This window comes from Streptomyces sp. HUAS MS02 (genome assembly GCF_055702265.1).
Map to the genome: position 1 here is coordinate 3,361,109 of NZ_CM146747.1, position 55,676 is coordinate 3,416,784.

Here is a 55,676-nt window from a genome sequence, read left to right on the forward strand (position 1 = left end):
GGGTGGCGCCCACCTCCAGGGCGAGGGCGAGGTCGCTGGGGAGTTTCGCGTCCGCGCGGATCATGCGGATGCCCAGGAGGACGCCCGCCACGGAGATCGCCATCAGGAGGGCCAGGAGGAACGGGAGGAAGGAGGGCGTCGAGGTCGTCATGTCGGTCACCGGGGCCTTCTCATACTTCGATCTTGCCGAGGCGGCGGATGACGAAGAAGCCGATCGTGTAGAGGCCGATCGAGATCAGGACCAGGAGCTGGCCGAGGGGCGAGCCGGTCACCCGGGCCAGGGCGCCGTCGTTCGAGGAGTTGATCAGGAGGAGGGAGCCGAGGCCCAGGAGGGGGACGGTGAAGGCCGTCGCGTTGACCTCGGAGAGCATCGTGCGGACCTCCCGGCGGGTCTCCTTGCGGTCCTCCAGGGTCTGGGTGAGGTTGCGCAGCGAGCTGACCACGGTTCCGCCCGCCTTGTTGGACAGGACGAGGGTGGTGACGAGGACGATCAGTTCGCGGGAGGGGAGGCGTTCGGCGAGTTCACCGAGGGCGTCGTCGACCGAGCGGCCGAGCGCCAGCTGGTCCGCGACCCGCGCCAGTTCTTCGCCGGCCGGGGCTTCCAGTTCCTCCGCCGCCATCGCGAGGGCCGTGCGCAGGGCCAGGCCGGCGGCGGTGGCGTTGGCGAGGAGGCGGGCCACGTCCGGGAGTTGGTTGATGAAGGCCTCGATGCGTTTCTGGCGCTGCCAGTTGAGGAAGATGGCGGCCGCCCACACGCCCACGGCGCCCGCGATGGGGCCGAAGAAGGGGGCCAGGGTGGCGGCGGCGACCAGCCAGAGCGCCACGACGAGGAAGGCGACGTAGGTGGCGAACTCCCCCGCCGTGAGGTCCAGCCCGGTCGTGGTCAGCCGGAGGTGGATGGCGCGGCCCAGGCGGGTGCGGCGCAGGCGGCGGTCGACGGCCGTGAAGCGCCGCACCCGGCCCGTCGCCGTGCGGAGCGGGCCGCCCTGGTGGCCCGCGAGACGGTCGACGAGGGCCTGGCGCTGCGCCCGGCCGGAGGCGTACACATGCGCGCCCGCGACGGCGAGGGTGCCGCAGAGGACGGTGGCGCCGAGCGCCAGCAGGGTGGTGTTGTCGGTGGTCGCCATGGTCGGTCCTACCTCCTCGGGGGCTCTCGGCTATCCGATGGCCTGGCGGGTGTTGAGCGGGTCGATGGCCTCGGCCACGCCGTAGGCGGGCGGCAGCGGCTCGTTGGCCACGTACAGCTTCTCCGCGACGGGGCGGGGTATCGGCAGGTGCTCGAAGCGGCCGTGGACGACACGGTCGCCGCCGAGGGGGTCGGGGGCGAAGCGGGACACGGTCGCGATCCGGAACTGTTCGCGGCCGTGCGAGACCAGCAGGGCGATCTCGGTGACCTTGCGGGAACCGTCGGCGAAGCGGGTGAGCTGGACGACCACGTCCACCGCCGAGTTGATCTGGTCCTTGAGGGCCTCGAAGGGGATGAGGACCTCGGACATCGAGCCGAGGGTCTGCAACCGCATCAGCGCGTCCTCGGCGGAGTTGGCGTGGACCGTGGCGAGGGAGCCGTCGTGGCCGGTGGACATGGCCTGGAGCATGTCGAGGGTCTCGCCGCCCCGGACCTCACCGACGATGATGCGGTCGGGGCGCATCCGGAGGGAGTTGCGGACCAGGTCACGGATGGTGATCTGGCCCTTTCCCTCGATGTTGGGGGGCCTCGACTCCAGGCGGATGACGTGGTCCTGCTGGAGTTGGAGTTCGGCGGAGTCCTCGATGGTGATGATGCGTTCGCGGGGTGGGATGAGGCCGGAGAGGGCGTTGAGGAGCGTTGTCTTTCCGGTGCCGGTTCCGCCGCTGACGATCACGTTGAAGCGGGCGCGGACGAACGCCGCCAGGAGCATCAGCATCTGCTCGTCGAGGGAGCCGAGGTCGATGAGCTCGGGGAGGGTGTACGCGCGGGGGAAGCGGCGGATCGTGAGGGTGGGGCCGGTGAGGGCGAGCGGGGGGATGATCACGTTGACGCGCTCGCCGGTGGGGAGGCGGGCGTCGACCATGGGGTTCGATTCGTCGACCCGGCGGTTGACGGTCGAGACGATGCGTTCGATCGTCTGCATCAGCTGGTCGGTGGAGGCGAAGCGCAGGGGCAGTTGCTCCACGCGGCCGCCTCGTTCGACGAAGATCGAGTCGGGGCCGTTGACCATGATCTCCGTGACCGAGGCGTCGGCGAGGAGGGGTTCGAGGACGCCCAGGCCCAGGGCCTCGTCGACGACCCGGCGGATCAGCTGGGAGCGTTCGCCCGAGGAGAGGACCGGGCCCTCCCGGCTGATGATGTGGCCGAGCACGCGTTCCAGGCGGGCCCTGCGGTCGGCGGCGGTCAGGGCCGACATCTCGGCGAGGTCGATCTCTTCGAGGAGCTTGGCGCGGTAGACGGCCACGAGGTGTCCGTCCTCGCGTCCGGCTCCCCCCTCGTCGGGGGCGGCGATACGGGATCGCAGGCTCATCTTCTCGTCAACTCCTCTCGGGGGTCGGGGGGTTCGGTGGTCAGGGGTCGAGGTCGTTCGGCATGGTGGCCGAGCGTTCCACGGCCACCGGGTCGAAGAGGGGGATCACGGAGGGGACGGTGACGACCACCGTGGCGGTGGTGGTGTCCGTGCCGCCGCCTCCCGGGTCGACGGAGGGGTCCGGGTCCAGCCACGCGCTCGCCGCGGCGGCGCCCGCGGCCGCGCCGGTGCCGGGCTGGAGCGACTCGGCGCGGGCGGCCGCGCGGGCGGCCGAGCCGGCCTGGCTGATGCCGTAGCCGATCAGGCCCAGTTGGATCGCCGCCATGCCTACGAGGAGCAGGATCGGGAGGAAGCCGGCGAACTCCAGGATGGAGGAACCTCGGTCGTTCCAGCGGCGTCCTGTGCGTGTCGGGTTCGCCCGGGGGCGGGGGGTGGGTCGGGGGCGCGCCGGGGGGTGTCCGTCCTCGGAACGGCGCGGAATCGGTCGGCTGGGAAGCGGGGCGAGTTGACGCGCCAACCGCTGCGGGCGGACACCCCCCGACACGCCCCCTTCTCGCCGTACGCGGCTCTCCCTACGGCGCCTCCGTCGGGGGTGCCGCTGGGTGGTCGCGGTGTTCGCGGGTGCGTCGGCTTTCCGCCGGTGGGAGTGGGGCGCCGTTTGGTCGGGGGTTCGGGCGGTCATGGTGTGTCCCCTTCCAGTGCCGCGCCCGCCTCGCCGTTGACCGTCCAGCCCGTGTCGAAGCCGGGGAAGAAGAGGGGAACGTTGGCCTGGACCTCGGCTCGCATGACGGGGCCGGCGGGGGCGCAGTCGATGGAGGTGTCGCTCCAGGCGCCCGGGAGGTTCGCGCTGCCGGCGGTCTCGCAGGCGCCGGCGATGTCGCCGTCGACCGCGTACGCGGCGGTGGCGGCGCGGGCGGCCTCGTCGGCGGCGTTTCCGGCGAGGGAGTAGGTGTAGCCGTAGAGCGCCGCCTGCCAGAGGATCGTCATGGTGATCAGGATCAGCGGGAGCATGCCGGCGAATTCGAGGGTCGCCGAGCCCCGGTCGCCTCCTTTGCGGCGCAGGACGAGGGCGCCCCGGTCGGAGGAGCGGCGGCGTCGGCCGCCGTGGCCGTGTTCCGGCGGGGCGACCAGTTCCAGTTCACCGGCCAGGGCCCAGATTGCCTGTTTGACGACGGAGCGGGCGTCGAGGTCCTGGAGGCGGCCCGCGTCGACCACGGACTGGAGTTCCTTGAAGGCGGCGGGGACGGCGGCGCGGGCCACCTTGGTGCCGGTGACCTTCTCGACCAGGGGCGGCTGGATCTCCGTGGCGCGCGAGAGGCGGTTGACGACCGTCAGGGTCTCCTCGGCCTTGCGGATCTGGAGGCGGTCCCAGAGGCGGACCATGCGTTTGGCGGCGCGGACCGCGACGACGTCCGGGGTGACCAGCAGGAGGGCCTGGTCGGCCATCTCGACGGCCGCCGCGGTGGCCGCGTTCATCTGGGAGCCGCAGTCGACGACCACCACGTCGTGCCGGGAACGGAGGGTGGCGACCACCTGGCGGGCCACCCGGTCGGTCACCTCCTCGCCGCGTTCGCCCTCGGCGGGGGCGAGGAGCAGGGAGACGCCCGTGTCGTGGGCGTAGACGGCCTCCTGGAGCACCCGGGGGTTGAGGTCCGTGATGCCGGCCAGGTCGGCGACCGAGCGGCGGAACTGCACGTCGAGGTACGAGGCCACGTCCCCCGACTGGAGGTCGAGGTCGAGGAGGGCGACCGTACGGCCGGACGCGCGGGCCGCGAGGGCGAGTTGGACGGCGGTCACGGTGGCGCCGACGCCGCCCTTGGCCCCACTGACCGTGACGACGGTGCCGCCGGGGCCCGCGTACAGCTCGGGCGCTCCGCTGCCCAGGTGGCGTCGCATGCCCGCCGACCAGGCGGCGGCGGCCTGGACGCGCTCGGCGAGTGCCTCGTAGGAGAGGGGGAGCTGGACGATGCCCCGGGCGCCGGAGTCCATGGCGGCGGTGAGGACGCCGGTGCTGGTGTCGGAGGTGATGAGCACGACGCCGACCGCCGGGAAGCGCAGGACGAGATCGCGGACCAGGTCCAACGCCGGTACCGGGCCGATCCGTTCGTGGACGAGCACCACCTCCGGCAGCTCGTCCAGCGAGTCGGCGGCCAGCCGCGCCAGGGTGTCCAGCAGCGCGGTGGAGTCGGAGACGGGCGGTGCCGGTTCCGCGTCGGTGAGCTGGCCGAGGAGGGTGGTGAGGGCGCGGGCCGAGTCGACGTCGCCGGCGGCGGGGAGGATGCGGATGGTCATCGGCGGATCCCCGTTCGTGTGGCGAAGGACGCGGAGGGCGAGGAGATCACGGCGGTCGGGCGGGCTGCGGAGGTCTCGGTCGGGCGGGGTGCGCAGGTCTCGGACGGGCGGGGTGCGCAGGTCTCGGACGGGCGGGGTGCGCAGGTCTCGGTCGGACGGGGTGCGCCGGGCGACGCGCACCCGCAGGGTTCGCCGGGCGCCCTCGACCCGCTCGTCGCCAACGGCGCTCCGGTGCGCCGTACCCCCCTGAGCATGCCCAGCCTCGGCACGCCCATCCGCAGGCGCATTCGACGCACCCCCGTTCGAGGTGCCCTCGTGCGGACGTTCCGGACCGACCTCATCGCGGGGCCTCCTACTTGTCCTCGTCGAGGGTGTACGAACGGTCGTCCGGTACGACGACGGTGGCCTCGCCGCCCCCGACGAGGGCGAGACGGACGTGCTCGGCGAACGACTCGGCGAAGGCGACTCGCTGGGCGTCGGCGGTGTCGAGCGCGAAGGTGATCGGGACGGCCTCGGTCGTCGTGCGCCGGCGGTCGTTGCTGGACTGGCCCGGTTCGAGCGGGGTCAGCTTGCCGACGTCGATGACCCGGGCGTCGGCGACCATGAGCTTGGAGGTGTCCTTGCCCGAGTCGCTGTCCTTCTCCTCGAACGTGGCGTAGATGTTGACCCGCGACCCCGGGTTGATCTTTCCGGCGACTCCGGTGGAGGCGTCGATCAGGATGGCGATCTCCTGTTGCCCCGCTTCGAGTTCGGGCCGGTCGACGATCATGTCCGACTGGAGCAGGGAGCCCTTGCTCAGCTGGGTGACGGCGATCTTGCCGCGGATCTCCGCCAGATCGGTGACGGCCGTGCCGGACAGCCACCGCTCCGGCATCGAGATCTTCTCGAACTGCCCCACCGTCAGCTCCTTGTAGGGCGCGATGTCGCTCTTCAGCCGGTACGCGGTCACCTCGGGCCCGACCTTGGCGTTCACGTCACGGATCACCGAGAGCACCCCGGCGAAGGCGGCCAGGGCGCACAGGGCCGAGAGGACCAGCAGGATGACGCCGCGGCGCTGGCGCGAGTTCACTACATCTCACCTCGTGGGGACGTGCCGGGCACGTGAGCGGGCCTGCCGCTCGGTCGGGGCGGTGACGGACGGTGCGGTGACGGACAGGTCGGTGACGGATGTGTCGTACGGTCCTGCGGGCCGAGGGGTCGGCGTACGGCTGTCATGTGACCCCTCGGGGCAGCGCGCGCACCGGCGGCGGCGGTTCGGGCTCTCGGAGCGGGGCCGCGCAGAACCCGCAGCGGTCGCCGATGAGTTCGAGGCCGCACCAGTGGCAGGTCTCGCGGCGCACGGACGACACGAGCTGGTAGAGCACGGAGACGTCGCTGAGGCCGGCGGCGAACTCGACGAGCTTGCCGGTCCCCCACCAGCGCACGGAGCCCTCGGGCAGCGGCACCGGCAGGGAGCCCTGTACCTGCCAGGCCGGGGCGAGCGTCCCGGTGACCCAGTCGGAGGGCGGCTGCGGTCCCTGCGCGACGAGCAGCCGGGTGCCGAACTCGGGTCCCGCGAGGGGCTCCTCGTCGGCGGTGTGGAGGCGGACCAGCTGGGGCCGCGGGTTGGCCAGGACGGCGAACTGGGCGCCCGGCAGCCAGGACTTGGCGTGCGACTTCAGCGTGACCGGCACCCGGTCGAGCTTGGCGACGGACCCGAGGAGCGCGCCGGCGTAGATGTAGTGCGCGAGGAGGCGCACGGAGGAGGCGAGCACTCCGGGGCTGAAGTCGCACACGGACAGCTGCCGCAGCTGCTGGGCGAGCAGGGCGACGCCGAGCGGGGGCAGGTCCACGCCGAGCAGGGCGATGCGGTCGCTCTCCAGCACGGAACGGACGGTGTGCAGTCGCCGGGTGACGGCCGACGCGTCGGAGGAGGCGTGGAGGGCGATGACATAGCCGTGCTGCTCGATGAGCGCGTGCATGCCGTACAGCGAGGCTTCGAGGGTCTCCTGCGGCTGTACGACCGCGGGCGGGGTCTGCCGGTCGTGCGGTGGGAGCACCAGGTCGGAACTGGTGACGGCTATCGCGGTCGGCACGCTGCACACCACCCCGTTCACTTCGGCGGAGTGGTCGACCACCGCCTCAGACGGCCCCTGTGGGGAGCGACGTCCGCGTCGACGTCCCTCCCGCATCGTCTTGCATCAGCACCATATCCACGGCATGGCCCGATCAACACTGAATCTCCTTGATCAACTCACGCGGGGTGGGGGCCGTATCCACACAGAGTGAGACGCATATGCCTCAACTCGGCAGGCGAGCGGGGGTGTTGGGCTCCACGAACGGGTGCCCGGGGCTCGTGCGGGAGTATTGACAACTCGATTGGTCTGGACCAACTTACGCATATGTTCAGACACAGAAGACACCTACGCACGCGGATGAACGCGCCGGGGTGCGAGGGCACGCGGGCGCCGGGGCGGACCCGGCTCCGGCTCCGGTCGGGAGTCCTCGCCGTCTCCCTCGCCCTCGGCCTCTCGCTCGCCGGCGCCGGACAGGCGTCCGCCGCGGACATCAACAACGCCAGGAACGCCGGATTCGAGTCGGGGCTCAGCGACTGGAACTGCTCGGCGGGCAGCGGCACCACGGTCTCCTCCCCGGTGCACGGCGGCGCGGCCGCGCTGCGGGCCACCCCGGCCGGGCAGGACCACGCCCGCTGCACCCAGGCCGTGGCGGTGAAGCCCCACTCGACGTACACGCTCAGCGCCTGGGTGCGCGGCAGGTACGCCTATCTGGGGGCGACGGGGACCGGGACGACCGACGTCTCGACGTGGACGCCCGACTCGACGGCCTGGAAGCAGCTGTCGACCACCTTCACCACCGGCGCCTCGACCACCTCGGTGACGGTCTACACGCACGGCTGGTACGGGCAGACCGCGTACTTCGTCGACGACGTCTCCGTCTTCGGTCCCGACGGCGGGGGCGGCGGCGACCAGCCGCCCACGATCCCGTCCGCCCCCTCCGGGGTGACGGTGTCGGGCTCGACGTCCTCCTCGGTCTCCCTGGCCTGGAACCCGGTGTCGGGCGCCACCGGCTACCAGGTCTACCGGGGCGGCACGAGGGTCCAGTCGGTGACCGGGACCTCGGCCACGGTGACGGGACTGGCGGCCTCCACCTCGTACTCGTTCCAGGTCACGGCGGTGAACGCGGCCGGTGAGTCGGCGCGTTCGGCGACGGTGACGGGGACGACGACGGCGACTCCGGGCGGCGGCACGGGTGTCCCGAAGCACGCCGTGACGGGCTACTGGCAGAACTTCAACAACGGGGCGGCCGTCCAGAAGCTGTCGGACGTGCAGGCGCAGTACGACATCATCGCCGTGGCCTTCGCGGACGCCACCGCCACCCCGGGCGCGGTCGACTTCACCCTCGACTCGGCGGGGCTCGGCGGCTACACCGTCGACCAGTTCAAGGCGGACGTGAGGGCCAAGCAGGCGGCCGGCAAGAAGGTCATCGTGTCGGTCGGCGGCGAGCGCGGCACCGTGGCCGTGAACGACGCGGCCTCCGCGACGAACTTCGCGGACTCGGTGCACGCCCTGATGCGGACGTACGGCTTCGACGGCGTCGACATCGACCTGGAGAACGGGCTGAACGCGACCTATATGACCCAGGCCCTGCGGTCGCTGTCGGCGAAGGCCGGCCCCTCGCTGGTCATCACGATGGCGCCGCAGACCATCGACATGCAGTCGACGTCGAACGCGTACTTCCGGACCGCGCTGAACATCAAGGACATCCTGACCGTCGTCAACATGCAGTACTACAACAGCGGTTCCATGCTGGGCTGCGACGGCAAGGTCTACAGCCAGGGGTCGGTGGACTTCCTCACCGCCCTCGCCTGCATCCAGCTGGAGAACGGGCTCGCCCCCTCCCAGGTGGGGCTGGGGCTGCCGGCCTCGACACGGGGCGCGGGCAGCGGGTACGTGTCGCCGACGGTGGTGAACAACGCCCTCGACTGCCTGGCCCGGGGCACCAACTGCGGCTCCTTCCGGCCGCCGAGGACATACCCCGACCTGCGGGGCGCGATGACCTGGTCGACCAACTGGGACGCCACGGCCGGCAACGCGTGGTCCAACGCGGTGGGTCCGCACGTGCACGGACTGCCGTAGGCGACCCTAGGTGATCCGCGCCCGGCTGTGGCGCGGATCACCGGAACCTCTCCCGCCTCACGGAGAGACAGGGGTGTGAGGTGGGAGAGGTGCATACGAGATGAGTGACCCCAAGCGGGCAGGGACGCAGGACGAGTCCTCGCTCCGGGCGCGGATCCGGGCAGGCGACCGGGAGACCTTCGCGGAGGTCTACGACGCCTACGCGCGGACCGTCTACAACCACGCCTACCGGCTGACCGGCGACTGGTCGACGGCCGAGGAGGTGATGGCGGACACCTTCCTCGACGCCTGGCGCACCCGGCGGCGACTGGAGCCGGACGGCGGCTCGTTGAAGCCGTGGCTGCTGGGCATGGCGACCAACAAGGCCCGCAACGCCAACCGCGGTCTCGGCCGCCGGCTGGCGTTCCTGGCCCGCCGGCCCGCCCCGGCCCCGGTCGCCGACTTCGCCGACGAGACCGCCGGACGGCTGGACGACGCCCGCCGGCTCGCCGCCGTACGCCAGGTGTACGGGCGGCTGCGGCGCGGGGAGCGGGAGGTGCTGGCGCTGTGCGTGTGGGCCGGCCTCGACTACGGGCAGGCGGCCGAGGCGCTGGGGGTGCCCGTGGGGACCGTACGATCCCGGCTCTCGCGGGCGCGGGCGCGGCTGGCCCGGCTCACCGACGAGCGGCTGCGGGCGGAGCGCGCGGAGAACGCCGTAGACGCAGTGGACGCCGAAGACATGGAACCGGGGCGCGGTCGCGGAGAGGTACGGGGCGAGGCCGTGTTCACGGCCCGTCCGCTCAAGGAGATCCAGGAGGGAACCCGATGAACGAGGTGCCGGCCCGACTGCTGCCGACCCCGCCCGAACGGGACGTCCCGCCTGATCGCCTCGCTCACCACAAGGACCGTTTGATGCGACTCATCGACGACGACCCCGTTCTCGCCACGGCGGCTCCCCGCCCCCGCCCGCGACCGGTCCGCCCTGTGCTGTGGCTGCCCGCCGCCGCGCTGGCCCTGGCCGGGGCCCTGACCGTCGGTCTGGTCACAACCACGGACTCCGGCGACGGTCCGCGGCGCTCCGACGGCACCAGCGCCGTCGTCCTGCTCGACCGCATCGCCGACGTCGCCGCGCGGACGGAGGTCGAGCCGGTCCGCGACGACCAGCTGGTCTACGTCAAGACCCTGACGGGCGGGGCGGAGGCCGTGGAGGACGGCCCGTACAAGCCCGGAGAGCTGCTCCCGCGGGAGGCCTGGGTGTCGCAGGAGCCGGGCCCGGTGAAACAGTTGGCCCTGTACTACGAGGACGGCGGCTACTTCCCGGTCAGGGAACTGCTGCCGCCGGGTTCACCGGGCGTCCCCGCCGGCATCGACCGTCCGACGTACAAGTGGCTGGCCTCACTTCCCACCGACCCCGACGAACTGCTCTCCGAGCTCTCCCGCCTGACCAGGACGTGGGAGGGCCAGGAGAAGGACCAGGCCGTCTTCGACCAGATCGGCTCACTGCTGGGCGGGACGGTCATGCCCCCGAGGACCGCCGCCGCGCTGTACGGGGCCGCCGCGAGGATCCCCGGGGTGACCCGGGTCGAGGAGGCGACCGACCCGGCCGGGCGGCACGGTGTCGGCATCCGCCGCGTCGACGGACGGTCGGGGTGGGCCACCGAGTGGATCTTCGACCGGGAGACCCTGGTCTACCTCGGCGAACGCACCTGGCTGACGAAGGACGACCCGACCGGGGCCAAGGGGACGGTACTGGCGGAGAACGCTGTGCTGGAGCGGGCCGTCGTGGACCGCTACCGGGAGCGGCCGGGGTCGTAGCGCGCCCGGGCGGGGTCGTAGCGCGTGCCCGACCGGGGCGTGGCGCCTGCCGGGGCCTTGGTGTGCCCGGCCGGGGGCGTGGCGCGTGCCGCGTGGTCCCCCGGCCGGGCGCGTCCGTGCGGGGCCCGTCGGTCAACACCTTTCGAGCTGATTCGAAAGGCTTGTCCGGCGCGAGAGGGTACGTGAGCATCGGTGCCCCGGTCGGCGGCCGGTCGTGCTCCCGCCGACCGGGGCACGGCACATGCGAGAGCAATCCGCCCGCCCTTGCGGACACATGCTGTCCGCAAGCCTTCCCACACTGGACTCATGACAGACAACAGCGTGCGCAGCCACCGGATCGACATCCCTCAGGCCCAGCTGGACGATCTGCACACCCGCCTGGACCTCACCCGCTGGCCCGACGAACTCCCGGACGCGGGCTGGGCCTACGGCACCTCGCTGCCGTACCTCCGCGACCTCGCCGCCTACTGGCGCGGCACCTACGACTGGCGCGAGCACGAGGGCGCCCTCAACGAGATCCCGCAGTACGTCACGGAGATCGACGGCGCGCGGGTGCACTTCCTGCACGTCCGCTCCGCCCGGCCGGACGCGCTGCCGCTGATCCTCACGCACGGCTGGCCGGGCTCGATCGTGGAGTTCCTCGGTGTGATCGACCTGCTGAGCGACTTCCACCTGGTGATCCCCTCCATCCCCGGCTTCGGGTTCTCCGGGCCCACCCGGGACAAGGGCTGGAACGTCTCCCGGGTCGCCCGCGCCTGGGCGGAGCTGATGCGCCGGCTCGGCTACGAGCGCTACGGCGCCCAGGGCGGCGACCTCGGCGCGCTGGTCTCCCCCGCGCTGGCCCGCGTCGCCCCGGAGGCGGTGGTCGGGGTCCATGTGAACGCCGCGTCGGTCGGGTTCATCCCGCTCGGCCCGGTGGACGAGGACGAGCGGAAGGGGCTCGACGAGCGGGAGCTGCGGAGCCTGGCGAGCATCGCCGAGTTCACCACGGACGGCTTCGGCTACAACGCCCTGCAGTCGACCCGTCCGCAGACACTGTCGTACGGCCTCACGGACTCCCCCGTCGGCCAACTCGCCTGGATCATGGAGAAGTTCCAGGCGTGGACACACTCCTCGGCCGCGCTGCCGGAGGACGCGGTCGGCCGGGACACCCTGCTCACCAACGTGATGCTGTACTGGCTGACCGGCACGGCCGGTTCGGCGGCCCGGATGTACTACGAGAACAGCCATGCCCCGGACTGGTTCCCGACGGCGACCTCCGGGGTGCCGACCGCGGTGGCGAACTTCGGGGAGGACGTGGCGATCCGTCACTGGGCCGAGCAGGTCAACACCGTCGTGCGCTGGACGGAGTTCGACCGCGGCGGCCATTTCGCGGCCCTGGAGGAGCCGGACCTGCTGGCCTCGGACGTACGGGAGTTCTTCGCCTCCCTGCGCTGAAAGGGCCGTCAGCCCATCGGGCGGTAGTGGCCGAGCACCTGGGCGAGGTGGGGGAACCACTGGTGCAGGCGTTCCCGGGGCTTGGCCTCCACCGAGCACTCGAAGAAGCCGCCGTCGAGGTGGATGACGGCGACCATGAGGGCCTTGCCGTTGCCGCTCGCCTTGTAGTGGACGCTGCGGATCTCGGACCACGAGAAGTCGACGGAGACGCCGTGGTCCTCGAAGGCGACCCCGTTGACGTCGATGACGACGGAGTTGTGCCGGTCGACGGCCAGGAACTCCGGGCCCTGGGGCGACGGGGCGTACGGCTGGGGTGCCTGGCCGTACGGCTGCGGGGGCTGGCCCTGCGGGGGCTGGGCGTACGGCTGCGGGGGCTGGGCGTACGGCTGCGGGGGCTGGGCGTACGGCTGGGGTACTTGGGCGTACGGCTGGGGTGGGGGCGCGTACGGCGGGCCGGGGGGCGTGGGCGGGGGCGCGTACGGCGGGGGCGGGGGGCCGAAGCCCTGCCCGCCGTCCGGCGGCGTCCCCGGCTGCTGCGGCGGCGGTGGCGGCTGGTGCCCCTGTTCCGGCTGGTCCATGGTGTGTGTCCTCTGCCCCGTTGGTGTGACTCGTAGCGCACCGTATCTCTCACCCTCGGGTGAAACATTCCCCGGGGGCCACCGCATCAAGGGAGTGAGAGGCGACAACGCGAGTCCGTTCAGGGGGAGCCACGCATGAGACCAGTCCGCGCGGACGGATACCAGGAGTTCGCGGCGGCGCGCGCGGGGCATCTGTACCGGTCCGCGTGTCTGCTCACCGGCGGGGACACCCATCTCGCCGAGGACCTGGTGCAGGAGACGCTCGGCCGGTTGTACGTGAAGTGGGGGCGGGTGCGGCGGGCGGACAACCCGGCCGGCTATGCCCAGACCGTGCTGACCAGGACGTTCCTCGCCCACCAGCGGCGGCGCAGCAGCCGCGAGCGGGCCACCGACGTGCTCCCGGACGGGCCCGCCGCGCCGGGCTCCGACGCGTCCCTGCGGCTCACCCTCGTCGAGGCGCTGGCCCAACTGCCGCCCAAGGACCGGGCCGTGGTCGTCCTGCGCTACTGGGAGGACCGGTCCGTCGAGGAGACCGCCGCGGCGATGAACGCCAGCTCGGCCGCGGTACGGCGAGGGGGGAGCCTGGTGCAGATCAACGTGCAGCCCGGCATGACGGACCGCGCCGGCTCGTTGCTCGGCGCGGACGCCGAGGCCCTGCCCGACGGCACGAAGGTCGTCGAGAGGAAGCAGCCCGGGGAGAAGGGCGGCGAGGGGGTCGTCATTTGACATCCTCCCCCTCTTGAAAGAGGGGGATTCCAGCCCATAGGGGTTGGGGTTCACGGGCGCTCGAACGGCTGGTGGCCGTTGTCACCCCTCCGGCACCGGCTGTGCGCCGGGGGCGGGGGATTCCGCCCTGTCCTGCCGCGATGTTGATGCTGGCGTTGGTGTCGGCGTTGCAGGTGAAGCCGCAGGAGGAACAGACGAACACGGCTTGGCTCTTGCGCGAGTTCTTGTCGATCCATCCACAGGCACTGCACCGCAGGCTGGTGTAGGGGGCGGGAACGTCCTCGACCCGGCCGGGGGCCTTGTGCCCGGTGCGCTGCCGCAGCAGCCCCCAGCCCTGGGCAAGGATCGCCCGGTTCAGACCGGACTTCTGCGCCACCCTCTGGCCGGGCCGCTCCACGGTCCCCTTCGCGGAGCGGGTCATGTTTGTGATGTTCAGCTTCTCGAACCGGATCAGCTCATAGCCGCGAGCGAGCATGGTGCTGGTCTTCTCGCACCAGTCCTTGCGCCGGTTCGCCTCCCGCGCCCTGAGCCCGGCCACGATCGCATGCTCGGCTGCCTTGGCAGGGCTGCCTTTGGGGGCTCTGGCCGCGCGCCGCTGGTGCTTGCGGATCCGGGCGCGTTCCTTGACGGTGAGTTGGGGGCAGTTCAGTGTCCGGCCGTCGGAGAGGGCGGCGGTGACCGTGACGCCCCGGTCGATGCCGATCACCGTGTCCGTGCCGGGCGCCGGGACCGGGTCGGGGACGACGGCGAAGGCGATGTGCCACTGCCCGTTGCGGAAGGTGACCCGGAACGTCTTCGCGGCGGGCAGCTGCGCACCCTTGCCCTTGGCGCTGAGGCGGAAGCGCACCCAGCCGCAGCCGGGCACCTTCACCTGCGCCCACCGCCGGTTCAGCCTCTGCACCACGACTGACCGGCCCATGACCTGCCGTCCGGTCCTCGCGTTCAGCCTCGGCGATCCGTCCGCCTCGTATTCCGGCACGCGGTCGGTACCGATGACCCGAAAGCCCTCGTGCACGTGCTTCCTGCGCCAGGTCGGCTCACCGAACCCCGACGTGAAGCGGGCGCTCCTTGCCTGGGCGAAGTCCTTCAACGCCTGCTGCTGCACGTCCGCGTTCCCCGCACCCAGCCATGCGTTCTCCCGCCGGGCCTCGGTCAGCTGACGGCACTGCTCCGCGAAACCCGGCGCGGACCTGCGACCCGAGCTCCAGTACGCGTGCTGCTCGACGGCAAGATTCCACACGTATCTCGCGTGCGCGCAGTGCGTGAGCATCTGCTCGGCCTGCGCGCGCGACGGATACATCCGGAAACGAGACATGCCACGAACCTAGACACCCCGTTCCCCTCCCGCGCACGACTTCGACCCACATCACCCATGAGAGTGACCGGCACGCTCATCCCTCCCAGGGCGACCTCCAACCACAGGGCCCCGACCCGCCGACACCGCGAACGGTTGAGGCCGTCCCCCGCCCGCCTTGTTCCTCCCCAGACGCCGAATCGCCCTGACGGCGATCCGGCTTCCCCTGCCCGCTACACGGGAACGGGGATTCACCCCGGCCCTGAAGGACCGGGCACCCTGCCCGACAAGCAAGGTGGACCGTGGACACGCTCCGCACGGACGGGCTTCGGGTGGTGGTCAGCGCCTTCAACTCCGGCGCCCAGCACACCGCCGCGACCCGCGCGACCCCCGCGCTCACCATGGCTCAGCTGAGGGAGATCGCCACCGGCGAGCGATGGAAGTCGCTCGGCTGACGGCCCGGCGTCAGAAGAAGTCGGCCCACGGCTGGTCCCAGATCTGCTTCACGGCCAGGACGAGGAACAGCAGGCCCGCGACGGCCAGCATGCCGTTGCTGACGATGCCGTTGCGCCATTCCCGGGGGGTGCGGGAGGAGTTGAGGAGCCAGAGGAGAGTGGCGGCGAGGAAGGGCAGGAAGGCCGCGCCGAGGACGCCGTAGAGGATGATCAGGCGGAACGGCTGTCCCTGGAAGAGCAGGACGATGGGCGGGAAGGTGAGCCAGAGCAGGTAGGCGCGGAACGGCCAGGACTTCTCGCGCCGGCCGGAGGCGACCTCCTCGCCCGTCACCGCCTCCTTCGCGCGGAAACGCGCCACGAAGTCCGCGAACATCAGGCTCACGCCGTGCCAGACGCCGATGAGGGAGGTGTACGAGGTGGCGAAGAAGCCGATCAGGAAGAACTTCGCGGTGGCCGTGCCGTACTCCTCGGCCAGGATGTCGCCGAGTTGGATGAGCCCCTTGTCACCGGAGGCGATGGCGATGTTCGCGGAGTGCAGCAGTTCGGCGCCGACGAAGAGCATCGAGATCACGAAGATGCCGGTCGTGATGTAGGCGACCCGGTTGTCCAGGCGCATGACCTTCATCCAGCCGGTGTTCGTCCAGCCCTTGGCGTTGACCCAGTAGCCGTACGCGGCCAGCGTGATCGTGCCGCCGACGCCGCCGATCAGACCGAGGGTGTTGAGGATCGAGTCCTTCTCGTCGGGCAGGACGGGCAGCAGCCCGGCGAAGGCGTCGGCGAGGTTGGGGGTGACGCGGATCGCCAGATAGACCGTGACCAGGAACATGACGCCCACCAGGACCGTCATGACCTTCTCGAAGACCTCGTACTTGTTGAACCAGACGAAGACCAGGCCGCTCAGGCCGCACAGCACGGCCCACCACTTGAGGTCCATCACGTCCGGGAACAGCGCCTGGAGGGGCAGGGCGCTGGAGGACATCGCGGCGGCGCCGTAGACGAAGCCCCAGATCACGACGTAGACGACGAAGAACCACGTCGTCCAGCGGCCGAGGCTGGCCCAGCCGTCGAAGAGGGTGCGGCCGGTGGACAGGTGCCAGCGGCCGGCCGCCTCGGCCAGGGAGATCTTGACGAGGCAGCCGATGACGGCGGCCCACAGCAGGGTGTAGCCGAAGTTGCTGCCGGCGATCAGGGTCGCGACCAGGTCGCCGGCTCCGACACCGGTCGCCGCGACGACGATGCCGGGGCCGATGTACTTCCAACTGGATTTACGGGGTGGGGGGTTGGTGTCGGATGATGCGGGTGTGTCAGTGGGGTTTCCCGTGGTGTCCGCCATGAGGGTCAAGAAACCCCAAGGGACGGCATCGGGCAAGAGGGCCCGCACCGGCGCCCCCGAAGGGGCGCGGGGAACCGCGCGACCAGCCACGACGACGCCGCTGACAGCCGACGGCCTCAGCGGCCGGTGGCTTCGGCACCGGCTGCCACCGAAGCCACCGGTCCCGCCGAACCCGCTCATCCCAGCGGAGCTACACGCAGCCGTCCGCCCCGCACGTGCCGAGCTCGAACCACACGGTCTTGCCCGAGCCGTCCTGCTGGCAGCCCCAGCGCCCGGCCAGCGCGTCCACCAGGAACATCCCCCGGCCGCTCTCCGATATCTGCGTCACCCGGCGCACCCGGGGCGGGCGGCCGTCCGTGTCCGACACCTCGCAGCGCAGTACCCCGTGGGCGGCCGACAGGGTCAGCTTCAGTCGGCTCTCCGCGTGCACCAGCGCGTTGGTGACCAGTTCGCTCACCAGCAGCTCCGCCGTGTCGGTCTGGTCGAGCAGACCCCATCCCTCCAGCTGCCTGCGCACCTGCGCGCGGGCCTGTGCGGCGGCGGTGGGACGGGGGTCGTACTCGACACTCAAGTGGCCCGCGCCCATGGGGGGTTGGGGGTACGAGGCGAAATGGGGGCCGGAATCCGGAAGGAGACCCCCGGAGAGTTGCAGCATGCTTCCAGGGTTGCCGCCACTCGTACGCGGCACACGGGGAGGACTACCCGTTTCCGGCCCTGCATATACCTGTTTCCCGCCCGGGTACGTCCGTAATTGGGGGACTACGCGACCGATGGGCGTGTACGCGGTTGTGTAGGGCTTACGCGCGCCGTGAACTCCCGGCCCGTTCGCCCCTGTTCCGGCCATCTCGACCCCTGGCCGCACCGTCCCACTCTTGACCTGGTCATGCCAGACCCGCACCATGGCGCCACACCCGCACCAGGGCACGGCCGGCACCCCCACGGTCACCGGCCGGGCCCGAGGCACGTCGCAAGGATCCACCCCCCGCTCCACTCCCCACTTCCGGAGACCCCGGAATTCCTGGAGAAACTAGGAGACTCGATGCGACTCCGCACACGCGGCAGGGCGACCACGCCCGACGGCACCGGCAGGAGATCCGGTCGCCGCACCGCCGCCCTCGCCACCCTGCTGGCGCTGGCCCTCGCGGCCCCGGTCGCCGCGACCACCACGGACGCGACGGCGACCAGCGCCGAGCGGCCGAAGGCCTCGGCCGACGACATCCGTCAGTACGAGGTCCACATGCACTCGGACAGCAAGTCCCGCACGGCGCTGCAGCAGGCCGGGGTGACCGTGGACGACGCCGACGACCACTCGGTCTTCGTCTCCGGACGCGCGGACCAGATCAAGAAGCTGAAGCAGCAGGGCTACGAGATCACCCCGCTCGGCGCGGCCCCGGACCGGTCGAACGGCGAGGACGACGTACGGCTCTTCGACTTCCCGTCCGCCGACTCCCGCTACCACAACTACGCGGAGATGACGAACGAGATCAACTCCGTGGTCGCGGCGAACAGTTCGATCGCGAGCCAGCGGGTCATCGGCACCTCGTACCAGGGCCGGAACATCGTCGCGATCAAGATCAGCGACAACGTCGGCACCGACGAGGCCGAGCCCGAGGTGCTGTTCACCCACCACCAGCACGCCCGTGAGCACCTCACCGTCGAGATGGCGCTCTATCTGCTCAACGAGCTGACCTCCGACTACGGGACCGACTCCCGCGTCACCAACATGGTGAACAACCGCGAGATCTGGATCATCCCGGACATCAACCCGGACGGCGGCGAGTACGACGTCGCCACCGGCTCGTACCGCTCGTGGCGCAAGAACCGGCAGCCCAACAGCGGTTCGTCGGCCGTCGGCACCGACCTCAACCGCAACTGGAACTACCGCTGGGGCTGCTGTGGCGGCTCGTCCGGGTCCACGTCCTCGGACACCTACCGGGGTACGGCCGCCGAGTCGGCGCCCGAGGTGAAGGTCGTCGCCAACTTCGTGCGCAGCCGGGTCGTCGGCGGGGTCCAGCAGATCAAGACCGGCATCGACTTCCACACCTACAGCGAGCTGGTGCTGTGGCCCTTCGGGTACACGACCGCGGACACGGCGACCGGGATGACGGCGGACGACCGCAACGCGTTCGCGACGGTCGGCGGGAAGATGGCCGCGAGCAACGGGTACACGCCCGAGCAGTCCAGCGACCTCTACATCACGGACGGGTCGATCGACGACTGGCTGTGGGGCAACCAGAAGATCTTCGGGTACACCTTCGAGATGTATCCGGGGTCGGCCTCGGGTGGCGGCTTCTATCCGCCCGACGAGGTGATCGCCCGGGAGACCGCGCGGAACCGGGACGCGGTGCTGCAGTTGCTGGAGAACTCAGACTGCATGTATCGGTCGATCGGCAAGGAAGCGCAGTACTGCGCCTGAGCCACGCCTGAGCCGAGCTGAGCTGCGCCGCTTGAGCCGGTGAGGGCTCGGGGGGTTCTGTGCGTGGGGGACTGCGCGTCCGTTGTGGCCGGGCGCGCAGTTCCCCGCGCCCCCTACGGGGCGCTGTCCTCGGGCTCTTCCTTGTCTGTGCCGTCGTCGAAGTACGCGTCGAGTACCTCGTCGATCTGCTTCTCCCAGGCCGCGTGCTCCGACTTGGCCTTGGCCTCGATCTCCAGGAAGTACCAGCGGCGGTCGGGGGTGTGGACCGTGATCGTGAAACGCTTGCCGAAGCGGGGGGACTCCGTCTCGATCGCGCCGATCTCGTCCCAGGTGAACTCGCACTCCTGGTCGTCCAGACGCAGCCGTACGCCGCCGGCGTCCGCGATGATCTTCGCGCGGCGGTCGGAGGCCTCGAAGACGGGGCCGTCCGGTGCGGCCTCGCCGGCGGCGTCCTCGGCCCCGTCGGCCTCGTCGTCTTCTTCGGCTTCGGTCTCGGCTGCGGCCTCGGACTCGGCTTCGGCTTCGGCCGAGGGCTTCCCGGACGTGGACGGCTTGTCCCGGGTCGGGGCAGCCTCGTCCGCCTCGTCGGTCTCCGCCGGTTCGGCGGACTCCGTCGGCCTGATGTCCTCCGGCTCCTCCTGCTTCTCCTTCTTCACGGACAGCGGGGCCGTGAGTCCGGGGATGTGCGACGGGTCGACCGCTGCGGCGGCCAGGGGCTGGTTGTTCGAACCGATACGCTGCTCCACAGCGGGCAGTATGGTCGACGACCCTGTGTCGGGGACAGTCGGGCCAGGCATATGTCCGTATCTGGGTTTCACGGCGTTCAGCGCAACAGCTCCCGCAACATCCGCGCCCGCGCGGAAGAGTTGTGGCGACGCGGGGCGCAGTCAACCGCCCCAGCCCCACCCCCGACATCCGAGGGCGGGGACAGGATGCAAGCGCAGCACCACAACCAGTGGCGCCCGCAGTGCAAGCCCGGGACTCTAGCCCCGGGTCGTTGACACGAACACGCTCAATACCGCCGCTACCGCGAAGCCCGCCAGCGACAGCACCGTCTCCAGGACCGTCCAGGTCTTGAGAGTGTCGCGTTCGCTGATGCCGAAGTACTTGGCGACGATCCAGAAGCCGCCGTCGTTGACGTGCGAGGCGAAGATCGAGCCCGCCGAGATGGCCATGATGACGAGGGCGACGAAGGCCTGGGAGTGGTCGCCCCCGGCGAGGAGGGGCGCGACGATGCCCGCCGTGGTCACGATCGCCACCGTCGCCGAGCCCTGGGCGACCCTGAGCACCACCGAGAGCAGGTAGGACAGGACGATCACGGGCAGGCCCACGTCGTTGAACGTGTCCGACAGGGCCTGCGCCACGCCGCTCGCCTTCAGCACGGCGCCGAAGACGCCGCCCGCGCCGACCACCAGCAGGATGTTGCCGACCGGCTTGAGGGAGGACGTCGACACCGTCTCCAGCGACTTGCGGGACCAGCCGCGGCGGATGCCGAGCAGGTAGTACGCGAGGAGCAGGGCGATCGTCAGCGCGACGAAGGGGTTGCCGAAGAACTCGATCACCGAACGGAGCGTTGAGGGGCCCAGGGCGATCGAGGAGAACGTCGCGGCGAGGATGAGGAGGAGGGGTGTGCCGATGATGAGGAAGACGGTGGTGAGCGGGACCGGTGTCTCCTGCGGAGTGACCCCGGCCGCGCGCTGTTCGTCGATCACCGCCTGACGGGACTCCTCGGCGGCCTCGACCATGTCCTGCGGGACGGGGACGAAGATACGGCGGCCGACCCACGCGGAGAACGCCCAGGCGGCCAGTACGGCGGGAATGCCGCAGACGACGCCCATCAGGATGACCCAGCCGAGATCCACGTGGAGAAGGCCCGCGGCGGCCACCGGGCCCGGGTGCGGGGGCAGGAAGGCGTGGGTCATCGAGAGGCCGGCGAGCAGCGGGAGGCAGTAGAGGAGGATCGACTTGCCCGAACGCTTGGCGGCGGCGTAGACGATCGGGGCGAGGACGAAGATGCCGACGTCGAAGAAGACCGGGATGCCGAAGATCAGGCCGGTCAGGCCCATCGCCAGCGGGGCGCGCTTCTCGCCGAAGAGGTTCAGGAGGCGGGAGGCCAACACCTCGGCTCCGCCGCTGACTTCGAGGATCGCACCGAGCATCGTGCCCAGGCCGATGATGATCGCGACGTGGCCGAGGATGCCGCCCATGCCGGACTCGATGGTCGAGACGGCGTCGCTTCGCTGGACGGTGCCGAAGAGTTCGGTGACGGAGAGTCCCGCGGCGAGGCCGACGGCTATGGAGACGGCGAGGAGGGCGACGAAGGGCTGGAGCCTGGTCCTGATGATCAGGAAGAGGAGGAGGGCTATGCCGAGGGCGGCGACGGTGAGGAGGCCGGCGGTGCCGTCTATGAGGAGGAGCAGGCCGCCGGTGTGTGGGGGTGTTTCGGACATGGGGGGTCCTCTGGGTGGGGGCATGGCTGGGGTTTTTGGGCAGGGGGTAGCGCCGTGCGGGGTGCGGGGGTTGCGGGTGGGGTGCGGTGGGGTGGTGCTGAGCGCGGCCGGGTGCGGGTTGTGAGGGGTTGCTCGCGCAGTTCCCCGCGCCCCTGTAGGGCCTGCGGCCCTCTGGGCGCGGGGCGCGGCTCAGGCGTCCAGGACTGCCAGTGCGTCGATCTCGATCAGGAGGCCCGCCGGGAGGCCGACGTAGACCGTCGTGCGGGCGGCCGGGGCCGTGGTGAGGTGCTGGGCGAAGTACTCGTTGTAGAGCGCGTTCATCTCGGCGAAGTGGTCCACGTCCGTGAGGTAGACGCGGATCATCATCACGTCGTCCCAGGTGGCGCCGCCCTCTTCCAGGATCGCCCGGACGTTGGCGAGGGTCTGGAGGGTCTGTTCGCGCAGGGTGGGGCCGGCGGGGGTGGGGGGCTCGCCCTCGACGGCGGGGAGGAAGCCGACCTGGCCCGCGACCTGGAGGATGTTGCCCTTCCGGACGCCGTGGGAGAACTTCGCGGGGGGTGCGGTGTGGGTCTTCGGGGTGAGGGCGATCTTGTCGGTCATCGGGGGTCCTTGTCCGTCATACGGGGTCTGACGTGGGGGTTCTTCCGGAGTACTCGCCGCTGATCGCGTCCGCGGTGCAGCGGACCAGCGGGAGCAGGGTGAGGAGTTCGTCGGCGGTGACGACGACGTTGGGGGCCGAGACCGACATCGCGGCGACGACCCGGCCGTCGGTGCCCCGGATGGGCGCGGCGACGCAGTTGATGGACTCCTCGTGGCCGCCGAGGTCGGTGGCCCAGCCCTGTTCGCGGACCCGCGCCAACTCCTTGAGGAAGGCGGAGGCGTTGGGGGTCGAACGGGACGTGTACAGGGGATAGTCGAGCTTCTCCGCGAGGGCGCGGCGCTCGGCTTCGGGGAGATCGGCGAGGCAGAGCTTGGCGACGGCGGCGACCGTGATGGCGACCGGCTTGCCGATCCGCGAGTACATCCGGACCGGGTAGCGGCTCTCCACCTTGTCGATGTAGAGGACCTCGTTCTCCTCGTGGACGGCGAGGTGGACGGTGTGGCCGCACTGCTCGTTGAGGCGTACCAGGTGGGGGTGGGCGATCTCGCGGATGTCGAGGTTCTCCACAGCCTCCTGGGCGAGGGCGAAGAGACGGGCACCGAGGCGGTAGCGCTGGTCGGACTGGCGGTAGACCAGGCCGTGTTCGTGGAGGGTGCGCAGGAGGCGCAGGGCCGTGGACTTGTGGACGCCCAGGCGGTCGGCGACCTGGCCGAGGTCGGCGGGGCCCTCGGCGAGCAGCGGCAGGATGCTGAGGGCGCGGTCGACGGTCTGGCTCATGGGGTGTGTACCTCCTCCTCGGCCCGGTCCGGTACGTCAGTCCAGCCGGGGGCGAGTCGAAGTCTCCCCCACGCGTCGTCGTCCAGGGCGGCGAGGCGGTCGGCGTGGCCCCGCCGGGGTGGGGTGGCGAGGTCGCCGGGGGCGGTGAGGGCGGCGGCTGCCATGAGGTGCCCGTGCCGGAGGCGGTCGCGGGCGGGGAGACCGCGGAGCGTGGCGGAGAGGAACCCGGCGGCGAAGGCGTCACCGGCCCCGACCGCCGCGGTGACGTGGACCGTGGGGGCGGGGACGAAGGTGGTCGTGTCCGTGGGCTGCCGGGGGTGTGCCGGCGTGGGCCCGCCTGCCGATTCGCGCACCGGTTTGCCTGTCGGCTCGCGCACCGGTTCGTCCGCCAGCTCGTCCACCGGTTCGTCCGCCGGCCCGCTCACCGGTTCGTCCGCCGGTTCGCCCACCGAGGGGGTGGGGTCGGGGGCGTGCCGGGGGGTATCCGTCCTCGGTCCGGCGGGCGCCGTCGGGTGGGGTTGTGCTCGGTGGTGGACGCCGGCCGCTGCGGGCGGACACCCCCCGGCACGCCCCCTTCCGTCCGTGCGCGGCCGCTCCTCCGGTGGGGGCGTGCGTGTGAACAGGGTGGCTCCGTGGGATCCCTGTTTCACCACCAGGGTGTGGGGCTCGGGGAGGAGGGCGCGGATGGAGCCGGGGCCGCCCGTGACACCCCACGCCTCCTCCGCCTCGTCCTCTCCGACGAACACCAGGTCGGCGCCGCGTGCCAGTTCGAGCAGGACGTGGGGGCCGTCGGGGTCGCGCCACAGGCTTCGGCGGTGGTTGACGTCGAAGGAGACCAGCGGGTGGTGGGAGGGGCGCGGGGCGGTCAGGTCGCGGAGCAGGCGCAGGCAGTCGTCGGAGAGGGCCGCCGTGATGCCGGAGAGGTGCAGGACGCGACCGGCGCGTACGGCGGTGAGGTCCACCGTCCGCGTCGACATCGCCGAGGCGGCCGAACCGGCGCGGTAGTAGGCGACTTCGTGGGCCCCCGTGGCGCGGTCGCCGGCCGTGCGGAAGTACACGCCCGTGGGCCGTACCGGGTCGCGCCGCACGGACGACACGTCGACGCCGTAGGAGCCGATCTCCTCCACCAGGTGGTCGCCGAAGCCGTCCGCTCCGACCCGGCTGACCCAGCGCGCCGTGTGGCCCGCGGCGGCCAGCACGCAGACCACGTTGGACTCCGCGCCGCCGATGGCCCGGTCGAAGGAGGGGACGTCGGCGAGGCGCCCGGGGCGGGTGGGCAGGAAGGTGACCATGGACTCGCCGAGCGCGACGACATCGACGACGTCAGGCGCGGCGGCGGGAGCGATGTCGGGAGCGGCGGAGTCGAGGGAACGGAGTCCGTCGGCGGTCACGATGGTGAGGGCTCCTCGTCGCGTCGACAGGCCCCGGGGCGGGGCGGCACCGTTGACCCGGCGCTGGCTGGGATATTAGATAGCCGTGAGCGATATACGCAATGAGCGTTGCACTCACTGCAACGCACCTCGTCAGGGAGGTCCCGTGGGTGTCGAGAGCGTCGCGAGTGGCGAAGTGACGGGCCGGCTGGCGCGGGAGCGCGTCGACCACCGCTTCAAGGGCCTTCCGCCGGACGCCGACGGACTGACGGTGGCCGAGCTGACGGCGCAGCGCCGGAACCTGTTCACGGGCGGCTTCACCACCCCGGTGCTCGCCCTCTCCGCCGAGCGCCTGGAGCACAACCTGGCGCTGATGGAGGCGTACTCCGCGCGCCACGGCCTCGCCTTCGCCCCGCACGGCAAGACGTCCATGGCGCCTCGGCTCTTCTGGCGGCAGATCGAGCACGGCGCCTGGGGCATCACCCTCGCCGTGCCCCACCAGGTGCGTGTGGCACGGGAGTTCGGCATCGAGCGGGTCTTCCTGGCCAACGAACTCGTCGATCCGGCCGCCCTGCACTGGATCGCCGACGAGCTGACGGCCGACCCGGACTTCCGGTTCGTCTGCTACGTCGACTCGGTGCGCGGCGTGGAGCTGATGGACGCGGCGCTGAGGGGCGCGCCCCCGGCGCGTCCCGTGGACGTGGTCGTGGAGCTGGGCGCCGGCGAGGGCGCGCGGACCGGCGTGCGCACGGAGGCCGAGTGCGCGGTGGTCGCGGACGCGGTGGCCGCGGCGGACACGCTGCGCCTGGTCGGGGTCGCCGGGTACGAGGGCGAGGTACCGGACGCGAACCCGGAGCGGGTGGCGGCATGGCTGCGCCGGCTCACCGCGCTGGCCGTCGACTTCGACAAGGCGGGCCGGTTCGCGGGCCTGGACGAGGTGATCGTCAGCGCGGGCGGCAGCGCCTGGTTCGACACGGTTGCCGAGGTCTTCGCCGAGTTGCCCGAACTGTCCGTGCCCGTACTGAAGTTGCTGCGGTCCGGCGCGTACGTCTCGCACGACGCCGGGCACTACCGCCGGATCACCCCCTTCAACCGGATCCCCGAGGAGGGCGCCCTGGAGCCGGCCTTTCGGCTCTGGGCACAGGTCGTCTCCCGCCCCACCCCCGAGCAGGCCTTCGTCAACGCGGGCAAGCGCGACGCCGCGTACGACCTCGATCTGCCGTCGGCGGAGGTGGTGCGGGACGCGGGCACGGGTGCGGCCCGCGAGGCCGCCGGGATCACGGTGACGGGGCTGTCGGACCAGCACGCGTGGCTGCGCACGGAGTCCGGCGCGGAGCTGGAGGTCGGTGACTGGGTGGGGCTGGGGCTGTCGCATCCGTGCACGTCGTTCGACAAGTGGAAGCTGATTCCGGTGGTGGAGGCGGACGGAACCGTGACGGACTACGTCCGCACGTATTTCTGACCCCGGTCGCTTCCGGCTCCGGTCGCTCCGGGCGCCGGCTGCTTCCCCCTCCGGTGGCTTCCGCCCCTGGCCGCTTCTGACTTCGGCCGCCGAGCCCTGAAAGGTGCCCCGCATGGACGACGAACGGGTAGCGCGCATGGACGAACTGGTCTTCCGTGACGCCGAGGTCGTGGACGGCTCCGGCGACCCCTCCTACCGCGCCGACGTGGTCGTGGCGGGCGGCCGGATCACGTCGATCGTCAAGGAGGCGGCCGCGGCGGGATGCCAACGGCCGCGGGCACGGCGGGAGATCGACGCCGAGGGCCTCGTCCTGGCCCCCGGCTTCATCGACATGCACGCCCACAGCGACCTCGCGCTCCTGCGGGACCCCGAGCACACCGAGAAGGCGGCCCAGGGGGTGACCCTGGAGGTCATCGGCCAGGACGGGCTGTCGTACGCGCCCGTCGACGACCGCACCCTGGAGGACGTCCGCCGCGCGATCACCGGCTGGAACGGCTACGGCGAGGACATCGACTTCACCTGGCGCTCGGTCGGCGAGTACCTGGACCGGCTCGACCACGGCTTCGGGGGCGAGGGGATCGCCGTGAACGCCGCGTACCTCGTGCCGCAGGGGACGGTCCGGATGCTCGCCATGGGCTGGGAGGACCGGGCGGCGACGCCCGAAGAGCTGGACCGTATGCGGGAGTCGGTGGCGGCGGGGCTCAGGGAGGGCGCCGTCGGAATGTCGTCGGGGCTCACGTACACCCCCGGCATGTACGCGAAGGACACCGAACTGACCGAGCTGTGCCGGGTGGTGGCGTCGTACGACGGCTACTACTGCCCGCACCACCGCTCGTACGGGGCGGGCGCGCTCCAGGCGTACGAGGAGATGGTCGCCCTGACCCGTGAGGCCGGCTGCGCCCTGCACCTGGCCCACGCCACCATGAACTTCGGTGTGAACGAGGGGCGCGCACCGGAGCTCCTCGCGCTCCTGGACAAGGCGCTCGCGACCGGCGCGGACATCTCCCTCGACACCTACCCCTACACCCCCGGCTGTACGACCCTCGTCGCGATGCTGCCGAGCTGGGCGAGCGAGGGCGGTCCCGAGGCGATCCTGGCGCGGCTGGCGGACGACGACACGGCCGGGCGCATCCGGCACCACATGGAGGTCGTCGGCGCGGACGGCTGCCACGGCGTGCCCATCGAGTGGGACACCATCGAGATCTCGGGCGTCACCGACCCCGCGCTGTCGTCGTACGTCGGCCGGACGATCGCGCGGTCGGCCGGGGAGCGCGGCGAGGAGCCCTGGGTGACCGCCCGGCGGCTGCTCGTCGAGGACCGGCTCGGTTCCACGATCCTGCAGCACGTCGGGCACGAGGAGAACGTGCGGGCCATCATGCGCCACCGGGTGCACACCGGCGGCTCCGACGGCATCCTGCGCGGGGACAAGCCGCATCCGCGCGCGTACGGGACGTTCCCCCACTATCTCGGCCAGTACGTGAGGGAGTTGGGCGTGCTCTCCCTGGAGGAGTGCGTCGCCCATCTCACCTCACGCCCCGCCGCGCGGCTGCGCCTCGCGGACCGGGGACTCGTCCGCGAGGGGTACCGCGCCGACCTGGTGCTGTTCGACCCGGCGACCGTGGCCGCCGGGTCGACCTACGAGGCCCCCCGCACGCTGCCCACCGGCATCCCGCACGTCCTGATCGACGGCCGCTTCGTCATCGAGGACGGCCGCAGGACGGACACGCTGGCGGGCCGGTCCGTCCGGCGGGGCGTCTGACGGGGCGTCTGACGGGACGTGACGGGGTGCCCGTCCGGCCGCCGCCCGTCCCACGCCCCGTCAGGGGCGCGGGGAACTGCGCGAGAAGCCCCACCGACCCGCGGCCGAGGAACGACCGATGGGGCAACGGCGGTCTCCAAGGCCCCCGAGCGGAGCGCTACGGCTTGGGGAGCACGCAGCCCGCGGCCGAGAGGTCGAGCTTGTTGTCCACGCCGAAGCAGGCGGGGACGTGCCAGGTCTGCTGGGCGTAGTTGATGCCCTGGCGGACGGTCACGGTGCCGTTCGCGTCGACCTCGCAGGGGTTGTTGAGGGTGCAGCGCTCGCCGCTCTCGTTGCCCGTGTTGTTGACGCCGACGACCTTGTTGGTGGCGACGTCGAGAACCGGGGAGCCGGAGGTGCCGCCGATGGTGTTGCAGGCGGAGGTGTAACGGATGGAGTCCTTCCAGGTCCAGTCACCCTCCTTCAGGCGGTACGCGAACCCGCCGACGTCGCAGCTGTAGATCCGCTTCCAGTACCCGGAGACGACGCTGATGGCGGTGCCGGCCGCCGGGCGGGCGGTGTCGTAGACGAGCGCGTCGATGCCGTACGTGCTCTTGATCTGCGCGTACGTGGTGGTGAGCTGGTACACCGCCATGTCCGTGTCGGTCATCGTGCCGTACGCGATCTTGCTGGCGCGCAGGGTGCCGACGCGGGTGCCGGCGGAGTTGAGCAGGCCGAAGGTGCGGGTGGAGGCCCGGTCGACGATGACCTGTCCGGGGGTGGGGAAGCCGGTCTCCAGGCAGTGGCCGTTGGTCATCACCAGCGCCGGGTCGTTGTCCTCGGAGTCGGGCATCCGGACGACGGAGCCGGAACAGTTGCTGAGCGAGACGGTGCCGGCGAAGTTGACGGCCTGGACCGCCGGGCCGGGGGCCGCGAGGCCGGCGACGGTCTTGTTCGCCGTGTCGACGACATCGCCGACCACGGACTTCACGGCCGCGTCCGCCGACTTCCCGGGTGCCGCCGGTTCGGGCGCCGCGACCGCCGGTGCCGCGCCCGCCCCGGTGATCACCAGGGCGAACAGCGAGGCAACGAGAGGCTTTCTCATGTGGGGGTCCCCTCACTACAGCTATATGGCTGCGTGGTGGCAGAAGATCTTCCGGCCACCGCAGTTTGTCATGCGCATTGTGAGGGCGATGTGGAGGACGAGCAAGGAGTTGGTTCCGGCCGCGTGATCTTCGGCCAGGGGGCGACCCGACCGGCCGAAGCAAGCGGGTTGCCGACCAGCGACAGACCCGCGGAGGCCCAACCAGCAGACGCGGGCGTGCTGGTGGGGGCGTGCGGACGGGGGCCCCGGGGTGAGCCGAGGCCGGGAGTGGGTGCGCGTTCCTTGGTCGTCACCGCCGCCGACGTCGACGTCGGCGGCGGCGGCGGTGGCGGTGGCGGCGGCGGCGGTGGCGGTGGCCCCTTGGTCATCCGGGGTCCTTCGTCACGCCCTGGCCTCGGCCCTGGTTACTTGGGGTCCTTCGTCGCGCCCTGGCCTCGGCCCTGGTTGCCGTTGCCGTTGCCTCGGGACGACGTGGTCTCCGTGGGGGTGGGGGCCGCCGACGACGGCGCGGAGGTCGCCGAGGGCGTTGCGGAGTCGGCGGGCTCGGTGGCCGTGGCGGTCGAAGAGGGGGATGAGGGGGATGAGGAGGTGTCCGGCGAGGAGTCACCGGGAGCCTTCTCCGCACCCGTGTCGGCGGAGGCCGACGGCGTGGCCGCCTCCGCGTCGCCGGAGCGGTCGTCCACCGGGGCCGACCGGACGGGTTCCGGGGCGCTGGGTCCCTCCTTGCCCCCGCCGCCGAGCCCGGCCAGCCCCGCCGCCGCGACCCCGACGAGCACCGCGGCGCCGATCCCGCCCGCGACCAACGCGCCCCGCCTGCGGGCCCGGCGCCGACCGAGCGTGCTCCGGCGCCCGTCGACCGGCCGCGCCCGCCGCCCGGCCCCGGCCCCCAGCGCCTCCGGCCCGCCCGTCCCGTCGTACGCCCCGTCGTACGCCCCTGGGTACCCCGGCGCGGGGTCTTCGTAGGGCGCGCCCTCCCCGTGCGGCACACCACCGCCGTACCCCAGGCCCTCCTCGTACGAGGCACCCGGTTCGTACGAGGCACCCTCCCCGTACGGCGCACCGCCGGCCGCACCCGGCGCCGTGCCGCCCCCGGCTCCCCCGCGTATGTCCCCCGGGAGGGCGTCGGCGGGCAGCACGATCTCGTCCAGTTGGATTGTGTCGTCGTAGGCGTTCTGCCAGCCGTGGGCCGTCGCCGGGTCCGCGAAGACCTCGTACGGGGGCGTGGAGTGGGGATCGCCGACGGGGAGGTACACGTTCGGCGGTGTCCCGGTGTCGGCCTCGTTCCGGTCCGGCCCGTGCGCGCTGTCCACGCCGCCCACCCCATTCATCGCGTTCCACTGCCTTCGTCGTCGTGCTTCGTCGCGGGTCGTGCACCCAGTCGGCATGGGCCGAACGCCCAGGTCCACGGGCGTACGGCCGGGTGCCGTGCGGTCGGCGGCCGTGCGGTGGGGGATCGGCCGGACCTGCTCGCGGATTGTAGAGAGGAGGGCACCGCGGGAACAGCGGCGGGGCATTTCGGGGTATTGCGCCCGTCCCACGTGGTGGAAAACACGGCCCGGATCGCGTTACCGCGCCGTAAGCTCACGGACATGCAGGTGATCCAGTCGACCAAGCTCGCCAACGTCTGTTACGAGATCCGGGGCCCGGTGCTCGAGGAGGCGATGCGGCTTGAGGCGGCGGGGCATCGGATCCTCAAGCTGAACACGGGCAATCCGGCGGCGTTCGGCTTCGAGTGCCCGCCCGAGATCCTGGAGGACATCCTCCGCAACGTGTCGTCGTCCCACGGGTACGGCGACGCGAAGGGCCTGCTCGCCGCGCGCCGGGCGGTCGTCATGCACAACCAGACGATCGGCATCGAGACGGACGTCGAGCACGTCTTCATCGGCAACGGCGCCTCCGAGCTGATCGTGATGGCGATGCAGGGCCTGCTCGACGACGGCGACGAGGTCCTCGTACCGTCCCCGGACTACCCGCTGTGGACGGCCGCGGTCTCCCTGTCCGGCGGCACGGCCGTGCACTACCGCTGCGACGAGCAGTCCGACTGGATGCCGGATCTCGCGGACGTCGAGCGGAAGGTCACCGACCGCACCAAGGCGATCGTCATCATCAACCCGAACAACCCGACGGGCGCGGTGTACGACGAGGCGATGCTGCGCGGGCTGACGGACATCGCGCGCCGCCACAACCTGCTGGTCTGCTCGGACGAGATCTACGACAAGATCCTCTACGACGGCGCCACGCACACCCCGACCGCCGCGATCGCCCCCGACCTGCTGACCCTCACCTTCAACGGCATGTCGAAGGCGTACCGGGTGGCCGGCTACCGGGTGGGCTGGATGGCGATCTCCGGGCCGCGCGCGCACGCCGACTCCTACATCGAGGGTCTGACGATCCTCGCGAACATGCGACTGTGCGCGAACATGCCGGGGCAGCACGGCGTGGTCGCCGCGCTCAGCGGGCGGCAGACGATCAACGACCTGGTACTGCCGGGCGGGCGGCTGAAGGAGCAGCGGGACGTCGCGTACGAGTTGCTCACGCAGATCCCGGGCGTCTCGTGCGTGAAGCCGAAGGGTGCGCTGTATCTGTTCCCGCGCCTCGATCCGAACGTCTTCAAGATCAAGGACGACCGGCGGATGGTCCTCGACCTGCTCCGCCAGGAGAAGATCATGGTGGTGCAGGGCACCGGCTTCAACTGGGCCGAGCCCGACCACTTCCGGGTCGTGACGCTGCCGACGGTGGGTGACCTGCGGTCCGCGATCACCCGGATCGGGAACTTCCTGGACGGGTACGGGCAGGCCTGACACCGCACGCCGAGTACGGCGGGCCAGCGAGCCAGGACTTTCGGACGTCGCTCAACTTTAGACCGAATCTAAGGTAGGCTGGTCGTCCGAGAGCTTGGAGGCCATCCCATGTACGAGCCGATCCGCACCAAGTCGGTCCACACGATGGCCGGCACGACCTCCTCCGACTTCCCTCACCGTTCGCGTGAGGAAGAGCTGGACATCCAGCTCGCGGGTCACCTGGCGGCGCTGCTGGCGGCCACGGACGCGCTCCGCGCGCTCGCCCCCACCGCCGATCTCGACACCGCCGCGGATCGACTCGCCGCGCAGGTGGCTCGCCTGCGCGGCGGCCGGCCGCCCGTACGGTCCACCACGCCCCCCGCCGGCGACGGGCTGGACGTCGGCGAGCTCCACCGCCGCGCCCACGCCCTCGCGGGCCGCGCCCTCGTCGTCGCCGCCTCCCGGGCGGACACGGCTGCGGCGATCCTGGCGGCGGAGCGGATGGACGCCCACGCGGCGGCCGAGGGGACGACCTCCGCCCCGGAGCCGGCCTCGCGGGAGCTGGCGGCTCGCTGAGAGGTGCCGCGTCCCGCGTGTCCGCGCAGGGCGCGCTGTCGTTCGCGCTGGGCGGCACGCTGATCACCCGGGTGCTCCACGAGGCCGCCGCGGCCCCCGCGGCCCCCGTCATGGCGGGCTCCCACGCGACCGCCGCCCTCGACATCGGTGCCGCCGTCGGGCCGCTCGTGGTCGGCGCCGCCCTCGGCACGCCGGCCGGGATCCGCGGCCCCCTGTGGACGAGCGGCCTGCTCGTGGCGCTCACCCTGCTCGTCGCGCTCACCCTGCTCGTCGCGCTTCCGCTCCGCCGGTCCCGGGTCGCGCCCGTCCGCCGACGTGCCGAGGCCCACCGGTGAGGCAGGGACGGCCGCCGTTGCGTTCCGGGACCGCGGCTTCACCGGCCGTTCACCGGCGCCCGTAAGGAACGTTGGATTCCGGGAGCACTCTCCCCTTGTGAGACGAATCGCAGGAATCGTCCTCGCGGTCCTGCTGATCGGCGGCGTGGTGGCAGCCGTCGTGGCGGGCCGGCAGACCGAGGACACGGGCACGGCAACGAAGACCGTGCGAGGAGTGATCGGGTCGGAGAAGGCGGAGTTCTTCGCCGACCCGGAGGTGGTGAAGGCCCTGGCCGCCCAGGGCTACACCGTGCGGACGGAGACGTCGGGATCCTGGGCCATGGAGGGCCTCGACCCGAAGGGGTACGACTTCGCGTTCCCGTCCAGCAAGGCGCCCGCCGACGAGCTGGCCGAGAAGTACGGCGTACGCGAGCCGCTGCCCCGCCCCTTCTACTCGCCCCTCGTGGTCGTCGCCCACCGGGGCGCCGCCGACGTGCTGCGGCAGAACGGGCTGGCCACCGTCGAGAAGGGCCGGGGCGTCCTCGACATGGACGCGTATCTGAAGGCCGCCGAGGACGGGCGGACGTGGCAGGACCTCAAGGGGGCGCAGAAGTACGGGGAGTTGAGGGGGCTCCTCTACATCGCCACCACCGACCCGACCACCTCCAACTCGGGCGCGCTCTACCTCGCCGCCGCCTCCAACGTCGCCAACGGCGGCCGGGTGGTCACGGGCAAGGCGGACCTGGACCGGACGGCGCCGCTGATGCGCGAACTGATCAGCGTCCAGGGCGCCCAGCAGCCGAGCACCGACGCGGCGTTCCGCGACTTCGTCAGCGGGGTCGGCAATCCGCTCGTCCTGGTCTACGAGTCGCAGGTCGCCGCGATGCTGACAGAGGGTCAGACCGTCGACGACCTGGTCGTCCTCTACCCGGACACCAGCGTGTTCAGCGACCACACCGTCGTACCGGTCACGGACGAGGGACGCGCGCTCGGCGAACTCCTCGGCACCGACCCACGGTTGCGCGAGCTGGCCGCTCGGCACGGCTTCCGGCCGCAGGGCGCGGCCACCGAGTTCACGGCGGCGACCGCAGACCACACCACCTACCTGATGCAGAAGCTGACCGTCCGACAGGCGCCCGTGCCCACCTCCGAGGTGCTGCACGAGATGGCGCGCCGGGCCAGGGGCCAGTAGGACGACGGGGGAACACGACACATGAACAGCGAGAACAGCGAGAACAGCGCGAAGAGCGAGAAGAGCGAGAACATCGAAAACAGGGGCAACGGCATTGGCGGCGGCCTGGGCGGTGTCGGTGGCGGCAGCGGCCTGGGCGATGTCGGTGGCGGCGGCGCCTTCACCCTCACCCCTCCCGAGCCGGTCGCGGCCGTCCCCCGGGAGAAGGCCGGCGGACTGGTGCCGGTCGAGGAGTCCGTACGGACGGACATGGCCCGCAAGGCCGAGGAGTACGTACGGGGGCTCGCCGCCCTCGACGCCCGCTCCCCGGAGTTCGCCGGCCGGGTCGGGGAGATCACCGCGCTCGGCGCGGGCGAGATGCGGACCGCCGCCGCGCAGTCCAACCGGATGCTGGAGCGGACCGTGCGCAGCCTGCCGGGCAAGGGCGGGGACGCGCAGTCGCAGGTCGCCGGCTCGCTCGTGGAACTCCGGCGGGTGGTGGAGGACCTCGACCCGCGTGATCTGCCGGCGAGCAAGGGACGCAAGCTGCTGTCCCGGCTGCCGGGCGGCAACAGGCTGCGCGACCACGTCGCCAAGTACGCCTCGGCGCAAGGGACGTTGAACCGGATCGTCGGTTCCCTGCGGGGCGGGCAGGACGAACTGCGGCGCGACAACGCCGCGTTGCAGACCGAGCGGGTCCGGCTCTGGGAGACCATGGGCAAGCTCCAGGAGTACGTCGTCCTGACGGAGGCCCTGGACACGGCCGTCGAGGCGCACATCGCCACCCACGTCGACGCGGCCGATCCGCAGCAGGGCGACACCCTGCGCGCCGACGTGCTCTTCCCGGTCCGGCAGAAGCACCAGGACCTGCTCACCCAGCTGGCCGTCTGCGCCCAGGGCTATCTGGCCATGGATGTCGTACGGCGCAACAACGAGGAGCTGATCAAGGGCGTCGACCGGGCCGCGACGACCACGGTCTCGGCGCTGCGCATCTCCGTGATGCTCGCCTCCGCCCTCGACAACCAGAAGAAGGTCGTCGACCAGGTCAACGCGTTGCGCGGCACTACGGAGGACCTGATCCGGGGGAACGCGGAGATGCTCGCCACCCAGAGCGGCGAGATCCAGCGCATCGCCGCCGACCCGGCCGTCGGCGCGGAGACCCTCCGCTCGGCCTTCCAGCAGATCTACCGCACCCTCGACGCGATCGACACGTACAAGGTCCAGGCGACGGAGACCATGGCCGCGACCGTCGAGTCCCTGACCTCCGAACTCCAGCACGCGACCCGGTACCTGGAGCGGAGCCGGAGCCAGGGGGCGCTCGAAGGGGGTGGGCTCGCATGAGCGGACACCTGAGCGGACGCCTGAGCGGACACCTGAGCGGACACCTGAGAGGGCGCAGGGGAGTGCGCAGGGGAGTGCGCACGACGGCGGGCATCGCCCTGACGGCCGTGGCCGTCCTGCTGGCGACCGCCTGCACCGCCCAGGACCAGGGCTCGCCCCGTCCCGCCGAGCCGACCGCGTACGTCCCCGGCACCCTCCGCGTCCTCGCCTCCAGTGAACTCGCCGACATGAAGCCGGTGTTGGCGCGGGTGGAGCAGGACACCGGGCTCAAGGTCCGGCCCACCTACATGGGCACCCTCGACGCCGTCGAGCTGCTCGCCGAGGGCCGGGCGAAGGGCGCGTACGACGCGGTCTGGCTGTCCTCCAACGACTATCTGCGGCTCCGTCCGGAGGCGGCGAGGCAGGTGGTGTCGGAGACCCCGGTGATGTCCAGCCCCGTCGCGATCGGCGTGAAGGACGCGACCGTGGCCGAGCTGGGCTGGCAGCCGGGGGACGTGACCTGGTCGGACGTCGAGCGGGCCGTGGCGGACGGGAAGCTGACGTACGGCATGACCGACCCGACCCGCTCCCACTCGGGTTTCGCCACACTCGTCTCGGTCGCGTCGGCCCTCTCCGACGCCCAGTCCGCTCTCACGGACGCGGACGTGGCGCGGGCGAGGCCCCGGCTGAAGGAGTTCTTCGCGGGGCAGCAGCTGACCTCGGGGTCGTCGGGCTGGCTCGCGACGGCGTACGACCGGCGCGGGGACGTCGACGCGCTGCTCAACTACGAGTCTGTGCTGGAGTCGCGCGAGGACCTGACGGTGATCCGCCCGCGCGACGGCGTCGTCACCGCCGACTACCCCCTCTCCTCCCTCGCCTCCACCGGGGAGCAGGTCCGCGACGACGTACGCCGGCTCTCGGACGCCCTGCGCGCCCCGGGCGTCCAGCGGCTGATCACCGAGCGGACGCTGCGCCGCCCGGTCGTCGCCTCCGTACCGCCCGCGGCCGGCCTCGACACCACGCGCCGCCGTGAACTGCCCTTCCCCGGCAGCCGTTCCGTCGCCGACGGTCTTCTCGACGCGTACGACAACGAGCTGCGCCGCCCGTCGCGGACCGTGTACGTCCTGGACACCTCGGGCTCGATGGAGGGCGACCGGCTCGACCGGCTGAAGACCGCGCTCACCGAGCTGACCGGCGACTTCCGGGACCGGGAGGAGGTCACGCTGATGCCGTTCGGGTCGGACGTGAAGAGCGTGCGGACGCATGTCGTACGGCCCGAGGACCCGAAGGCCGGGCTCGACGGCATCCGCGCCGACACCCGGGAGCTGTCCGCCGGCGGCGACACCGCCATCTACACCTCGCTGCGGAAGGCGTACGAGCATCTCGGCACCGGCGACCGGGACACCTTCACCTCGGTCGTGCTGATGACGGACGGCGAGAACACCGAGGGTGCGAGCCCCGCCGACTTCGACGCGTTCTACGACCGGCTGCCCGCCGACCGGCAACGGATCCCCGTCTTCCCGATCCTCTTCGGCGACTCCGACCGGGACGAGCTGGAGCACATCGCCGACCTGACCGGCGGCCGCCTCTTCGACGCCCAACGGGGCTCGCTGGACGGCGCCTTCGAGGAGATCCGTGGCTACCAGTAGATGGCTGGCGTACGTCGAGTCCCGCAAGAACCTCACGGGCGGCGCGCTCGGGGTCGCCGGGCTCGGGCTGACCTTCGCGGGGGTCGCGGGGCCGTACTGGCCCGTGGTGGTCGTCGGGCTGTACGGCGCGGGTGCGCTGATCGCTCCGCCGGAGCGGGTGGCGCCGCCGGACTTCCCGGATCCGTCCGCCCAACTCGACGAGGTGCGCGGTGACTTCGGCCGACTCCGGGAGTACCTGGCCGACGTCGAGCTGCCACCCGCCGCGGCCGGCCGGCTCACCGAGCTGACCGAACTCCTCACGGCGCTGCTCGATCCCGGCTGGGTCGCCGAGGTCCTGGCCCAGGACCCCGAGGGGGTCCACACCCTCTCCCGGGCCGTCCGCCAGGACGTCCCGGAGGCGGTCGACACGTTCGTCCGCACGCGCTGGTGGACCCGCCTCACACCGGGCACGGAGCCGCCGGAGCGGCACCTTGAGCGGCAACTGGGCTTTTTGCAGGAGGAGTTGGGTCGCGTGGCCGTCACGTTGCGCGACATCGAGGCGCGCCGACAGGAGTCCCACACGAGGTATTTGGAGGACCGGTCGGGGTGAGGGGGTGGGGGTGCGGGGTGCGCTCTCGGCTGCGGGCCCGGTGGGGCTTCTCGCGCAGTTCCCCGCGCCCCTAAAAGCCCAGGCCCTGCGGGCCTGAAAGACCACGGCCCCGCGGGCGTGAAAGACCACGGCGCTGCGGGGCGGAAGGCAGTGGGGCTGCGGGGTGCAAGGCAGTGGGGCTGCGGGGATGAAAAGCATGGGGCGCAGCCCCTGCTTTTCAGGGGCGCGGGGAACTGCGCGAGAAGCCCCACCGGACCCGCACCCGGCAACGCACCCCAGCCACCCTCCCCGGGCACTCCCCCGCACTCCCCCCGTCACCCCACACTCGCCAGAAGCACGATCAGCAACACCACCCCCACGACCACCGCCAACACCTTCAACCCCGCGTACGGAGACGCCGGCTGATCCGGCGGAACCCCCGGAGGGACCGGTACCGACGTAGACCGCGGCCCGTTGAAGACGTCGTGCCCGGTGACCGCCGCCCGCGTGCACCAGGGACAGGTCGGCAGATGCGAGCCGTACGTGTGCAGGGGCCGTACCGTGCAGGCCCGCACCTGCCCGCGCTCCTTGTCCAGGGCCCGCAGCCACGCCTCGGCCTGCGGCCGCGCGTCGGGGTCCTGGACGCCCGGCCCGAACGCGGCCTTGGCGAGGACGAGGAGTTCGGTCGGCAGCACGGAGGGGTCGATCGTGCCGCGCGGAATGGTGACCCGCTCGGGCCGGACGACGTAACTGCAGCTCGCGGCGATGTTGTCCTTGACCGTCGACTCGGAGGCACTCTCGTGCGGCACCCCGCCGAAGGGATGGTTGCCGGCGGTGAGCAGCTGGTAGACGAGGACGGCCAGGGCGAAGTCGTCGCTCTGCCGGGTCGCGGGGCCGCCCGCCTGGCGCTCGGGGGACGAGTAGTCGGTGGTGTGCATCAGGCACGGGAAGAGCTCTCCGGTGACCGGGTCGGTGAAGGCGATGGAGTCGCAGTCGAGGAAGGTGACGAACCCGTTGGCGTCGACGACGACGTTGCTGCTGGAGAAGTCACCGATGACGAGGTTGTCGTAGTGCATGCGGGCCGTCATGAAGGCGAGGTTCCAGGCGACGCCGAGCAGGAAGCGCCAGTCGGCCCGGTCCGGGAAGAGCTTGAGGCGCTGGACACGGGTGAACAGGCCGACCAGCTGCACGTGCTGGGGTTCGCCGAAGCGGCGCATCGCGTAGCCGAGGAACTCGCCGTTCGCTCCCCGGGCGATCGCGGTGGGCCAGGCCAGCTCCGGCGGCTGGCTGGCGTCCGTCGGGCGGGCGGCCAGCGGTGACATGGTCAGCATCCGGGTCAGCCGCCGTTCCTGGTCCGGCCCCGGGGTGTCCCGGTAGATCTTGACGACGATCCCCGTGTCCCCCTCCACCGGGAACACGGCCGCCTGCCCACCCCCCTTCAACGGCAACTCGGCCAGAGTGACCCGCCTACCGTCGAGAAAGACCGTGCGGCCGCTCATGGCCGTACCTCCGAGTGTTCGTCGAGCCGGTCGTCACCGCTGATGAGCCTGGGGCGTAAGGCACACATGGCGGCGTATGGCACACATGCGGCGCATGGCGTGCATGGCGGCGCATGGGGCGCGCTCAGCGCCGGTGGGTGCGGACCGCGCGCAGCAGGGTCTTGTCGTCGGCGTTGAGGGCGGTGAGGCGGTCGGAGCGCAGGAGGGCGGCCAGATTGGGGTCGCGGTCGTCCTCGGCAGCCTGGTCGAGGGAGCGGAAGACGGCGTCGGCGAACGAGGTGTTCGGTGACTGCGCGCCGTCGGCCGACCGGTTGAGCATGGCCTGCGCGAGCCCGTCCGTGGAGAGGAGCACCCCGTCGACGCCGTCGTCCAGGACACACTCGGTGTGGGTCCAGCGGTCCCTGTCGGGCGAGGTCAGGAACACCGTCTCGTTGCTGTACTCGCTCGCCGCCGCGGCCTGCGGCAGCAGATGGAACTGCCGTTCCCCGTCCTCCGTCCCGGCCCGTACGACGACGAACCCGTCGCCCACGGAGAGGTGCCCGAGCCAGCCGGGCGTGAGCACCACCACCGTGAGCGTAGTCGCGAAGTCGGGCGCGTCGGCGCCGGTCCGTTCGAGGAAGTCCTTGCTGACGTCGCGCAACGCCTCCCGCAGCAGTTCGTGCACGGCATCCCCCGGCCGAACCCCGGCGGCCGCCTCGGCCCGCCGTACGAAGTGGTCGGTGGCGAGCCCCACCGCGAGGCGCGCGCCCTCCTCCGACCGGGGCCGGCTGCCGGCCCCGTCGGCGACGGCAAGAACGGCGACGGAGGGGGTGGCCGCGGCGGCGCACGCGTCCTGGCAGGGCAGGCCCTGGCGCCGGTGCCGGTAGCCCTCGACGCTCAGGCCGTGGATCCGCCAGGGCGGGGCGGCGTTCACCTCACGCCTCCCAGGCGGGGCGCTGTGTCTTGAACTGGCTGAAGATCTTCTCGAACACCTCGTCCCCCGCCCCCTTCTGCTCGGCGTTGGCGCTGGCGGACATCATCTGGAGCAGCTCGCGGAACGGGAATCCCTGCAACCGGGCGTTGAACTTGGGTGCGAAGGCCCGCAGCACCGACTCCCCCATGTCCGTGATCCCGCCGACCCCGATCGCGTACAGCCGGAACCGGCGGGCGCGCTGCTCCTCGGCGAGGACGGGGACCAAACGGTGCCAGGAGTCGGTGAGCCGGCCGGTGGGGTCGGTCGGCAGGCCGTCGGTGACGAGGCAGATCTGCGGCCGGTAGTACTGCAGGCCGGACGCCCGCAGCTCGCTCTTGCGGGCGGCGACGATGTGCATCGCCAGCTCCAGCGCCTCGGTCATCAGGGTGACCCCGGCGGCCGTGAGCTGCGGTGCCTGGAAGGCGTGCGCGGGTATGAAGGGGCTCGTCCGGGTGCGCGGGTCGAGCAGCTGGGGTCCGCGCCAGGCGCCGACGCCCTGTCCGCCGAAGGTGACGACGGCGACCTCCACGCTGTAGCTGAGGCTGACGTCGTCGTGGAGTTCCCTGGTCCACTCCGCGAGCGCGTTGTTGAGCGTCTGGATCGGCTGGCCCGCCATGGAGCTGGACGTGTCGAGGCAGAGCACGAGCGGCATGCGCTGGGCGTTGTTCTCGAACTCGATGTCGGCGTATTCGGCCGGCAGCGTGGGCGGGTATTCGCTGTGCATGGTTCATCCCCCTGTGCTTCTGGTGGTTCTGGTGGTGCTGGGTGGTTCCGGTGCGGTTGGGTGGTTCCGGTGCGGTTGGGTGGGCCTGGTGCCGTCGGGGTCACCTGGGCGGGGTGGTGCCCTTCGCGTGGCGGGCGGCGGTCGGCGGGAAGGCGTACAGGACGTCGGAGTCCCGCTCCCGTGGGTCGGTGACGTCGACGAGGCTGCCGGGCGCGGGTGACGGGCGCCCCGGCTCGGCCCACACGGCCCGGCGGAGCACCCGGTCGACCTCGACATAGCCCTGTGGGTGGAGTTCGGTGCGTACGACCGCGGTCCGGGCGTGCGCCGGGCGGGGGCCGACCTGCCGCCCGTGCTGGGGCGCGGGCGCGACCCGCAGCCGGGCGGTGGGCTCGTCCCCGCACTCACCGTCGTCGCCCCCGTTGCCGCCCGGGCCCCCGTTGCCACCCGCGCCGCCACTGCCGCTCGCGGCAACGCCCCCGCCGCGCGCCGCGTGCGCCGGCGTGGTCCGGGCGGAACCGACCCGCGAGAGCGCGCCGACCGCCCGCCCGGGTCCCGCCCGCCCGGGAGACGGCGCACGGTGCCCCACGGCGACGGGGCCCCTGGACCGCCGGATCACGATCACGAAGGCGAGGAGCAGGAGCGCGAGCAGGAGCGCCATCCAGAAGGCGGTCCAGGTGGCGTTGCTGTAGCCGTCTTCGGAAGCTTGGGGGTCGGTGGTGCCGACAGGGCCGTCCGTCTCGCCGTCCGCGCCACTTGAGCTGGGACCGCCTGACGAGGGCGAGGAGCCGGGGCTGGGTTTGTTGTCGGTGTCATGGATGGTGAAGCTGTTGGCATCGGGATCGGCGGCGTGGTCGGCCAGGTCCGATCCCTTGAGCGGGTCCGGCCCTTCGCCGGGGCTGACCTTCCCGCAGAGCTTGTCTGTGCCTGCGCAGAAGCCGCTCGCCCTCAGGTCCTGCAGCGTCGACTTCTCCAGCCGGTCGATCTTGGCACCAGGGTGGATGAGCAGGCCCTTGGCCAAGAGGAGCAACGCCGTACCGCCCTGCCCCGTATGCACACCCTCCGGTACCCGCACCACCAATGGGTGGGCTTTGGCACTCAGCAGTCGGGACACTTCGCGCTGCTCATCGCCCATGACTTGGTACTCCATGGGCCCCTCAAGGGTGATCAGCACGGGTCCCTCGTCCGCGCGGTCGATCCAGCACACCAGCCGTTGTCTGAACCCCTCGGCCGGACACGACCTCGCGGCCGAGGCGGAGCCCCCTGGCACCAACGCGACCAACAGCCCCACCAGCACACCGAGAAACGACAAACGCCCGATCGCACCCATCGCCCCAACCCCCCGTGGCCTGAAAGGCACGCCCCCGCGGCCCTGAAAAAGCCCATCCAATAGTGGAGCAGGCAGCCGGGTGGCCGGAAGGGTTTGGCGATTTCCGCCGATGGAATTACGGCGAGTTACGCTGACGTTCGATCAGTACGCTTTTCACTTCTACAACTTGAACACCTGATGGCAACGACTGAACATCTGCCGCGCCCGCTCCACCCAGTCATTGGCCAAAGCGTCGAAGTCCGCCTGGGTGATCCGGCACGTCAACGGCAGATCGCAGACTCCGGCGAGACAGGGGCGAGGCCCGCGGACGTCCCACACGGAAAGCATGGGGTTCAGCTGTTCGATATTCCACGCGTTCGACGCGGCGGCGGCAATGGCGAGTTGGTCCTGCCGGAGGAAATTCCCGTCCGTCGCGAAGGCCACCAGAAGCCTCTTGGTGGTCATGAATCGCAGGGTGACCGTCCGCCCCGCCTCATGGAGATCGAATTGCAGGGAGACGGAGACGGTGTCATGGACCGTGTGGTAATTCCGCCGCGCCACCCAGTTCTGCACCAACTGCCGCCAGTGCGTGCGGAGGTCGTATATCTCGGCGTTGCGCCCCGGGTACGAGTCACGGCCGTCGCGACCGGGGAAGGAGTCTCGCCCCGGGTGGGACTCACGGCCCGGGTAGGAGTCAGGAACCGTCACGGACCACCGCCCCCGCGACCATGGCGTCGGTCAGCCCGGCGTCGAGCAGCGCCTGCGCGTGCAGCATCAGACAGGAGGGGACGGACTCGCTCGTCGTACGGCGCAGATGACGCTCCCTCAGCTCCTCGTACCGCACCTCGATGGTCCGGGCCACCTGCGGCGGCGGCCACGCCTCGACGCGGGTCTCCTCCTCCACCAACTCGGCCAGGATCTCGGCGAGTCGGGGCCGCTCCTCGGGCCGCTTGGCCAGACAGCGGGCGACGAGGGGCCGCAGTCCCGGCGGTACGCCGTCGAGCCGGGGCTCTCCCCGTACGACCTCGATGCGCACGCCCTCCCCACTGCCGTGCGGTGGGCGGCCGGTGAGCGCGTACACCAGGACGCCGCCCAGGGAGAACACGTCGCTCGGCGGGCCGACCCGGTCGCCGCGGATCTGCTCGGGCGACATGAACGGCGGGGTGCCGACGACGACACCGACACGGGTGAGGCCGGGGGCACCGTCCACACGGGAGATGCCGAAGTCGATGACACGGGGGCCGTCCTGGGCGAGCAGGACGTTCGCCGGCTTGAGGTCGCGGTGGATCACATGGGCGGCGTGGATGGCCTGCAACGCCTCGACGAGACCGGCGCCGAGGGGACGGACCTGGGCCTCGGGGAGGGGGCCGTCGGCACGGACCGCTTCCGCGAGGGAGGGACCGGGGACGTACAGCGTGGCCAGCCAGGGGAGTTCGGCGGTGGGGTCGGCGTCGACGACGGCGGCGGTGTAGGCGCCGCTGACCACGCGGGCGGCGGCGACCTCGCGGGCGAAGCGTTCGCGGAACTCGGGTTCGGCGGCGAGTTCGGGGCGGGCGACCTTGACGGCGACCTCTCGGCCGGCGGGTGAGCGGCCCAGGTAGACCCAGCCCATGCCGCCGGAGCCGAGGCGGCCGACTATCTTGTACGGGCCGATCTTCATGGGGTCACTTACGGGTGTGCGCACCCCGGTCACCTCATTTCGGGGTTCGGTGCGGATGTCCCGAGTGTCCCGCGAAATCCGGTGCGCGGCAGCCCTTTTCGCCCCCTCCGCCCCTACCCGTCCCATCCAGCAGAGGCTGCGCCCCTTCGACCCCCAGACGTCCGTCCCGTGGGGGCTGGTCGCGCAGTTCCCCGCGCCCCTCAAAAAGCAGGGGCTGCGCCCCATGCCTTTTGTTTTCAGGGGCGCGGGGAACTGCGCCAGAAGCCCCACCGGAGCCGCACCCGCCAACGCCCCCGAACCCCCGAGGCATCAGGCGGCCGACAAAGACCTCCGCGCACAAAGAATCCGCGACCGGCCGAGGAGACGTCGCTGGTCAGGGCAACCCATATCCGGCCGGTCGCGGAGCAAAGGGGGCGTCAGCCCAGACGGCTCACCAACGCCCGGTACTCGTCCCACAGCTCCTTCGGCGTGTGTTCACCGAAGGTGTTGAGGTGCTCAGGCACGAGCGCGGCCTCCTCCCGCCACACCTCCTTGTCGACGGTCAGCAGGAAGTCGAGGTCGGCCGAGGAGAGGTCGAGCCCCTCGGTGTCGAGGGCATCGCGCGTCGGCAGGATGCCGATCGGCGTCTCCACCCCCTCCGCCTTGCCGTCCAGCCGGTCCACGATCCACTTCAGGACCCGGCTGTTCTCGCCGAAGCCGGGCCACACGAACTTGCCCGCGTCGTTCTTGCGGAACCAGTTGACGTAGTAGATCTTCGGCAGCTTCGACTGGTCCTTGCCCTTGGCGACGTCGACCCAGTGGCCCATGTAGTCGCCCATGTTGTAGCCGCAGAAGGGCAGCATCGCGAAGGGGTCGCGGCGCAGTTCGCCGACCTTGCCCTCGGCCGCCGCGGTCTTCTCGGACGCCACGTTCGCGCCGAGGAACACCCCGTGGTTCCAGTCGAAGGACTCGGTCACCAGCGGCACGGCCGTGGCCCGGCGGCCGCCGAACAGGATCGCCGAGATCGGCACGCCCTTGGGGTTCTCCCACTCCGGCGCGATGATCGGGCACTGCGCGGCCGGCACCGTGAAGCGGGCGTTCGGGTGGGCGGCCGGCGTCTCGGTGCCCGGCGTCCAGTCGTTGCCCTTCCAGTCGGTCAGGTGCGCCGGGATCTCCTCCGTCATCCCCTCCCACCACACGTCGCCGTCGTCCGTGAGCGCCACGTTGGTGAAGACCGAGTTGCCCCAGAGGGTCTTCATCGCGTTGGCGTTGGTGTGCTCACCGGTTCCGGGCGCGACACCGAAGAAACCGGCCTCGGGGTTGATGGCGTAGAGCTGCCCGTCCTCGTCGAAGCGCATCCACGCGATGTCGTCGCCGATCGTCTCGACGGTCCAGCCGGAGATCGTCGGCTCCAGCATCGCGAGGTTGGTCTTGCCGCAGGCCGACGGGAAGGCCGCCGCCACGTACTTGGACTCGCCCTGCGGCGGCGTCAGTTTGAGGATCAGCATGTGCTCGGCGAGCCAGCCCTCGTCGCGCGCCATCACCGAGGCGATGCGCAGGGCGTAGCACTTCTTGCCGAGCAGCGCGTTGCCGCCGTACCCGGAGCCGTACGACCAGATCTCGCGGCTCTCGGGGAAGTGGGAGATGTACTTGGTGGAGTTGCACGGCCACGGGACGTCCGCCTCGCCCTCCGCGAGCGGCGCGCCGAGGGTGTGCACGGCCTTCACGAAGAAGCCCTCGGAGCCGAGCTCGTCCAGCACGGGCTGTCCCATACGCGTCATCGTGCGCATGGAGACGGCGACGTACGCGGAGTCGGTGATCTCGACGCCGATGGCGGAGAGCGGCGAGCCGAGGGGGCCCATGCAGAACGGGACGACGTACATGGTCCGGCCGCGCATCGAGCCCCGGAACAGGCCCTTCTCGCCCTGGAAGATCTCCCGCATCTCGGCGGGGGCCTTCCAGTGGTTGGTCGGACCTGCGTCCTCCTCCTTCTCCGAACAGATGAACGTACGGTCCTCGACCCGGGCGACATCGGTCGGGTCGGACGCGGCGTAGTAGGAGTTCGGGCGCTTGATCGGGTCGAGTTTCCGGAAGGTGCCCTTCTCGACGAGCTCCCCGCACAGGCGCTCGTACTCGGCCTCGGATCCGTCGCACCAGACCACGTTGTCCGGCTCGGTCAGTTCGGCGATCTCGTTCACCCACGCCACGAGTTCTCGGTGGGCGGTGGGGACGGTTGAAGGGGGAGCCGCGATGTCGCGCGCCACGATTGCTCCTAAATGAGGGATTTTTTGTTGGAGGCCCCGTGGGGGCTGCGACCCGGATGCTTCACGGATGGATCTTTGGGCGCTCATCCGGTGCCGACCACACTCATTTGATCATCCGACGAGAGTGCCCATCTGTCCAGAGGGCCGCCCACGTGAGCATCGTGACCATCACCACTCGCCCGATTTCACCCGCGAGGTTTCCCTGTGTCACCACCGCTTCACCAGGGGTGTCCAGTTGAGGGCTCGGGTATCGCCCGCGAGGCCCCCGCGTGAGACGATGGCCACTTAGCGAGGCACGAACGGCCCGCACGCTCCCGTAAGTTACGGTTCCGTAGGTACGATGCAGGACATGACAGCGTCCGTCCCCGATGCGCACGCGGAAACGTCGGCCGACAGCCGCGACCCCGACGCGCGATCCCTGCCGCAACAGATCGCCCACACGATCACCGACGAGATCCAACAGATCACCGGCGAAATCAAGCCCAGACTCCGGGGCTGGCTCCATCTCGGCATGTTCCCGGCCGCGCTCGTCGCCGGCCTGGTGCTCACCGCGCTCGCGGGTTCCACACGCGGACGCATCGCCTGCGGGATCTTCACCCTCACGGCGTGCCTGCTGTTCGGCGTGAGCGCGCTGTACCACCGGGGAAACTGGAGCCCGCGCATGGACGGCGTCCTGCGCAGGCTCGATCACGCCAATATCTTCCTGATCATCGCGGGCACCTACACCCCTCTGACGATGCTGCTCCTGCCGGGCGCCAAGGGACAGTGGCTGCTGTGGGGCATCTGGGCGGCGGCGCTCGCCGGCATCGTCTTCCGGGTCTTCTGGGTGGGGGCCCCGCGCTGGCTCTACACCCCGTGCTACATCGCGATGGGCTGGGCGGCCGTCTTCTTCCTGCCCGACTTCATGCGCACCGGCGGCATCGCCGTCCTCGTCCTGGTGATCGTCGGCGGCGTCCTCTACAGCATCGGCGGAGTCATCTACGGCCTCAAGCGCCCGGATCCGTCACCGCGCTGGTTCGGCTTCCACGAGGTCTTCCACTCCCTGACGCTGGCGGCGTTCATCACGCACTACGTGGGGATCTCCCTGGTGGCGTACCAGCACGCGTAACCCTCGGGGACGACCGCACGCAGCCCTCTTCAGTGGCCGTGGCTACCAAGCCGCGGCCACTTTCGCGTGCCCGCACACGGAACCGGGCCGCCGTTCAATTGGCATTCACATTCTTTTGAGAGTTACTCTCAATTTATGGAGACTGTCACTGAACCTGTCGCTGAACCCTCGGGGGCCCGGCCCGACCCCCGCCGCTGGTGGGCCCTCGGTGCCCTCGTCGCGAGCATGCTGACGCTCGGCTTCGACATGACGATCCTGAACGTGGCGCTGCCGACCATGGCCGGAGAGCTGGGCGCGACCACCGGTGAACAGCTGGGGGTCCCCCCAGGCGTTTAGCACTGGGGGAGGATGGCGGACGCGTACATCGTGGTGTTCGCGGCCCTGATGCTCCCGGCGGGCCTGCTCGGCGACCGCTTCGGCAGGCGGCGGATGCTGATCGTCGGGCTCGCCATCTTCCTCGCGGGATCGCTGGTCGGCGCCCTGGCCCAGGACGTGGACGCGGTCGTCGCGGCCCGCACCGTCATGGGGATCGGCGCCGCGCTGGTCACCCCGCTCGCCCTCTCGGTGCTGCCCTCGCTCTTCGCGCCCGACGAGCGCACCAAGGCGGTCGGCATCGTCTCGGCGGGCTCCATGCTGGGGCTGCCGCTCGGCCCGGTCATCGGCGGCTGGCTGCTCGACCACTACTGGTGGGGCTCGGTGTTCCTCATCAACCTCCCCATGGTCGCCCTCGGCATCGCCGCCTGCGTCTTCCTCCTGCCCGAGACCCGGGACCCGGCCTCCCCCAGGGTCGACCCCGTCTCCACCGCGCTCACCGCGACCGGCCTCGGCTCCCTCATCTACGCGATCATCGAGGCGCCCACCCGGGGCTGGGGCGACCCGCTCGTCCTGGGCATGTTCGCGGCGGCCGCCGTACTGATCGCCGCGCTGGTGCTCCGCGAACGGCGTTCCGCGCGCCCCCTGCTCGACATGGGGCTGCTGGCCCACCGCGGCTTCCTCTTCAACACGCTCGCGGCGACCCTCGTCATGTTCGTCCTGTCCGGCCTGCTGTTCGTCCTGCCGCCGTACCTCCAGGCCGTCCTCGGCCATGACGCCCTGGGCACCGGGGTACGGCTGCTGCCGCTGATGGGCGGTCTGCTGGTCGGCGCGCGGGCGGCGCAGCCGGTCGTCGAACGCTTCCGGTCGCGGGCCGTGGTGAGCGCGGGGCTGGCGGTGCTGTCGTTCGCCGCGTTCCTCGGCAGCCGTACGACGGTCGACTCCGGGTACGGCTTCACGGCACTGTGGCTGTCGCTGGCCGGTGCCGGGTTCGGGGTGGCGATGGTGCCCGCGATGTCCGGGGCGCTGGGCACCCTGCCCACGGACCGGGCCGGCAGCGGTTCCGGGCTGCTGATGACGCTGCGCCAGGTGGGCGGCGCGATCGGCATCGCGCTGCTCGGCAGTCTGCTCGCGGGCGTCTACCGGGACCGCCTCGACGTCACCGGCCTGCCCGGGTCGGCGGCCGACACCGCCGGGGACTCGGTGGTCGCGGCGCACCTGGTCGCCGAACGCGCGGGCGCGGCCGATCTCCTGACGTCCGCGAACAGTTCGTACGTCCATGGCATGGGCGTGATCCTGCTGGTGTGCGGTGGCGCGGCACTGGTCGCGACGCTGCTGACGGCGGCCTTCCTGCCGAGCGCGCCGTCGGGGCGGAGCATCGGGAAAGCGCGGGGCACCGGCCCTGACCTGGCCACGTCCAAGGCCGATGCCTGACAATGACCGCATGACGGCCGCACGCCCCAGCACTCCCCCGCCCCCCGCGCACCCCGCCGACCGCCCCCCGCTCGGACTGCGGGAGCGGAAGAAGATCAAGACGCGCGAGTCGATCCGCTCCGCGATGTACGCACTGGTCCGGGAGCAGGGCTACGACGCCACGACGATCGAGCAGATCGCCGACCGGGCGGAGGTCTCGCCGTCGACCGTCTTCCGCTACTTCCCGACCAAGGAGGACATCGTCCTCACCGACGAGTACGACCCGATCCTCATGGAGGAACTGCGGTCCCGCCCGGCGGACGAACCCTGGACGGACACCATCCGGTACGTGATGCGGGAGGCCGTCCGCACGGGCATCGAGGAGGACATGGAGGTCGCCCGGCTGCGTACCTCTTTGATGGTCCAGGTCCCGGCCGTCCGCTCCCGCATGATGGAGAGCATGTCGGTGACAGGCCGCATGCTCTGCACCGCCATCGCCGAACGCACCGGCCGTGACCCCGACAGCCTGGAGGTCAGGGTCTGGGCGATGTCCCTGATCGGCGCCCTGCTGGAGACATCGCTCTACTGGGCGGAGAACGACCACCGCGACGACTTCGCCGAGTTGGTGGACCGCGCCCTGAACACGATCCAGCACGGCCTGGACACGGACCGCCCCGGTGCGGGACCCGACACTGGCCCGGACCACCCTGCCCCCGACAGTAAGCCCCTGAGTGGAAGCCCCCGAGTGGAAAATCCCTGAGCCCGCTCCCCTCCCCCATGCGATCCTGACCAGGTGAAACCCGCCGAGATCCACATCGAAGTCGCCCCCGAACTGGCCCTGTTCGTCCCGCACGGCCGCCGCGCGGGCGTGACGCCGCTGGCCGTCGACGGAGTCTCCACGCTCGGCCATGTCGTGGAGTCCCTGGGCGTCCCGCTGACGGAGGTGGGCGCGCTGGTCGTGGACGGCCACGAAGTGCGAGTGGGGCACATCCCGGCCGACGGCGAGTCGGTGATCGTACGTCCCGTCGCCCGCCCCCAGCAGGTCCCGGGCGCCCCCCTCCGTTTCCTCCTCGACGTCCACCTCGGCACGCTGGCCCGCCGCCTGCGCCTCCTGGGCGTGGACGCGGCCTACGAGTCCACCGACATCGGCGACCCGGCCCTGGCCACGCTCTCCGCCACCGACCGCCGGGTGATGCTGAGCCGCGACCGGGGCCTGCTGCGGCGCCGCGAGCTGTGGGCCGGCGCGTACATCTACAGCACCCAGCCGGAAGAACAACTCCGCGAGGTGCTGACCCGATTCGCCCCGGCCCTCCACCCCTGGACCCGCTGCACCGCCTGCAACGGCCTCCTGAAGCCGGCGACGAAGGAGCAGGTGGCGGACCGCCTGGAGGGCGGCACACAACGCTCGTACGACGTCTTCGCCCAGTGCGCTGCGTGCGGCCGCGCGTACTGGAAGGGCGCACACCACGAACAGTTGGAGGCAATCGTGCGGGAGGCGTTGAGGGCGCGTTGAGCGGGCCTTGCGCATGAGCCCGGGCTGAATCGGGACCGGACGGCAGGGCGAGGCCGACGCGCGGGGGTCCCGTCGGTCGGCCCCCTCACACCGTCCGGGTCGGATACGTACCCCGCGCTCCACCGCCACTGGTCCGCCGCTCGACGCGCACCACCGCCCGAACGGTCCCCACCGGAAAGCCCGCCGCGAGCAGCCCGGTCACCACCGCATCGCACCGGCCCGGCGGCGCGGCAGCAGCCTGGCCGCACCGCTCACGGCGGCCGGCGCCACCGAACGGCCGAGGGAGTACAGCCGACTCGGCCTGAAGGGCCCGAAAACCACCCACACCACTGGCTCGGACCGCGCCACGGGGCGGGTGTCAGCAGTTCATCGGTGATTGCCGTCACTAGGGCGACGATTTCGAACCCATCCAGATACCCAGGACTCCTCCTGCAGCCGGCCCTGCCCACAGCGCGATCACGACGGGCGCGGTCAACGGCAGCTCCCAACTCAGCAGGGCCGCCAGCAGCACGCCCAGCCACAACACCTGAAACGCCACGGCGAAAGCCACCCTGCGCCGCGGACTCCACTCCCGCATGACGGTGAGCGCGCGCACAACACCCCTCACTACTTCTTCGGGCGATACTCCTGCGCATAGTGCACTGTCCCGAGAAGAACGGCCAGACGCCGGCTCTCCGACACCGGCCGGCCTGAGACGCGGCTCGATCCGGTGCTCTGCTGGTGCGAGCCCCGGTCGCGTCGGTCATACCTCGGTCGTAAACAGGTCCTGCTGCCGCCAGCTGATCAGCGAAGCTGAGGTCTGGTTCGCCCCGAAGCAATTCTGACGCCCGCCGCCGGGCCAGTGCCGGGCGCTGGCGACTACTGGGACGGCTGTGCCTCTTCTCCACTACCAAGCGGGACAAGCTTGAGGACGTGCTCAGTCCCTGACGGGCGGCTCCCAAAGCCCCAGCCGTTGGAGCCGACGCTGCCTGGCGCGCTCGCCCAGCGCCTTCAGCCCGAAGAGAAGACCGAACGCCAACCCGCCGCCAGTGGGGTCGCCCGCCAGCGCCGCGTAGGCGCGCTCGACCTCGCCCAAGTACTGCTCAAGGCGATATCGAGCCTCCTCGACGGGCCTGCCATCGAGGCCCGGATACATCAGGTCGGACCAGATCACCGTCTCACCTCGGAGCCGGACCCGGATGCTCAGCCTCTGCGGCCGTGGCTCGGGCTGCTCCTGGGTCGCCACATCCACCGTGCACGGCATATCCGTCGGATAGAGCGGTCCGCCTGGGCGGAGGGGCCGCCTCGGATCGAGGCCCGCCATCGACATGTTGGCGGCAACGGGCCCAACGCTCGGCCGTCCGCTGGTGGATCGGATCAAGGGTGCTGAGAACCATCACCTGAAAGAGTTGAGGCCGGGATCGTCCGGGAGCAGTGAGATCCGCATCCTCTTCGCCTTGGATCCGGCACGCCGGGCCGTGCTGCTGGTGGCCGACGACAAGGCAGGAAACTGGCAGCGCTGGTACGACATCAACATTCCGCTCGCTGAGGAGCGGTACCAGAGACATCTGGCTGATCTTGAAACCAGGGAGTACGAATGAGCACCGTGAGCTGGGAGGAGACCAAGCGCAAGGCGCGCGAGCGGCGTGCGGCCTCGGGACTGCCGGTGCGGTCGCCTCAGGAGAAGCAAGCGGCCATGGACCGGTTGACCGCCGAAGTGCGTGCTCACAAGCTCGCGGAGGTCAGGCGTGAACAGGCGTTGACTCAGCGCCAAGTGGCCGCGTCAATGGGGGTATCGGCACCTCGGGTCTCCGCCATCGAGCACGGTAAGGTGGATCGCGCGGAGGTCGCGACTCTCCGGGCCTACGTGGAAGCGCTCGGCGGTCGACTGCGCGTAGTCGCAGACTTCGGGGACGCGGGGTACACCATCGCATGAGGCGCATGTCAAAGCTCTCGTCAACCAGCAAGGCCCCAGGTCGGTGACCTGGGCCTTCTTCGTGGAGCGGGTGACGAGAATCGAACTCGCGCTCTCAGCTCGGGAAGCTAGGGGCGTTTGGGAAAGATCGCCGGTCTCACCTCTGGTGATGCCATCTCGGAGCTTGGTTCTCCGCCGGCCTGTTACCCGCTGTTCCCCGCGGTTCCCCATACGATCTGGCACGGGTCTGGCACGGACGCGCCGTCGAGCAGCGCGGCTAGTTCCCGTTGGTCGTTCGCGATCATGACCCGAGCGAGGCGTCCGGCGATGGCAACGGCCGAGCCTCTGAGGTTCCTCAAGTCGCTTGGCAGGTACAGAAAATGGCCATCACGATGACCCGCATGACAGGAATTGTGGGACTGAACAAGAAGCACAACTTCGTGCTGCTCGTCCGGGATGCGGACGTGATCGCGTCGGCCCTGCGTCAGGCGCTGCTCGAAGCCTCGCCCGAGGAACGCCCGGGCCTGGAGCTCGCCGCTTCACTCGTCGAGTCAACCGCCGCCGCCACCGAAACCCAGCTGCGTGCCCGCTGGGCGCGCTCCCGGCTGGCCGCCGTCGGCTTCACGGGGGACATCGCCTCAGTCGCGGCCTTGAAGGCGCTGCGCCAGGCGGAGCCGAAGCTGGGCTTGCTGGCGGCGGTGGAACTGCAGAAGGAGGCAGTGGCCCACCCGGAATGATCCCTGCCCGAGCCCGGCAGGCTCCTTGCCCAAGGGAACAAGCACTTACAAGGTTTCCGACGTTGTCCAGGGACCTGACAGCTCAGGCAGGGCACAGGCGCATGGAAGAAGCCCCTCCTGGCAGGAAAGCTGCAGTTAGGGGGCTTCTTTTGGACGGGGCTACTTCTTCTTGCCCTGGTCGTAGCTACGTATCTTTGTGACCTGTGTTCGGACACCTCGGACCAGTGACGCGACAACACACTTGGTGTCGGCGGCTGTTGTCGACTGCCCTCGGACAGCCTGTCCCGCAGGCGACTGCAAAGGGTCAGCTGCCTGCGGGCCACCCTCCCTCTTCGTGAACGAGGATGCCCGGGGAATCCGGATCGACCTCACCCGTGTACGGACTCGGCCAGTTCGAACCTGCGACACCCGCTTTAGGAGTTCCATCCGACGCCCTCAGCGGTCCGCTACTGCGAGGCTGGAGCTGACGTCTACGACCGCCCGGAATTGCTGGCGTCCGTTGCTGTTGATGTCAGCCATGGATGTCAGGTGACCCGCCGGTGCGGCTACGGGCGACGGTAGGCGGCAGGGTCGGTTCCGGGTGCCGGAGCCCGTGACAGGTTCAGGTAGCACGGGTGGTCGGGGTCGCCTACTTCCATGATCACGAACTGATCGACGTCGTGGTTGGCGAAACGATGGAGGTACTGCAGGAAGAGTTCCAGCTCCTCATCGGAGAGAGGCTCGTCGTGGCGGTCGTTTCGCACGCCCTCACCCTACGGCTGTCCTGGGTGGCACGACCTCTTCGTCCCGAACTCTCGGCTGGGAGGTCATCGGGGTCTTGTGGGCTGGTCAGTCGGCCGTTGATGGCTGTTGGCGGTCAAGTGCGGTCACGGTGGTTGCTGTACTTCGCTGCAGCACTCAATGCAGCCGCTCCGCCTGGTCGTACTCGGCTGCCCTGAACGTGGGCCAGTACGTGATCTGGGGCTGGGTTCGCTCGATCATCGCCGAAAGTGCCTCTCCGTGCAGGATGCGCACACCGACCTCGGTTCCTTCTGCACCTGCAAGGTTGTCGACCACGTAGAGGTAGTAGTGCTCGGAGTTCGCCCTGGCGGCCTCCACCTGCCGGTGTTCCAGTGGCAGCGCCTCGCTGCGCGCCGTGCGGCTGAATGCCTTCACCTCGATCAGACGAGGCAGACTTTCGACGTCGTACGGGAGACCCGAGGTGCGGACGTCCTTCGGATCGCGGCCGGCGGCTCGTTCCAAGGCCATCACGTGTGTGATCGCGGCCTGCTCTGTCTCCTTGTTCCCCACCATGCCCCCTATGGTCAGTGGACCATGGTGCCGTGAAGACCCTCAGCTCGGGAAGCTTGGGTCTTCTGGTGGCAGTTGCCGTAATGACCTGTGCTGGAGCGGTGCTGGCGCCCTGGTCGCCCCGGCAGCCAGGCTCCGTTGTTCCCCGTGGTTCCCCGCACGATCTGGCACGCGAATGGCACGGCCCCTCGTCGAGCGGACTGGGCAGAGATCGGACCTTCACATGCCAGCCCTGGAGGCGAGGGCGAGGAATCGCCTCGGTTCTCTCGAACGCGGCGATGCCGGGTCAGCACCAGGCGGTGCCGTCATGGCTGGCTGTGACTTCCAAGCCGTAGTCGTCGGGGCTGTCCCCGAGATCGCCGGGGAACCACACAGCGAGATGGGCGGTGGTGCCCGCGACGGGCTTCTCGAAGCAGAGCGCCGAGATGTCGACCGCAAGGCTGTCAGGTGCCGGGGACGGCGAAGGGTTGGCGCTCTTGAGTCGCCAGCCGTCCTCTGTGGCGGCCTGGCGATAGAAAGTCAGCACGTCGGCTCGGGATGTCGTGAGTCGGTAGTACTGGCCGGCGTAGGCGAATCCGTCGTCCTCGTCGCATCCGGAGTACCGCTCGTCCTGCGGCTGCGTCTGGCTCGGGTGCGCGTCGAGGATGGGCGAGGACGCCAGTGTGGGGGCGAGCTCTTCGTCAGCCTTGGTGCAGCCATGGAGCAGTCCACTCGACAGCGCCCACACGCCCGTTGCCGCGATGGTGGCTATGCAACCCGAGCCGACGAGAATCATTGTGGCCGCTGACTTCAGCTTCATGGCGCGGAGCGTAGCGCAGTGGATCTAGAGGACGGGGCGTGCACGGCCTGCGCGAGTATGCCGCCAACCTGCGGCCAGGATTCACGGCCTCTGCGTCGCCCCGGATGCACTGCTGGGGAACTCGTCGTCGTGGGTGTCGGCTATGAGTTCGGCGAGGGTGAAGTGAGCCTCGTGGCTCGACCATCGACTTTCGACGCGCACGACGTAGCTGCGCTCGGACACACGGAAGACCCGTCTCCTCTCTCGGCGGAGCCCTGCTTCCGTGAGAGCCTCTGCAACGGTGTCGATGATCCGCAGCATCTCTGCAAGCGCTTGGGCTTCGGTCCCTTCCAGTTCCTTGTGGATGTTGTACCGGAAGGCTTCCGCCTCACCGTCAGCCTTCACGATGGCCCATCGGGGCATGGTGTTCTCCACTCCGTGAGACGACATGAGCCGCGAAGTCACGTAGCCCCGTCGCGCAGTGGGCCCGAATCCGGCTTCCGGCTCGGTGATCTTGGCGCGGGGAGACTATCGGACAGGGAGTGGCTGGACGCCTGTGTTGTGGATCTTTACAGGGCGCGGTCCTTAGCCCTCATGCTCTGCCAACCCCCTGCGAACGACGGTTACCGCTTCAGCGCTCGGTAGCGCTTCAGGAGAGTGGAGACCCTGTCGGGATCGGCACTGCTGTTCAACTCTGCCAGCAGACCGTCGGGTCAGAGTTCGTAACGGTCTCCCTACCAGCGCCGTCCCTTCTTATCCCAGATCCGGTATCCGCCTGGCACTCCGCGCTACGTACCGCCGTTTGCTCGCACCGCGCTACCACCGTTGGTCGTCCTGGTCAGCAAAGCAGGCCGGTTCGCCGAGCACGACTTCGTTGCCACCACGCTCCCCAGCTCCCACCACGGTCGCCACGATGCACCCGCGGCCGGGAACGGCGCCCCCTCCCACCCGGTGCCGGCCGGGGTCTGGTAGCGAACTCACCGTACAGACCCCCCTCTCGTGCCCTCGACGGTCATCCCCCGCCTCCCGCCGCGCCGGACTGGGCGGCACCCCCTTCAGACCCCGCCCGGCGTCGCTCGCCGCGTCGGTCCCCAATAACCGCGAACGGTCCCGTACCCGGCGACCACTGCCGGGTACGGGACCGATCAAGCCACTCCACCGATCATCGTCAGCGGCGCCTCACGACGTCCCCCTTCCCGCACGCCCGGCCATCCCCGTTGCGGTCCAGCTTCAGCGGGTCGTCCTTGCCGTTCACCTTCAGGCGGCCGTAGTCGTTCCGGGACAGCCACTCGCAGCGCGCGGCCGTCGTGTTCTTGACCTCCGCCGGGAACGTCGTCGGGACGCAGACGTTCGCCGTGCCGTAGTGGCGGTCGCAGCCGGAGATCGTCGGGCTGACCTTCTTCGACT

Annotated in this window: 52 protein-coding genes and 4 pseudogenes (2 of these 56 running past the window's edge); 23 read left to right on the top strand and 33 right to left on the bottom strand. The window is 70.9% G+C overall.

The window, feature by feature from the left end:
* The 7 genes from ACZ9QC_RS14225 to ACZ9QC_RS14255 form a co-directional block, all read right to left on the bottom strand.
* On the bottom strand, positions 1-151 hold the 5' end (the start) of the coding sequence (locus ACZ9QC_RS14225; protein WP_472921685.1) for a DUF5936 domain-containing protein. It extends 761 nt beyond the left edge of the window; the window shows 151 of its 912 coding nt (coding positions 1-151); its start codon is at positions 149-151; its stop codon lies off the left edge, out of view.
* A 19-nt stretch (positions 152-170) separates the two neighbouring features.
* Positions 171-1,127, bottom strand: coding sequence for a type II secretion system F family protein (locus ACZ9QC_RS14230; protein WP_472920475.1), 957 nt, complete (start codon positions 1,125-1,127; stop codon positions 171-173).
* A gap of 30 nt (positions 1,128-1,157) precedes the next feature.
* On the bottom strand, positions 1,158-2,498 hold the full coding sequence (locus tag ACZ9QC_RS14235) for a CpaF family protein (protein WP_472920476.1): 1,341 nt from the start codon (positions 2,496-2,498) through the stop codon (positions 1,158-1,160).
* 40 nt (positions 2,499-2,538) lie between these two features.
* Positions 2,539-2,823 (bottom strand): hypothetical protein, encoded by a 285-nt coding sequence (locus tag ACZ9QC_RS14240; protein WP_472920477.1) that lies wholly within the window; start codon positions 2,821-2,823, stop codon positions 2,539-2,541.
* Positions 2,824-3,176: 353 nt separating this feature from the next.
* Complete coding sequence (locus ACZ9QC_RS14245) at positions 3,177-4,790, bottom strand: AAA family ATPase (RefSeq protein WP_472920478.1); 1,614 nt, start codon at positions 4,788-4,790, stop codon at positions 3,177-3,179.
* Positions 4,791-5,142: 352 nt separating this feature from the next.
* Positions 5,143-5,859, bottom strand: a complete 717-nt coding sequence (gene cpaB, locus ACZ9QC_RS14250; protein ID WP_472920479.1) for a Flp pilus assembly protein CpaB — start codon at positions 5,857-5,859, stop codon at positions 5,143-5,145.
* Positions 5,860-6,001: 142 nt separating this feature from the next.
* A complete protein-coding gene (locus tag ACZ9QC_RS14255; protein ID WP_472920480.1) occupies positions 6,002-6,865 on the bottom strand; it encodes a hypothetical protein in 864 nt (287 codons plus the stop codon).
* A 339-nt stretch (positions 6,866-7,204) separates the two neighbouring features.
* On the opposite strand from ACZ9QC_RS14255, the gene ACZ9QC_RS14260 reads away from it, so the two are divergent.
* The 4 genes from ACZ9QC_RS14260 to ACZ9QC_RS14275 all read left to right on the top strand — a co-directional run bounded on the left by ACZ9QC_RS14260 (position 7,205) and on the right by ACZ9QC_RS14275 (position 12,157).
* Positions 7,205-8,926, top strand: a complete 1,722-nt coding sequence (locus tag ACZ9QC_RS14260; protein ID WP_472920481.1) for a chitinase — start codon at positions 7,205-7,207, stop codon at positions 8,924-8,926.
* A gap of 100 nt (positions 8,927-9,026) precedes the next feature.
* Positions 9,027-9,734 carry an RNA polymerase sigma factor gene (locus ACZ9QC_RS14265; RefSeq protein WP_472920482.1) on the top strand — a complete coding sequence of 236 codons (708 nt, stop codon included), beginning with the start codon at positions 9,027-9,029 and terminating at the stop codon, positions 9,732-9,734.
* The gene (locus ACZ9QC_RS14270) at positions 9,731-10,720 is read left to right on the top strand and encodes a CU044_5270 family protein (protein WP_472920483.1); all 990 of its coding nucleotides are present in this window, start codon (positions 9,731-9,733) and stop codon (positions 10,718-10,720) included. Before ACZ9QC_RS14265 ends, ACZ9QC_RS14270 begins: the two co-directional genes overlap by 4 nt.
* Positions 10,721-11,026: 306 nt before the next feature.
* Positions 11,027-12,157, top strand: a complete 1,131-nt coding sequence (locus tag ACZ9QC_RS14275) for an epoxide hydrolase family protein (protein ID WP_472920484.1) — start codon at positions 11,027-11,029, stop codon at positions 12,155-12,157.
* Between the two features lie 8 nt (positions 12,158-12,165).
* Here the strand turns inward: ACZ9QC_RS14275 and ACZ9QC_RS14280 are convergent, their stop codons facing one another.
* Entirely contained in the window at positions 12,166-12,735 is a 570-nt protein-coding gene (locus ACZ9QC_RS14280; RefSeq protein ID WP_472920485.1) for a hypothetical protein, read from the bottom strand.
* A gap of 135 nt (positions 12,736-12,870) precedes the next feature.
* Between ACZ9QC_RS14280 and ACZ9QC_RS14285 the strand changes: the two genes are divergently transcribed.
* The gene (locus tag ACZ9QC_RS14285; protein ID WP_472920486.1) at positions 12,871-13,461 is read left to right on the top strand and encodes a SigE family RNA polymerase sigma factor; all 591 of its coding nucleotides are present in this window, start codon (positions 12,871-12,873) and stop codon (positions 13,459-13,461) included.
* Here the strand turns inward: ACZ9QC_RS14285 and ACZ9QC_RS14290 are convergent.
* Positions 13,454-14,776: an RNA-guided endonuclease InsQ/TnpB family protein gene (locus ACZ9QC_RS14290; protein ID WP_472920487.1), complete on the bottom strand. Its 1,323-nt coding sequence runs from the start codon at positions 14,774-14,776 to the stop codon at positions 13,454-13,456. The two genes, ACZ9QC_RS14285 and ACZ9QC_RS14290, sit on opposite strands and share 8 nt — an antisense overlap.
* 281 nt (positions 14,777-15,057) lie before the next feature.
* On the opposite strand from ACZ9QC_RS14290, the gene ACZ9QC_RS14295 reads away from it, so the two are divergent.
* Complete coding sequence (locus tag ACZ9QC_RS14295) at positions 15,058-15,210, top strand: hypothetical protein (RefSeq protein WP_472920488.1); 153 nt, start codon at positions 15,058-15,060, stop codon at positions 15,208-15,210.
* Positions 15,211-15,220: 10 nt separating this feature from the next.
* Here ACZ9QC_RS14295 and ACZ9QC_RS14300 read toward each other — a convergent pair whose 3' ends face one another.
* Both ACZ9QC_RS14300 and ACZ9QC_RS14305 read right to left on the bottom strand, forming a co-directional pair.
* Positions 15,221-16,543: an Nramp family divalent metal transporter gene (locus ACZ9QC_RS14300; RefSeq protein WP_472920489.1), complete on the bottom strand. Its 1,323-nt coding sequence runs from the start codon at positions 16,541-16,543 to the stop codon at positions 15,221-15,223.
* Positions 16,544-16,733: 190 nt separating this feature from the next.
* On the bottom strand, positions 16,734-17,129 hold the full coding sequence (locus tag ACZ9QC_RS14305) for an ATP-binding protein (protein WP_472921686.1): 396 nt from the start codon (positions 17,127-17,129) through the stop codon (positions 16,734-16,736).
* Between the two features lie 453 nt (positions 17,130-17,582).
* Between ACZ9QC_RS14305 and ACZ9QC_RS14310 the strand changes: the two genes are divergently transcribed.
* The gene (locus tag ACZ9QC_RS14310) at positions 17,583-18,959 is read left to right on the top strand and encodes a M14 family metallopeptidase (RefSeq protein WP_472920490.1); all 1,377 of its coding nucleotides are present in this window, start codon (positions 17,583-17,585) and stop codon (positions 18,957-18,959) included.
* A 113-nt stretch (positions 18,960-19,072) separates the two neighbouring features.
* Here ACZ9QC_RS14310 and ACZ9QC_RS14315 read toward each other — a convergent pair whose 3' ends face one another.
* From ACZ9QC_RS14315 to ACZ9QC_RS14335, 5 genes are all read right to left on the bottom strand, one after another.
* Positions 19,073-19,705 carry a hypothetical protein gene (locus ACZ9QC_RS14315; RefSeq protein ID WP_472920491.1) on the bottom strand — a complete coding sequence of 211 codons (633 nt, stop codon included), beginning with the start codon at positions 19,703-19,705 and terminating at the stop codon, positions 19,073-19,075.
* A gap of 237 nt (positions 19,706-19,942) precedes the next feature.
* Positions 19,943-21,409, bottom strand: coding sequence for a GntP family permease (locus ACZ9QC_RS14320; RefSeq protein WP_472920492.1), 1,467 nt, complete (start codon positions 21,407-21,409; stop codon positions 19,943-19,945).
* Positions 21,410-21,598: 189 nt separating this feature from the next.
* The gene (locus ACZ9QC_RS14325) at positions 21,599-22,009 is read right to left on the bottom strand and encodes a RidA family protein (RefSeq protein WP_472920493.1); all 411 of its coding nucleotides are present in this window, start codon (positions 22,007-22,009) and stop codon (positions 21,599-21,601) included.
* Positions 22,010-22,025: 16 nt separating this feature from the next.
* Complete coding sequence (locus ACZ9QC_RS14330; RefSeq protein ID WP_472920494.1) at positions 22,026-22,787, bottom strand: IclR family transcriptional regulator; 762 nt, start codon at positions 22,785-22,787, stop codon at positions 22,026-22,028.
* Positions 22,784-24,079, bottom strand: a complete 1,296-nt coding sequence (locus tag ACZ9QC_RS14335) for a sugar kinase (protein WP_472921687.1) — start codon at positions 24,077-24,079, stop codon at positions 22,784-22,786. Before ACZ9QC_RS14335 ends, ACZ9QC_RS14330 begins: the two co-directional genes overlap by 4 nt.
* Positions 24,080-24,323: 244 nt before the next feature.
* Between ACZ9QC_RS14335 and ACZ9QC_RS14340 the strand changes: the two genes are divergently transcribed.
* Positions 24,324-25,619 (top strand): amino acid deaminase, encoded by a 1,296-nt coding sequence (locus tag ACZ9QC_RS14340; protein ID WP_472920495.1) that lies wholly within the window; start codon positions 24,324-24,326, stop codon positions 25,617-25,619.
* Between the two features lie 136 nt (positions 25,620-25,755).
* The gene (locus ACZ9QC_RS14345; RefSeq protein WP_472921688.1) at positions 25,756-27,378 is read left to right on the top strand and encodes an N-acyl-D-amino-acid deacylase family protein; all 1,623 of its coding nucleotides are present in this window, start codon (positions 25,756-25,758) and stop codon (positions 27,376-27,378) included.
* A gap of 157 nt (positions 27,379-27,535) precedes the next feature.
* Here ACZ9QC_RS14345 and ACZ9QC_RS14350 read toward each other — a convergent pair whose 3' ends face one another.
* Positions 27,536-28,462: a trypsin-like serine peptidase gene (locus ACZ9QC_RS14350; RefSeq protein WP_472920496.1), complete on the bottom strand. Its 927-nt coding sequence runs from the start codon at positions 28,460-28,462 to the stop codon at positions 27,536-27,538.
* Between the two features lie 404 nt (positions 28,463-28,866).
* On the bottom strand, positions 28,867-29,772 hold the full coding sequence (locus tag ACZ9QC_RS14355; RefSeq protein ID WP_472920497.1) for a hypothetical protein: 906 nt from the start codon (positions 29,770-29,772) through the stop codon (positions 28,867-28,869).
* Positions 29,773-30,051: 279 nt separating this feature from the next.
* Here ACZ9QC_RS14355 and ACZ9QC_RS14360 point away from each other — a divergent pair, with 279 nt between their 5' ends.
* From ACZ9QC_RS14360 to ACZ9QC_RS14390, 7 genes and pseudogenes are all read left to right on the top strand, one after another.
* Positions 30,052-31,263, top strand: a complete 1,212-nt coding sequence (locus tag ACZ9QC_RS14360) for a pyridoxal phosphate-dependent aminotransferase (protein ID WP_086804985.1) — start codon at positions 30,052-30,054, stop codon at positions 31,261-31,263.
* Between the two features lie 108 nt (positions 31,264-31,371).
* Positions 31,372-31,818: an SCO4983 family protein gene (locus ACZ9QC_RS14365; protein ID WP_472920498.1), complete on the top strand. Its 447-nt coding sequence runs from the start codon at positions 31,372-31,374 to the stop codon at positions 31,816-31,818.
* Positions 31,734-32,153 (top strand): annotated as a pseudogene (locus ACZ9QC_RS14370) (MFS transporter); the annotation flags it as partial. The gene ACZ9QC_RS14365 and the pseudogene ACZ9QC_RS14370, both read left to right, overlap by 85 nt.
* 97 nt (positions 32,154-32,250) lie before the next feature.
* Positions 32,251-33,324: a hypothetical protein gene (locus tag ACZ9QC_RS14375; RefSeq protein ID WP_472920499.1), complete on the top strand. Its 1,074-nt coding sequence runs from the start codon at positions 32,251-32,253 to the stop codon at positions 33,322-33,324.
* A gap of 21 nt (positions 33,325-33,345) precedes the next feature.
* On the top strand, positions 33,346-34,644 hold the full coding sequence (locus tag ACZ9QC_RS14380; protein WP_472920500.1) for a toxic anion resistance protein: 1,299 nt from the start codon (positions 33,346-33,348) through the stop codon (positions 34,642-34,644).
* Positions 34,641-36,272, top strand: a complete 1,632-nt coding sequence (locus tag ACZ9QC_RS14385; RefSeq protein ID WP_472920501.1) for a substrate-binding and vWA domain-containing protein — start codon at positions 34,641-34,643, stop codon at positions 36,270-36,272. The genes ACZ9QC_RS14380 and ACZ9QC_RS14385 overlap by 4 nt, the downstream gene beginning before the upstream one ends.
* Complete coding sequence (locus ACZ9QC_RS14390) at positions 36,259-36,861, top strand: hypothetical protein (RefSeq protein WP_472920502.1); 603 nt, start codon at positions 36,259-36,261, stop codon at positions 36,859-36,861. The genes ACZ9QC_RS14385 and ACZ9QC_RS14390 overlap by 14 nt, the downstream gene beginning before the upstream one ends.
* Before the next feature lie 314 nt (positions 36,862-37,175).
* Here ACZ9QC_RS14390 and ACZ9QC_RS14395 read toward each other — a convergent pair whose 3' ends face one another.
* The 7 genes from ACZ9QC_RS14395 to ACZ9QC_RS14425 all read right to left on the bottom strand — a co-directional run bounded on the left by ACZ9QC_RS14395 (position 37,176) and on the right by ACZ9QC_RS14425 (position 45,224).
* The gene (locus ACZ9QC_RS14395) at positions 37,176-38,339 is read right to left on the bottom strand and encodes a hypothetical protein (RefSeq protein ID WP_472920503.1); all 1,164 of its coding nucleotides are present in this window, start codon (positions 38,337-38,339) and stop codon (positions 37,176-37,178) included.
* 124 nt (positions 38,340-38,463) lie between these two features.
* Positions 38,464-39,252, bottom strand: a complete 789-nt coding sequence (locus ACZ9QC_RS14400) for a PP2C family serine/threonine-protein phosphatase (protein ID WP_472920504.1) — start codon at positions 39,250-39,252, stop codon at positions 38,464-38,466.
* A gap of 1 nt (position 39,253) precedes the next feature.
* Positions 39,254-40,015, bottom strand: a complete 762-nt coding sequence (locus tag ACZ9QC_RS14405; protein WP_215457217.1) for a vWA domain-containing protein — start codon at positions 40,013-40,015, stop codon at positions 39,254-39,256.
* Between the two features lie 100 nt (positions 40,016-40,115).
* A complete protein-coding gene (locus tag ACZ9QC_RS14410) occupies positions 40,116-41,162 on the bottom strand; it encodes a hypothetical protein (RefSeq protein WP_472920505.1) in 1,047 nt (348 codons plus the stop codon).
* 339 nt (positions 41,163-41,501) lie between these two features.
* Positions 41,502-41,786, bottom strand: coding sequence for a hypothetical protein (locus tag ACZ9QC_RS14415; RefSeq protein ID WP_472920506.1), 285 nt, complete (start codon positions 41,784-41,786; stop codon positions 41,502-41,504).
* Between the two features lie 229 nt (positions 41,787-42,015).
* Positions 42,016-43,005 carry a serine/threonine-protein kinase gene (locus tag ACZ9QC_RS14420; protein ID WP_472920507.1) on the bottom strand — a complete coding sequence of 330 codons (990 nt, stop codon included), beginning with the start codon at positions 43,003-43,005 and terminating at the stop codon, positions 42,016-42,018.
* A gap of 392 nt (positions 43,006-43,397) precedes the next feature.
* Positions 43,398-45,224: a phosphoenolpyruvate carboxykinase (GTP) gene (locus ACZ9QC_RS14425; protein WP_472920508.1), complete on the bottom strand. Its 1,827-nt coding sequence runs from the start codon at positions 45,222-45,224 to the stop codon at positions 43,398-43,400.
* A gap of 349 nt (positions 45,225-45,573) precedes the next feature.
* On the opposite strand from ACZ9QC_RS14425, the gene trhA reads away from it, so the two are divergent.
* The 4 genes and pseudogenes from trhA (at position 45,574) to ACZ9QC_RS14445 (ending at position 49,570) form a co-directional block, all read left to right on the top strand.
* Positions 45,574-46,332, top strand: coding sequence for a PAQR family membrane homeostasis protein TrhA (gene trhA, locus ACZ9QC_RS14430; RefSeq protein WP_472920509.1), 759 nt, complete (start codon positions 45,574-45,576; stop codon positions 46,330-46,332).
* Positions 46,333-46,467: 135 nt separating this feature from the next.
* A pseudogene (locus tag ACZ9QC_RS14435) lies at positions 46,468-48,078 on the top strand (MFS transporter).
* A gap of 10 nt (positions 48,079-48,088) precedes the next feature.
* Positions 48,089-48,817, top strand: a complete 729-nt coding sequence (locus ACZ9QC_RS14440; RefSeq protein WP_472920510.1) for a TetR/AcrR family transcriptional regulator — start codon at positions 48,089-48,091, stop codon at positions 48,815-48,817.
* A gap of 33 nt (positions 48,818-48,850) precedes the next feature.
* Positions 48,851-49,570 (top strand): Mut7-C RNAse domain-containing protein, encoded by a 720-nt coding sequence (locus ACZ9QC_RS14445; RefSeq protein ID WP_472920511.1) that lies wholly within the window; start codon positions 48,851-48,853, stop codon positions 49,568-49,570.
* A 385-nt stretch (positions 49,571-49,955) separates the two neighbouring features.
* Here ACZ9QC_RS14445 and ACZ9QC_RS14450 read toward each other — a convergent pair whose 3' ends face one another.
* A complete protein-coding gene (locus ACZ9QC_RS14450; RefSeq protein ID WP_472920512.1) occupies positions 49,956-50,165 on the bottom strand; it encodes a hypothetical protein in 210 nt (69 codons plus the stop codon).
* Between the two features lie 321 nt (positions 50,166-50,486).
* The gene (locus tag ACZ9QC_RS14455) at positions 50,487-50,723 is read right to left on the bottom strand and encodes a hypothetical protein (RefSeq protein WP_472920513.1); all 237 of its coding nucleotides are present in this window, start codon (positions 50,721-50,723) and stop codon (positions 50,487-50,489) included.
* A gap of 145 nt (positions 50,724-50,868) precedes the next feature.
* Here ACZ9QC_RS14455 and ACZ9QC_RS14460 point away from each other — a divergent pair.
* The 3 genes and pseudogenes from ACZ9QC_RS14460 to ACZ9QC_RS14470 all read left to right on the top strand — a co-directional run.
* A pseudogene (locus tag ACZ9QC_RS14460) lies at positions 50,869-51,150 on the top strand (type II toxin-antitoxin system RelE/ParE family toxin); the annotation flags it as partial.
* Positions 51,147-51,485 (top strand): XRE family transcriptional regulator, encoded by a 339-nt coding sequence (locus ACZ9QC_RS14465; RefSeq protein ID WP_472920514.1) that lies wholly within the window; start codon positions 51,147-51,149, stop codon positions 51,483-51,485. The pseudogene ACZ9QC_RS14460 and the gene ACZ9QC_RS14465, both read left to right, overlap by 4 nt.
* 359 nt (positions 51,486-51,844) lie before the next feature.
* A complete protein-coding gene (locus tag ACZ9QC_RS14470; RefSeq protein ID WP_472920515.1) occupies positions 51,845-52,201 on the top strand; it encodes a hypothetical protein in 357 nt (118 codons plus the stop codon).
* 545 nt (positions 52,202-52,746) lie between these two features.
* Here ACZ9QC_RS14470 and ACZ9QC_RS14475 read toward each other — a convergent pair.
* From ACZ9QC_RS14475 to ACZ9QC_RS14500, 6 genes and pseudogenes are all read right to left on the bottom strand, one after another.
* Entirely contained in the window at positions 52,747-52,944 is a 198-nt protein-coding gene (locus tag ACZ9QC_RS14475) for a hypothetical protein (protein WP_472920516.1), read from the bottom strand.
* Between the two features lie 154 nt (positions 52,945-53,098).
* The gene (locus ACZ9QC_RS14480) at positions 53,099-53,494 is read right to left on the bottom strand and encodes a protein NO VEIN domain-containing protein (protein ID WP_472920517.1); all 396 of its coding nucleotides are present in this window, start codon (positions 53,492-53,494) and stop codon (positions 53,099-53,101) included.
* 283 nt (positions 53,495-53,777) lie between these two features.
* Positions 53,778-54,290 (bottom strand): hypothetical protein, encoded by a 513-nt coding sequence (locus ACZ9QC_RS14485; protein ID WP_472920518.1) that lies wholly within the window; start codon positions 54,288-54,290, stop codon positions 53,778-53,780.
* 81 nt (positions 54,291-54,371) lie between these two features.
* Positions 54,372-54,704: a hypothetical protein gene (locus tag ACZ9QC_RS14490; protein ID WP_472920519.1), complete on the bottom strand. Its 333-nt coding sequence runs from the start codon at positions 54,702-54,704 to the stop codon at positions 54,372-54,374.
* A 188-nt stretch (positions 54,705-54,892) separates the two neighbouring features.
* A pseudogene (locus tag ACZ9QC_RS14495) lies at positions 54,893-55,076 on the bottom strand (hypothetical protein); the annotation flags it as partial.
* 361 nt (positions 55,077-55,437) lie between these two features.
* Positions 55,438-55,676, bottom strand: the 3' portion of a protein-coding gene (locus ACZ9QC_RS14500) for a galactose oxidase-like domain-containing protein (RefSeq protein ID WP_472920520.1). It continues 2,224 nt past the right edge of the window; 239 of the gene's 2,463 nt are visible here — the last part of the coding sequence; the start codon falls outside the window, past its right edge — the gene reads right to left on this strand; the stop codon is at positions 55,438-55,440.

Excerpts from the sequence above, each read along its gene's own strand:
- ACZ9QC_RS14240 (WP_472920477.1), bottom strand. The coding sequence starts at position 2,823 with ATGGCGGCGATCCAACTGGGCCTGATCGGCTACGGCATCAGCCAGGCC.
- ACZ9QC_RS14235 (WP_472920476.1), bottom strand. The coding sequence starts at position 2,498 with ATGAGCCTGCGATCCCGTATCGCCGCCCCCGACGAGGGGGGAGCCGGA.
- ACZ9QC_RS14485 (WP_472920518.1), bottom strand. The coding sequence starts at position 54,290 with ATGAAGCTGAAGTCAGCGGCCACAATGATTCTCGTCGGCTCGGGTTGC.
- ACZ9QC_RS14335 (WP_472921687.1), bottom strand. The coding sequence starts at position 24,079 with ATGGTCACCTTCCTGCCCACCCGCCCCGGGCGCCTCGCCGACGTCCCC.
- ACZ9QC_RS14480 (WP_472920517.1), bottom strand. The coding sequence starts at position 53,494 with ATGGTGGGGAACAAGGAGACAGAGCAGGCCGCGATCACACACGTGATG.
- ACZ9QC_RS14330 (WP_472920494.1), bottom strand. The coding sequence starts at position 22,787 with ATGAGCCAGACCGTCGACCGCGCCCTCAGCATCCTGCCGCTGCTCGCC.
- ACZ9QC_RS14325 (WP_472920493.1), bottom strand. The coding sequence starts at position 22,009 with ATGACCGACAAGATCGCCCTCACCCCGAAGACCCACACCGCACCCCCC.
- ACZ9QC_RS14285 (WP_472920486.1), top strand. The coding sequence starts at position 12,871 with ATGAGACCAGTCCGCGCGGACGGATACCAGGAGTTCGCGGCGGCGCGC.
- ACZ9QC_RS14265 (WP_472920482.1), top strand. The coding sequence starts at position 9,027 with ATGAGTGACCCCAAGCGGGCAGGGACGCAGGACGAGTCCTCGCTCCGG.
- ACZ9QC_RS14405 (WP_215457217.1), bottom strand. The coding sequence starts at position 40,015 with ATGCACAGCGAATACCCGCCCACGCTGCCGGCCGAATACGCCGACATC.
- ACZ9QC_RS14270 (WP_472920483.1), top strand. The coding sequence starts at position 9,731 with ATGAACGAGGTGCCGGCCCGACTGCTGCCGACCCCGCCCGAACGGGAC.
- ACZ9QC_RS14465 (WP_472920514.1), top strand. The coding sequence starts at position 51,147 with ATGAGCACCGTGAGCTGGGAGGAGACCAAGCGCAAGGCGCGCGAGCGG.
- ACZ9QC_RS14410 (WP_472920505.1), bottom strand. The coding sequence starts at position 41,162 with ATGGAGTACCAAGTCATGGGCGATGAGCAGCGCGAAGTGTCCCGACTG.
- ACZ9QC_RS14360 (WP_086804985.1), top strand. The coding sequence starts at position 30,052 with ATGCAGGTGATCCAGTCGACCAAGCTCGCCAACGTCTGTTACGAGATC.
- ACZ9QC_RS14415 (WP_472920506.1), bottom strand. The coding sequence starts at position 41,786 with ATGACCACCAAGAGGCTTCTGGTGGCCTTCGCGACGGACGGGAATTTC.
- ACZ9QC_RS14365 (WP_472920498.1), top strand. The coding sequence starts at position 31,372 with ATGTACGAGCCGATCCGCACCAAGTCGGTCCACACGATGGCCGGCACG.
- ACZ9QC_RS14305 (WP_472921686.1), bottom strand. The coding sequence starts at position 17,129 with ATGGGCGCGGGCCACTTGAGTGTCGAGTACGACCCCCGTCCCACCGCC.
- ACZ9QC_RS14395 (WP_472920503.1), bottom strand. The coding sequence starts at position 38,339 with ATGAGCGGCCGCACGGTCTTTCTCGACGGTAGGCGGGTCACTCTGGCC.
- ACZ9QC_RS14380 (WP_472920500.1), top strand. The coding sequence starts at position 33,346 with ATGAACAGCGAGAACAGCGAGAACAGCGCGAAGAGCGAGAAGAGCGAG.
- ACZ9QC_RS14275 (WP_472920484.1), top strand. The coding sequence starts at position 11,027 with ATGACAGACAACAGCGTGCGCAGCCACCGGATCGACATCCCTCAGGCC.
- trhA (WP_472920509.1), top strand. The coding sequence starts at position 45,574 with ATGACAGCGTCCGTCCCCGATGCGCACGCGGAAACGTCGGCCGACAGC.
- ACZ9QC_RS14290 (WP_472920487.1), bottom strand. The coding sequence starts at position 14,776 with ATGTCTCGTTTCCGGATGTATCCGTCGCGCGCGCAGGCCGAGCAGATG.
- ACZ9QC_RS14260 (WP_472920481.1), top strand. The coding sequence starts at position 7,205 with ATGAACGCGCCGGGGTGCGAGGGCACGCGGGCGCCGGGGCGGACCCGG.
- ACZ9QC_RS14470 (WP_472920515.1), top strand. The coding sequence starts at position 51,845 with ATGGCCATCACGATGACCCGCATGACAGGAATTGTGGGACTGAACAAG.
- ACZ9QC_RS14245 (WP_472920478.1), bottom strand. The coding sequence starts at position 4,790 with ATGACCATCCGCATCCTCCCCGCCGCCGGCGACGTCGACTCGGCCCGC.
- ACZ9QC_RS14350 (WP_472920496.1), bottom strand. The coding sequence starts at position 28,462 with ATGAGAAAGCCTCTCGTTGCCTCGCTGTTCGCCCTGGTGATCACCGGG.
- ACZ9QC_RS14300 (WP_472920489.1), bottom strand. The coding sequence starts at position 16,543 with ATGGCGGACACCACGGGAAACCCCACTGACACACCCGCATCATCCGAC.
- ACZ9QC_RS14320 (WP_472920492.1), bottom strand. The coding sequence starts at position 21,409 with ATGTCCGAAACACCCCCACACACCGGCGGCCTGCTCCTCCTCATAGAC.
- ACZ9QC_RS14230 (WP_472920475.1), bottom strand. The coding sequence starts at position 1,127 with ATGGCGACCACCGACAACACCACCCTGCTGGCGCTCGGCGCCACCGTC.
- ACZ9QC_RS14385 (WP_472920501.1), top strand. The coding sequence starts at position 34,641 with ATGAGCGGACACCTGAGCGGACGCCTGAGCGGACACCTGAGCGGACAC.
- ACZ9QC_RS14440 (WP_472920510.1), top strand. The coding sequence starts at position 48,089 with ATGACGGCCGCACGCCCCAGCACTCCCCCGCCCCCCGCGCACCCCGCC.
- ACZ9QC_RS14280 (WP_472920485.1), bottom strand. The coding sequence starts at position 12,735 with ATGGACCAGCCGGAACAGGGGCACCAGCCGCCACCGCCGCCGCAGCAG.
- ACZ9QC_RS14310 (WP_472920490.1), top strand. The coding sequence starts at position 17,583 with ATGCGACTCCGCACACGCGGCAGGGCGACCACGCCCGACGGCACCGGC.
- ACZ9QC_RS14345 (WP_472921688.1), top strand. The coding sequence starts at position 25,756 with ATGGACGAACTGGTCTTCCGTGACGCCGAGGTCGTGGACGGCTCCGGC.